Raw genomic sequence first — 54,556 nt, 5'->3', positions numbered from 1 at the left:
CGGGGACGTAAGGCGCGTCCTTGCCCTTCAGCGTCTGGGTGCGGACGACCATGTCCTTCAGGATATGGTTGAGCGCATGGCCGATGTGCATGTCGCCATTGGCATAGGGCGGGCCGTCGTGGAGGATGAACTGGTCGCGGCCTTGGCGCGCTTCGCGAATCTGGCCTTCGAGATTGCCCGCGAGCCATTTGGCAAGAATCAGCGGCTCTTTCTGCGGCAGGCCGGCCTTCATCGGGAAGTCGGTCTTGGGCAGGAAGACGGTGTCGCGGTAATCGCGCTGCTCGGGTGCGGGCGTATCGGTCATGGTGCGCGGCGCTTAGCGCAGATTCGGGCGGGAGCAAACCTTCCTCTCCCCTTGGGGGAGAGGGATATGGAAGCTTGGCAGCTGGCTGCCTAGCTGGAGCTGGGTGAGGGTATGCGGCGCTGCCGACCCTCACCCGCTGCGACTAAGCCAGCAAGCTTGCAAGTCTCGCTGCCCTCTCCCTAAATGGGAGAGGGGATTAGCGTTGCCGCGGCCGCAGCGCCGGGCCGACTTCGCGGATATCCTCGACCCAGATATAACCGTTGAAGCTGGCGGGCACTTTCGCGAGTTGCTGCGGGCTGGTCAGGCCTTCGTTCGACTTGCCCTTGTCATAAGGGCCAAAGACGATGATCCGTGCCCCGACGCTGTCCATGCGCGCGATCAGCCGGTCGGGCCAGCCCCAATAGGCCCATTGATAGTTGATCGGTATCGCGATCACGCCGTTCCGGCAGCTTTCGGGGACGATACCGGTCCAGCCCCAGGCCACATAATCTTTCGAGCAGGCGAGCGCCTCGCGCCCGAGGTCGAAGGACCAATTGTCGGGCATCAGCTCGCGCATCCGTTTCACTGGCCCTTCGGCGCCGTAAAAGGCGTCGCCGAGCTTGGCGCTGTCGCGGCCCGACGCTTTGAGGATCGCGAACAGCTGGTCGGCCTCGGCCGCGTCCTTCGACTTGAAGTTGAACAGGATCGGGTGGACCGGAAGCGCCGCCAGCCCTTCCTCGACGGTGGGCATCTTGCCCACGCCCTTGCCGCGCAGCGGGAAGGTCTTGCCGCTGTCGGCCGTATAGCCGTAACCGATGTCGAGCGCCTTCAATTGGGCGAGTGTCAGGTCGCGCGTCGCGCCCGTGCCGTCGGTGCGGCAATCGACGGTCCAGTCGTGGAACAGCACCATGCGCCCGTCCTTCGTCGGCGCGACGTCCACCTCGACCATCGCGGCGCCGTTGCCGACCGCCCAGCGCATCGAATCGGGGGTATTTTCGAACACCTCGTGCGTCGGCGGATAGGCATGGCGGGCGGTGCAGGTGTCGCGGCCGAAGGCGGCGCGCTTGTCGTAGAGATGATAGACGCCGCGGTGCGCGATGAGTTTCGGTTTGCCTTGCGGGTCGGGCGCGAGCCAGCTCGCGTTCGACAGGGTGAGCCAGGCGACGAGTGCGGCGAAGATCCAGAGCAGGATTTTGGTGCGCCGCTTCATCGGCTTTTTCGGCGGGCCCGCAAGGGCCACGGCCCAGTCGTCATCGTCGGTCATGATCCCCCCTAAACCCATTCCCTCTCCCTTGAGGGAGAGGAGTTATATCTTTGCCAGCAGTCGCTTCGCCTCGTCGCAATCCGCCGCGATCTGCGCCATCAGCGCGTCCATGCTGTCATATCTGGCCTCGGGCCGGATGAAGGCGTGGAAGGCGACGTCGATTTCCTGCCCATAGAGGTCGCCCGCAAAGTCGAAGAAATGCGGTTCGAGCAGTTCCTTCGGCGGGTCGAAGCTCGGGCGGATGCCGAGGTTCGCGGCGCCTTTGAGGATTCGTCCGTCGGGCAGCTTTCCGGTCACCGCGTAAATGCCGTATTTCGGCCGCAGGTAGTTGCCCATGTCGATGTTGGCGGTTGGAAAACCGAGCAGGCGGCCGTTCTTGTCGCCATGTTCGACGCGCCCGCGCACGGTAAAGGGGCGCGTGAGCAAGCGCGCGGCGGTGGCGCAGTCGCCCGCCTGCAGCGCCTCGCGGATGCGGCTCGACGAGATGACCTCCTCGGCATCGTCGACCGGCGCGACCATTTCGGTGAAAAAGCCGAGGCGGCGGGCGTGGTCGGCGAGCGTCACGACATCGCCGCCGCGTCCCTTGCCGAACACGAAATCGCTGCCGGTGACGACGCCCGCCGCGCCATAGCGATCGAGGAGGAGCCCGGTGATGAAATCCTCCGCGCTCGTCGCCGCGAGCGCGGCGTCGAAGGGCAAGACGAGCATCGCGTCGGCGCCTGCCGCGGCGAACAGTTCCTGGCGCTGGTCGAGCGTGGTCAGGCGAAAGGGCGGAACGTCGGGTTTGAAGAAGCGCACCGGATGCGGGTCGAAGGTCGCGACGATCGCGGGGCGCCCCTCGTCCTTCGCATGGCGCACTGCGCGGCCGACGACCGCCTGGTGCCCGGCGTGGAAACCGTCGAAATTGCCGAGCGCGATCACCCCGCCGCGCAGGGGCTCGTCGATGCGATTGTGGCCGTCGAGGCGGATCATGGCACCGCCGCGATGGAGGGGGGCGGGGTCAGGGGGACGAGCCCCGCCTTGAGCACGCGGATCGCGTTGCCGCCCATCGCGGCGCGAATTTCGTCGTCGCTGAAACCCGCGTCGATCAGCGCCTGCGTCACCTGCACCAGCTTTGACGTGTCGAAGCGCACCGTGGTGGCGCCGTCATAATCGCTGCCGAGCGCGACATGCTCGATGCCCACGAGGTCGCGGACATGCTTCATCGCCTTCGCGATGCTCGCGGGCGAGGTGTCGCATACCGCGGCGTCCCAATAGCCGATGCCGATCAGGCCGCCGGTCGCCGCGACGCCCCGGATCTGCGCGTCGCTGAGGTTGCGGTTGACCTTGCACGTCGCCTGCACGCCGCCGTGGCTGGAGACCACGGGGCGGCGCGCCATCTTTAATATGTCGGCGACGCAGGCGCTGGAGCAGTGCGCGATATCGACGATCATGCCCTTCGCCTCCATCTCGGAAACGACCTCCCGCCCGAACGGGGTGAGCCCGCCCTTCTTCAGCCCGTGCATCGAACCGGCTAGATCATTGTCGAAAAAATGCGTGAGCCCCCCCATGCGGAACCCCGCGGCGTAGAGCTTGTCGAGGTTGGCGATGTCGCCTTCGAGATTGTGGAGCCCCTCGACGCTGAGCATCGCGCCGACGGGCGGACGCGAGACGATGGTCCCGCTCTCCGTTTTTGACGTGCCTGCCGAGCGAGCGAACAACAAAGAGTCGATGTCTTTGGGCGCAGCAACCGGCCAAAGTTCGGTCCCCGATCTTTGGACCGCGCGGTGCAGCTTCTCGGCGTGCCAGAGCGAGCGTTCGAGCAGCGAGCTCCACGTCCGCACCGGCTGGAGCTGCGCGATCACAAGGCTGGTGATATTGTCGGTGTCGCCGCTGTTGGCGTCGTAATTCTGGCCCTTGGGCGACTTGGTCGTGCTCGCGAGCACCTGTAGCGCGACGTTGCCATCCTCCAGCCGCGGCAGGTCCATATGGCCGCGCTCGGCGCGGTCGAGGATATCGCGCTTCCACAACAGCGTGTCGCTGTGCAGGTCGACGATCGTCAGCGTCCGGTGCAGCGCCTGCGCGCGCGCGCTGACCGGCGGCAGCGGCTTGCCGTCGATCTGGTTCATTCCGCGTTCGATCATGCCCGGAGCGAGCGCGAAGAAGGCGAGCGCGGCGAGCGCGAGGATGAGCAGGATCGCGATCAGCCAGCGGCGCATGTCCTATTTCCTTGTCAGCGTGACGAAGCTGTACGCCGGGCGCCCGGCCTCGTCGGCGGGATGGTCCTCGCGCGCCGTCGCGCGCCAGTCGGCGGCGGGCGGATAATCGATGCTCGCGTCGCCTTTCGGTTCCAGCGCGACTTCGGTGAGTTCGATGCGGTCGGCGAGCGGCAGGAAGAGGCGATAAATTTCCGCGCCGCCGATCACCATCACATGCGGCGCGTTGGCGAGCTTCAGCGCGTCCTCGATCGTCGCGACCGGCTCGGCGCCCTCGTCCTGCCAGTCGGCGTCGCGGGTGAGGACGATGTGGCGGCGGCCCTCTAATATGGCGGGGAGGCTGTCGAAGGTCTTGCGCCCCATGATCATCGGACGGCCCATGGTGAGCTGTTTGAAACGGCGAAGGTCGGCGGGCAGGTGCCACGGCATCTTTCCGCCCACCCCGATCACGCCATTGGCTGCGCGGGCAAGGATCAGCGTAATCTCGGGGCGATTCATGCGGGAGAAGCTCCGACCCAGGTGGCGTGGCCGAGTTTGCGCCCCTCGCGCACCTCGGTCTTGCTGTAATGATGGACGCGGCAATTTTCGTCGGCGAGCAGCGCGGGGATGGCGGCGATATCGGCGCCGATCAGGTTGCGCATCGTGACCGGTAGCGCGGTGGTCGCGGTGCTGCCGAGCGGCAGGCCGGCGACCGCGCGGATATGGTTTTCGAACTGGCTCGTCACCGCGCCCTCGATCGTCCAATGGCCGCTGTTGTGGACGCGCGGCGCCATTTCGTTGAACACCGGCCCGGCTTCGGTGGCAAAAAATTCGCCCGTCAGCACCCCGACATAGTCGAGCTCGGCGGCGATGCGCGCCATCAGTTCGCGCGCTTCGGCCTGCTGGTCGGCGACGATTTGCGGCGGCGGCAGGCTGGAGGTGGCGAGAATGCCGGCCTTATGGACGTTGACCGAACTGTCCCAAAAGCGGATCTCGCCGTCGATGCCGCGCACGAGGATCACCGAAAATTCATGCGCGAAGGTGACGAAGCCTTCGAGCACCGCGGCGTGGCGGTCGATGCCGTCCCACGCGGCGTCGGCGTCGGCGGGCGTCATGATGCGCGCCTGCCCCTTGCCGTCATAGCCCATGCGCACCGTCTTGAGGATCGCGGGGGTGCCGATTGCTGCCAGCGCGGCATCGAGCGCGGCGCGGTCGGGCACAGCGGCGAAGGGGGCGGGGCAGCCGCCGAGGCCGGCGACGAACGTCTTTTCCTCGAGCCGGTCCTGCGCGATCTTCAGGCCCGCGACGCCGGGGCGGACCGCGACATGACCCGACAGGAAGCGCACCGTGTCGACCGGTACATTTTCGAATTCATAGGTGACGACGTCGCACGTCGCGGCGAAGGCGGCGAGGCGGGGTTCGTCGTCCCACGCGGCCTGGCTATGGTGTGCGGTGACCTCGGCCGCGACGCTTTCGGCGTCGGGGGCGTAGACATGGACCTTGTAGCCAAGCTGCGCGGCGGCAAGGCCGATCATCCGGCCGAGCTGTCCGCCGCCGAGGATGCCGATCGTCGAACCTGGAATCAACAAGCGGTCAGCCTTCGCGAACGGGGGTGGGGGCGACGCTGTTCGACTGCGCCGTGCGCCAGTCGTCGAGTTTTTGTGCCAGATCGGTGCTATTGTTCGCGAGCAGCGCGGCGGCGAAAAGCCCGGCGTTGGTCGCGCCCGCCTTGCCGATCGCGAAGGTCGCTACGGGCACGCCGCCGGGCATCTGGACGATCGAATAGAGGCTGTCGACGCCGCTGAGCGCCGCCGATTGGACGGGCACACCGAGCACCGGAACGCGTGTCATCGCCGCGACCATTCCGGGCAGGTGCGCGGCGCCGCCGGCACCGGCGATAATCGCCTTCAGACCGCGACCGGCCGCGCTTTTGGCGTAGTCGATGAGACGGTCGGGGGTGCGGTGCGCAGAGACGATCCGGACCTCGTGCGTGATACCGAATTCTTCGAGTATCTGGACCGCGTGCGCCATCGTCGGCCAGTCCGACTGGCTGCCCATGATCACACCGACTTGCGGCGAACTGTCGCCCATCACCCGTCCCTCCTGCGGGCAGCGATGAATCGCCGCCGCCTTCCCCCTAGCGACTGCGCAGCGCGCGGGCAACGGCGCCAATTATGCGTCCGCGCGTTTACCGATTGGTATCAAGTCGCGGCTAGGGTCGCCGGGCAATATCCACCGGCATGGGGCCGGGGAACGTGGGTTCGCATTCGGGGACGTTGAATGGACAGCGTAGGGGGGGCACGGATCGCGGTCGACCAGTTCGGCGCCGTTCCCGTAGACTCCATCGAGGACCAGCTGCGCGAAATACGCCGCGAACGCGACGCTTTGCGCCGCGAGAACCGCGTATTGAAGATCGCCGTCGCCGAACTCGAGCGCGTGTCCGAACGCGACACGCTGACCCCGCTGTTCAATCGCCGCTATTTCCTGACCGCGATCCATCACCGCATGGCGCGCTTCGAACGTCACGCCGAACGCGCCGCAGTCGTGTTCATCGACGTCAACCAGCTCAAATATATCAACGACAATTTCGGTCATGCGGCGGGCGATTTCGCGCTGATGGAAATCGCCAAACGGCTCGCGGCGTCGATCCGCGCGACCGATGTGGCGGCGCGCATCGGCGGCGACGAATTCGGCCTGATCCTCGACCAGTCGAGCGAGGCCGGCGCGCGCGCGCAGGTCGACCGATTGTGCGAGATTCTGAGTGCCGCCCCTGCCCAATATGACGGGCACGAGATCGCGCTGTCGGCCTGTTTCGGAATCGCGATGCTCCAGACCGGGATGACCGAATCGGACATATTGGCCGCCGCCGACCGCGACATGTATCGCAGCAAGCAGGGCCTCGGCGGTCTGCCGGGCCACCGCTAACCGCCGGTTAACTATAAAGGCGCATCGTCACCGCCAGGACAGGGGATGGACGATGCAAACCCAAACCGAACAATATCAGGACATTCAGAACCGGATCACCGGCCAGATCGGCGCGCTGGCGGAAGCCTTGCCGCACTGCGCGCTCGCGCAGCTTGTGCAGGGGATCGACGATATCCGCTGCCTTGCGCGCGACAATGGCTTTGCCGCGGTCGAGACATTGGCGAGCCATCTTGAATCGGCGGTCGCGGCCGGCGGCTATCGTGCCGCGATCCTGACCTATCTCGACGCGATGAGCGACGCCGCAGGCGCGCCGCAGGGGCCCTTGCCAACCGCGATACAGGAAGCCTGGCTGGCGTCCGTCGCGGTCCGGCTCGGGCATTGACGGCGGCCCGCTGACCATTCAAATCCGACGTCATGGATGCAATCATGCTTGCGCTGGTGGCGGTGCTGCTCGCCAATGCCGACGGGCGCAGCGGGATTGTCCTGTCGCGGCTGGTCAGCGCGCGCGGCGACCGGCGCGTCACTGTCGCAATCGCCTTTGGTGCCTTTCTGTCGAACGCGCTGGTCGCGGCGCTCGCGGGCGCAATCGCCAACCGGATGATCGGGCAGGGCGTGGCCGCCTTGCTCGTCGCGCTCGCGATGCTGTCGGCGGCGGCCGCGCTGCTGTGGCGCGGCAAGCCCGATGCGGAGCCGGTCGCCGGCGGCGATGCGCCGCCTGTCCTGCTCGCCGGGCAGTTGCTGGCGCGCCAGTTTGGCGACCGCAGCCATTTCCTTATCGGCTCGCTGGCGGCGACGAGCGGTGCGGGGCAATGGGCCGCGGCGGGCGGGCTCGTCGGGTGGACGCTGGCGATGCTGCCCTTTCTCGCTTTCGGTCCGGCGCTCGCTGAGCGGCGTGCGGCGCGCATCCTGTGCTGGTCGAGCGCGCTGGTCCTCGCGATATGGGGGATCCGCACTGGGCTCGGCGCCTTTGGATTAATCGGCTGAAAGGCATTTGATCAGTGGTTTCATCGTTTTTATCGATGAAGCTTACCCAAAGCTTCAATGGGAAAGCGGTCCGCGGCCTCGCTATATGGGCGGTGCAACAGAAAGGATGCTCCCATGTCCGAGAAAAACAACAACGCCCCTGCCGTCGCCGACGCGCTGAACGCGCTGCTCGCCGACAGTTTTGCGCTCTATCTCAAGACGAAAAATTACCACTGGCACGTCCAGGGCCCGCGTTTCCGCGAACTGCACCTGCTGTTCGATGAGCAGGCGGCACAGATTTTCGCGACGACCGACCTGATCGCCGAGCGCGTGCGCAAGAATGGCGCGCCGACGCTGCATTCGATCGGCGACGTCAGCCGCCGCGCCTCGATCCGCGACGACGATGCTGCGGGCGTCGATGCCGAAACGATGATCCGTAACCTTGCGGGCGACAACAAGATTCTGCTTGGGCAGTTGAAAGAAGTGAAGGCGGCGGCCGAAGCCGATGGCGATATCGCGACGAGCGGACTCGTCGATGGCTGGGCCGACGAAACGCAGCAACGCATCTGGTTCCTCGAGGCGACGCTGGGCTATTGAAGCGAAAGTTCGCCCCGGCGCCTCGCGTCGAAGTAGGGCAACTCCTCCCTGTCGCGTAGCGATGGGGAGGGGCTTTCGCAAAGCGCGCGGTGAATCGAGCGCGCGTGTGCGGAGCTTTTGTAGCTTAACCGCCCAGCTGGACGGTTCCGCCCTTGATCCAGCCCCAGCGGCACGGGCCCTGATATTCGCGGGCATTCTGCACCGACTTGCCGACGCCGCACATGTCGGGATCGGTCCCCGGCGCGGGAAACACGACGCCGAACCAGGCGTCGTCTTCGGCGGCCTCGCACAACGACACGCGGGTGCCGCCGCCCAGCCTTGCCTTCACCGCACGCGTTTCACCGGGCGCCCAATAGACGTCGGTGCCGCCGTCCCGCACGCGGCTGATGCTCGAACAGGCGGGCAGGCTCGGTCCCTCGGTGCCGATCATCACCGCGCGCGTTGCGAGCGGCTCGCCCGCCACAGCGGGGGCGTTGTCGGCGGGCGGCGGGGGCTGGCTGCATGCAGCGAGCGACAGGATCAGAATGGCGGAGAGGGGGGATGCGAGGCTTTGTTTCATGTCATCGAAACTAGCCGCCGCGAGGCGCGCGCGCAACGCCCGTCGCCCCGGGGCGGAGAGCCGCATTTTCGCTTGGGTTTTGCGGCCTTCGACCCTATATAATCGATATGACAGATACCCCCGAGAACAGCGCGCCCGAAAGCGCCGCCAAACAGCCCAACGCCAACGCTTACGGCGCCGATTCGATCAAGGTATTGAAGGGCCTCGACGCGGTGCGCAAACGGCCGGGCATGTATATCGGCGACACCGACGACGGGTCGGGCCTGCATCACATGGTGTTCGAGGTATCGGATAACGCTATCGACGAGGCGCTCGCGGGGCATTGCGACCTCGTCCTGATCACGCTCAACAGCGACGGATCGGTCAGCGTCGAGGACAATGGCCGCGGCATCCCCACCGGCATTCACGCCGAAGAAGGCATTTCGGCGGCAGAAGTCATCATGACCCAGCTCCACGCCGGCGGGAAGTTCGAGAACACCAGCGATGACAATGCGTACAAGGTGTCGGGCGGCCTGCACGGCGTCGGCGTCAGCGTCGTCAACGCACTCAGCGAATGGCTCGAACTCACGATCTGGCGCGACGGCGAAGAACATTGGATGCGCTTCGAACATGGCGATTCGGTCGCGCCGCTGAAGGTCAACGGTCCGGCCCCCGCGGGCAAGAAGGGCACGCGCGTGACCTTCATGGCCTCGACCGAGACGTTCAAGAATGTCACCGAATTCGATTTCGAAAAGCTCGAGCACCGCTACCGCGAACTTGCCTTTCTCAATTCGGGGGTGCGGATCAAGCTCGTCGACGCGCGCCACGCCGAGCATGAAACGCACGACCTTTTCTACGAGGGCGGGATCGCGGCGTTCGTCAAATATCTCGACCGCAACAAAAATGCGCTGCTGCCCGATCCGATCGCGATCAGCAGCGAGCGCGACGGCATCGGTATCGACGTCGCATTGGAGTGGAATGACAGCTATTATGAAAATGTCCTCTGCTTCACGAACAACATTCCGCAGCGCGACGGCGGCACGCACCTCGCGGCGTTCCGCGCCGCGCTGACGCGCACGCTCAACGGCTATGGCGAAAAATCGGGCCTGCTGAAGAAGGAAAAGGTTACGCTCACCGGTGAGGATATGCGCGAAGGATTGACCGCGATCGTCTCGGTCAAGCTGCCCGATCCCAAATTCTCGTCGCAGACCAAGGACAAGCTCGTCTCGTCGGAGGTCCGCCAACCGCTCGAAAGCCTGATGGCCGACCGGATGACCGAATGGCTCGAGGAAAATCCCGCTTATGCCAAGGCGGTGATCCAGAAGGTCATCGACGCCGCGGCGGCGCGTGAGGCCGCGAAAAAGGCGCGCGAACTGACGCGGCGCAAGGGCGCGATGGATATCGCCTCGCTCCCCGGCAAGCTTGCTGACTGCCAGGAACGCGATCCCGCCAAATGCGAACTCTTCCTCGTCGAGGGTGATTCGGCAGGCGGATCGGCCAAGCAGGGCCGCGACCGCCATGTTCAGGCGATCCTGCCGCTGAAGGGCAAGATCCTGAACGTCGAGCGCGCGCGCTTCGATCGCATTATTTCCTCCAAGGAAGTCGGCACGCTGATCCAGGCGCTCGGCACGGGGATCCGCGACGAGTTCAATCTCGAAAAGCTGCGCTATCACAAGATCGTGATCATGACCGACGCCGACGTCGACGGCGCGCATATCCGCACGCTGCTGCTCACCTTCTTCTATCGCCAGATGCCCGAAATCATAGAGGGCGGGCACCTCTACATCGCCCAGCCGCCGCTGTATAAGGTTGCGAAGGGGCGGAGCGAGGTCTATCTGAAGGACGATAGCGCGCTCGAAAATTACCTCGTCGACGCGGGCATCGACGCGCTGTTGCTCGAAACGCAGGGCGGCGCGCGCTCGGGCGCCGACCTGCGCTCGCTGATCGATCACGGCCGCCGGCTGCGCGCGTTGATGCGTTATGTGCCGCGTACCCTCAATCACGGGCTGGTCGAGGCGCTCGCGCTCACCGGCGCGCTCGATCCCGATCTCGATACCGCGGGGCGTCACAGCGCCGCCGCGACCGCCGCGACCTGGCTCAACGCCGCCGAACGCGCGCTGACCGGCGGCGCCGAAGCGGTCTGGACCGTCGAAGCGGTCGAAGGCGGCGGCTACACGCTCGAGCGGCGCTGGCGCGGGGTCAGCGATCATCACGCGATCGACGCGGGCTTCCTCGCCAGCCAGGAAGCGCGCCGGATGCACAAGCTCGCTGCCGAACAGGCCGACACCTATGCCCGCCCCGGCCGACTGGTGAAGTCGAGCGGCTCCACCGCCACCGCCGAAGTCGAAGCGGAGACGGCCGGCGGCGAAGAGGGCGACCTTCCTGCGGCGGCGAACGCCAAGGCCAACCCGGTGACGCGCCCGTCCGAACTGCTCGAGGCGATCTTTGCGCACAGCCGCAAGGGCCTTGCGATCAGCCGCTACAAGGGGCTAGGCGAGATGAATGCCGAACAGCTCTGGGAAACGACGCTCGATCCCGCCAACCGCTCGCTGCTCCGCGTCGAGGCCGAACAGGCCGATGTCGCGCATGAAATCTTCGAACGCCTGATGGGCGACGAGGTCGAACCGCGGCGCGACTTCATCCAGACGAATGCGCTGTCGGTGGCAAATCTCGACGTCTAAAAGCGCATCCGACCGCAATTTCGGTTCCGTTTAACGCGCGGCGGCTTGCCTTGGCAGGCCGCCGCTGCTTTTGGCCCTCCACCGAAAAGGGAGGATGTCATGCGGGTCTTTTCAGCCCTGTTGATACCGATGATGCTGTCGGTTTCGGCCGCCGCGCAGGACTTGGATGTGACGGACGAAACGGCCATCGAGGTCCCCGACTTCGCCGAAATCGACGGCGGAATGGCGAGCTATTACGGCAACGAACTCGCCGGCAATCGCACTGCAAGCGGCGAACGCTTCGACCCCGGCCAGCTCACCGCCGCGCACCGCACCTTGCCCTTTGGCAGCATGGTGCGCGTCACCAACATGTCGAACGGCGACAGCGTAATCGTCCGCATCAACGACCGTGGGCCCTTTTCGCGCGGCCGGGTGATCGACGTCAGCCAAGCCGCCGCGCGCGAAATCGGCATGCACCGCAGCGGCACCGCGCGCGTCAAGCTGGCGTTGCTCGCCGACGAGTGAGATATCGGCGGGTTGTCCGTTTTCGGCCGGAAATGGACGTTCGGACCCATCCTAACCCGTTCGCATCGGGCGGAGTCGAGATGCCCTTTGGGTCAGGCATCGCGTCGACGGGTCTCTCGACTTCGCTCGACACGTACGGACAGAGAGGTTCGTCGTCTGGCGAGTGGTTGCGGAGGTGATCTCCCCTCCCGGTTGCAGGAGGGGTCGGGGGTGGGCCGACGTCAGCTCATCACCCCAAAGCCGCCCCTAATCGAAAACCGACCAGCCCGCCGCATAGGCGAAATGTTCGAGCGCGACCGCACCCGCCAGCGACGTTCCCGCGTCGCCCAGCGCGGGCGACCAGACCGCGATCGATCCCTGCCCCGGCGCGATACAGAGGATGCCGCCGCCGACGCCGCTCTTGCCCGGCAGGCCGACGCGGAAGGCGAATTCGCCGCTGTTGTCATAATGGCCGCAGAGCATCATGATCGCGTTGATCCGCCGCGCGCGGTGCGGTTCGACGAGCTGCTCGCCGGTCACCGGATCGCGGCCTTCCATTGCGAGAAACAGCCCGGCGCGCGCAAGTTGGCGGCACGACATCGCGATCGCGCACTGGCGGAAATAGACGCTGACGACCGACTCGACCGGATTCGTCAGATTGCCGAAGGCGTCCATGAAATGCGCGAGGCTGCGATTGCGCGCGCCGGTTTCGGATTCGGAAAAAGCGACGTCGAAATCGATCCCGACGCTATCGTCGCCTGCACGGGCGCGCATGAAATCGACGATCTCGTCGATCGTCGCATCGCCGCTGCGCCCGTCGATCAGCCGGTCGGTCGTCGCGATTGCGCCTGCGTTGATCAACGGATTGCGCGGGATGCCCTGTTCGCTTTCGAGCTGGACGATCGAGTTGAACGCCGACCCCGACGGTTCGCGCCCGACGCTGTCCCATAGCGAGCTGCCGACGCGGCGAAGCGCCAGCGCCAATGTGAAGACCTTCGACACCGACTGGATCGAGAAGGGCTCGTCGGCGTCGCCCGACGCATGGACGGTGCCGTCGGGCAGTGCGAGCGCGAAGCCGAGCTTGTTCGGATCGACGTTGGCGAGCGCCGGAATATAGGCGGCGACGCGCCCTTGGCCCAGATGAGCCGCGGCGAGCTTCATCGCGTCTTCGATATGGCGTCCGATGTTGTCGGTCATCGGCTCCGCCTAGCATAATCGCGGCGCAACGCATGTATTTTCATTTTATTAGAAATATTCTATACAAGCGAAATTATATCATCGAATCGGGAAACGAGACATGGCCGATCATCCGCGTTCCAAGGGGCTTTCGAGTGCTGTCTGCTACAAGGATGCGAAAGCGGCGTTCCGCTGGTTGGAGGAGGCCTTCGGGTTCGAACCGACCTTCGTGCTGCTCGATGCCGATGGAAATCTGGCGCACAGCGAGATGGAATACGGAAATTCGTCGATCATGATCGGCAATGAATGGTCCGACGATCATCGAAGCCCCGCGAACCTTGGCGGCAAGAATACGCAGACGGTGCATGTCCAGTTGGGCCAGGGCGAGGATATCGACGCGCATTGCGAGAAGGCGCGCGCGGCGGGGGCGGACATCATCGCCGAACCCGAAACGCAATTCTATGGCGACCGCACCTACCGCGCGAAGGATTCCGAAGGGCATATCTGGACCTTTGGCGTGACGGTTGCGGAAAAGACGTCGGACGAATGGGACGCCGAGGGCGGCTTCATAACCAAGATGCGGCTCGACGATTGAGCGCCGCGGTCGACCGCACGCTCGCCGCGCTCGCCGACCCCGTCCGCCGCCGCGCGGTCGAACTGCTCGGGCAGCAGCCGCGCAGCGCGGGCGAGCTGGCGGGCGCCCTCGGGCTCGCGCCGCCGGCGATGAGCCGCCACCTGCGCGCGCTGAAGGACGGCGGACTGGTCGAGGACGGGCATCCCGATTTCGACGCGCGCGTGCGCATCTATAGTCTGAAGGACGGCGCGACCGACGGGCTGAAACAATGGCTGGCCGCGACCGAGGCGCTGTGGATGCACCAGCTCGCCGCGTTCAAGCACCATGTCGAGGGCGGCGTCGAGGGCGTGGACCAAGGATGAGCGCGGCGGTGATCGTCGCGCTGCGCGTCGCGGCGACGCCGCCAGCGGCCTTTACCGCCTTCACGTCCGACATCGGCAGATGGTGGAAAAGCCACCCGCTGTTCCAGCTTAGCCGCAAAGGCGACGGCGCGCTGCGCTTCGACCCCGCGGGCCCTGGCGGGCGGCTCGTCACGCGCTTCGACAACGGGGAGGAGTGGGAAATCGGGCCGGTACGGCACTGGTTACCCGGCGAGCGGCTGGCATTCGGCTGGCGGCTGCCGAGCTTCCAGGCCGAGCAGGCGACCGAGGTCGATGTGCGCTTCGAAGCGATCGGAGCCGAAACGCGCGTCACGGTCGAACATCGCGGCTGGGACGCCATCCCGCAGAGACATGTCGCGCGGCATGGCTTCGAACTGATGTTATTCCAGCAGCGGCTCGGGGAGCATTGGCGCGGGTTGCTGAAGGGGATGGAAGCGGGCTTCGAATGAAGGCCGGTTGTGGGGGTGGCGAGTCGGGCCCAACCGGAGAAAGCTTCGTTCGCGATTAAACCTGCACGGGCCGCCAATGCCCGCAATACTCGCCCGAACATAAAAAGGGCGGCCCGAAGCCGCCCTTTCCATTTGTCTGCCCGGCCGATCAGTCCTGATGCGGCTGGATATTCACCGCCGCGAACTTGCCGCGGTCGTCGACTTCGATGTCGAACGCGACGCGGTCGCCTTCGTCGAGCCCCGTCATGCCGGCGCGCTGCACCGCGCTGATGTGGACGAAGGCGTCGGCCTGTCCGTCGTCACGTGCGATAAAGCCGAAGCCCTTGGTCGTGTTGAAGAATTTGACGGTGCCCGACGTGCGCTCGCCGGTCAGCTGGCGACGGCCGCGCGCGCCGCCGGCGCCACCGGGGCCGCGATCGTCGCGACGCGGTGCGAATTCCTCGACCGGCATCGGCTCGCCTTCGATCTTGAGATCGATGGCCGACACCTTGCCGTTGCGCTCGACAAGCGTGAAGCCGAGCGGCTGGCCCGATGCCAAGCCCTGAAGTCCGGCCTGTTCGACCGCGCTGATGTGCACGAACACGTCTTCGCCGCCGTCGTCGCGAGCGACGAAACCGAAGCCCTTCGACGGGTTAAAGAATTTCACCGTGCCCTGGCCTTCGCCGACGACCTGCGCGGGCATGCCGCCGCCACGACCGCCGCCGAAGCCGCCGCGATCGCCACCGCCGAAGCCGCCACCGCGGTCCCCACCGCCGAAGCCGCCGCGATCGCGGTCGCCGAAGCCGCCGCGTCCGCCGCCGTAACTGTCACCACCATAGGGCGCCGGTTCAAAGCTGTCGAAATTGCCGAAATCGTCGCGCTTACCGCGCCCCCGCTGGCCGCGGCGATCCTTGTTGAAACTCATTGTCTAATAGTCGCTTTCGGTTCGTCCATCACCCATTCGACCGGCGCCTTGCGCCGGACGGGGACGCAGTTCACCATGGGCACAGACTCGCCCCGTGCCGCTAACGGCGCAATATATAGCCTATATGGGCGCGCTCTGCGAACAGAAAATTCAACGCTGCGAAGCCGGGTAACATGCGCTTTGCCACGGGGCGGCGGCGAGTGGGCGACGCCCGCGAAAACCAGTCATTGAGCGGCACGGCGGCTTGGCCTAAGGCGAAGCCATGACTGTCTATTTCCATGAAGAAGATTTGCCCGAGGGCGTGCTTGGCCCGGGCGCCGTCGCCGTCGATACCGAGACCATGGGTCTCAATCCGCTGCGCGACCGCCTGTGCCTCGTCCAGATCAGCGACGGGTCGGGCGACGAGCATCTCGTCCGCTTCAAGGCGGGCAGCGCCTATGACGCGCCGGTGCTGAAGGCGATATTGGCCGATCCCGCGCGGCTGAAGCTTTTCCACTTCGCGCGGTTCGACATCGCGGCGCTGCAACAGGCGCTCGGCATTGTCACCGCGCCGGTCTATTGCACCAAGATCGCCTCGAAGCTGATCCGCACCTATACCGACCGCCATGGGCTGAAGGAATTGGTGCGCGAACTGCTCGGGCAGGAGGTGTCGAAGCAGCAGCAGTCGAGCGACTGGGGCGCCGCCGAACTGTCCGACGCGCAGCGCGATTATGCGGCGAGCGACGTCCGCTTCCTCCACGCGATGAAAGAGATTCTTGACGCGCGGCTCGCGCGCGAGGGCCGCACTGGCCTCGCGCAGGCCTGTTTCGATTTCCTGCCGACACGCGCCGCGCTCGATCTGGCCGGCTGGCCCGAAACCGATATTTTCGCGCATAGTTGAGCCACCCGGAAGGTAGAGGATGTCCGAACGCGCCGACCTTGACCGCACGATGCGCCGCATGTGGGCGGCGAGCGGATCGAGCCACGACCGGGTGGTGCGCGTCCTGCGCTTCGGCCTGCCGCTCGTCATCGGCGTCGTCGCGGCGGTGCTGGTCTTTTCGCCCTTTACCCAGCGTGCCGAGATCAGCTTCCTGCTCGCCAAGGACAAGGTCGACATGGCGAGCGAACGGATGAAGGTGACGCGCGCCGAATATCGCGGCCAGGATGCGAAGGGCCAGCCCTTTGCCTTGCTTGCGGGCAGCGCAGTACAGAAAAGCTCGGCCGAACCGATCGTGCGGATGACCGACCTGTCGGGCGCGATCCGCCTCGACGACGGGCCGGCGACCATCGTCGCGCGCGACAGCGCCTATAATATGGATACCGAAAAGGTCGCGGTGCCGGGGCTGGTGCAGGTCAAAAGCGCGGGCGGGTACCGGATCGACGCGAGCAATGTCGCGGTCGATCTGAAAACGCGGACGCTGGTCGGCACCGGCGGCGTCGACGGCGCGCTCAACATCGGCCCCTTCTCGGCCGACGGGCTGTCCGCCGATCTCGACAAGCGGATCGTGCGCCTCGAAGGCAATGCGCGGCTGAGGATCAATCAGGGAGTGCTCAAATGAATCGGCTCTGGACGATGAAGGGCATCGCGCTTGCGGCGACGGGATTTGTCCTGACCAGCCTCGCGATCCTGTCGGCGGGCGGCGGCGATAGCGCCCGGGCGCAGGCGCTTGCGAATCACAACAGTAATGCGCCGGTCGATATGGCCGCGAACAGCATCGAGGTGCAGGATCGCGCCGACCGGGTCATCGTGTCGGGCAATGTCCGCATCACACAGGCCGGGCTGACGCTGACCGCACCGCGCATGACGATCGCCTATACGCGCGCGGGGGGAACCGACATCAACCGGCTCGACGCGACGGGCGGGGTCGTCGTGACGAAGGGCGACGAACGCGCGTCGGGCAATGTCGCCATATACGACCTCGACCGGCGGCTGATCACGATGGTCGGCAATGTCGAGCTGCGCCAGCGCGGCAACCAGCTGCGCGGCGGGCGTATGGTGATCGACCTTAACAGCGGCCGCGCGACGGTCGACGGGCGCGGCGCGGCGCGCGGCCCCGACGGCAATCCGGTGCAGGGCGGCACCGGCGGGCGCGTGACCGGGACCTTCACGGTACCGGAAAGAAAGCAGTAACCAGCACGCTTCACCGGACTGCAACCATGCGTCTTCACGATGGCGCGCGGGACCAGATCCACTTGCGGTGCCGGGGGGCGACGCCGCGCATAGAAAGCGAGCCCCGATGCGTCTTTCCCCCATCGTCCCGCCCCGGCGTCCCTTGTTCGGTCGTCGTCGGGAGCCGCCCGCGGCAATCGTGCCGACCCCGACATCCGAGGAACGGCGGCTGATCGATCGCATCATCGCGCGCGCGGGATATCGCGAATCGCGCTAACCGTTGGCGGAACGGCATCGGCGCCCTACATGGGGCGTCCATGCCACCCGACACCTCCACCTCTGCCGACGCCAGCCGTGAACCGCCCGTCCTTGCGACGCTGAGGCGCTTCCTTCCCTATCTGTGGCCCGCGGGGCAGCGCGAGGCGAAGCTGCGCATCGTCCTCGCCGGGCTGATCGTGCTCGCGTCGAAGGGCGTGCAGCTGTCGATGGGGTTCCTCTATGGCGCCGCCATCGACCGCATGGCGCCGGGGATGGAGGCGGGCGTGGCGCTCGCGATCGGGCTGGTGCTCGCTTATGCCGGCGCGCGCTTTGCCGGGGTGTTGTTCGACAATCTCCGCAATGTGGTGTTCGAACGCGTTGGGCAGGATGCGACGCGCGAACTCGCGATTACGACCTTCGGCCACCTCCACGCGCTGAGCCTACGCTTCCACCTCGCGCGGCGCACGGGCGAGGTGACGAAGGTGATCGAGCGCGGCACGAAGAGCATCGACACGATGCTCTATTTCCTGCTGTTCAACATCGCGCCGACGGTGATCGAACTCGCGGCGGTGCTGATCATTTTCTGGACCAGGTTCAGTTTCGGCCTGGCGAGCGCGACCGCGCTGATGGTGGTCGTCTATATCATCTTCACGCGCAAGGTGACCGACTGGCGCAACGCGCTGCGCACCCGGATGAACGACCTCGACACGTTGACGATCGGGCGCAGCGTCGACAGCCTCTTGAACTACGAAACGGTCAAATATTTCGGCGCCGAGGAACGCGAAGAAGCGCGCTACCGCGACGTCGCCGATCAATATGCGCGCGCCGCGGTGAAGAGCGAGAACAGCCTCGCCTGGCTCAACATCGGACAGAGCCTGATCACCAACGCCGCGCTCGCCGGGGCGATGGCCTATACGGTGTGGGGATGGTCGGTCGGCGAATATAAGGTCGGCGACGTGGTGTTGGTGAACACATTGCTCGCACAGCTTTTCCGCCCGCTCGACATGCTCGGCATGGTCTATCGCGTGATCCGCCAGGGGCTGATCGACATGGAGGCGATGTTCCGCCTGATCGACACCCCGCCCGAGATTTCGGATACGCCAGGTGCCGCACCGCTCGCGGTGAACGGCGCCGCGGTGGTGTTCGAGAATGTCGTGTTCGGCTACGAGCCCGACCGCACGATCCTGAACGGCGTGAGCTTCGCGGTCGGCGCGGGCGAGACGCTGGCGATCGTGGGGCCGTCGGGCGCGGGCAAGTCGACGATCGCGCGGCTGCTCTTCCGCTTCTACGACCCGCAGGGCGGGCGCATCCTGATCGACGATCAGGATATTTCCAAGGTCACGCAAAAGAGCCTGCGCGCCGAGATCGGCATCGTCCCGCAGGATACCGTGCTGTTCAACGATTCGATCGGGTACAACATCGCCTATGGCCGCGAGGGTGCGAGCGCCGAAGAGATTGCAGCAGCGGCCGAAGGCGCGGCGATCGACAGCTTCATCGCATTGCTGCCGCAAGGCTATGACACCGAGGTCGGCGAACGCGGGCTCAAGCTGTCGGGGGGCGAGAAGCAGCGCGTCGCGATCGCGCGCACCCTGCTCAAGAATCCGCCGCTGCTGATCCTCGACGAAGCGACGAGCGCGCTCGACAGCCGTACCGAAGCGGCGATCCAGGACACGCTCGACCGTATCGCGGCGCGTCGCACGACGCTGGTGATTGCGCACCGCCTGTCGACAGTGACGGGTGCCGACCGCATCATCGTGCTGGAAAAGGGCCGCGTTGCCGAAACGGGGACGCACGACCAGTTGCTCGCCATGCGCGGGCTTTATGCAGATATGTGGGTGCGGCAGCAGGCAGAGCGCGACGAGGGGACGGTCGAGGCCTGACCGTGCGCCAGCCCCGGCGTTTACATTTTTGTAAGTGATTTCCACCAATTGGACCTCCGGGGACCCGCCGGCATCATAAGCGGACGTTCGAGGCGAAAGGTGGGATTTTGATCAGGCTGGCGATGTGTATCGCGATCGACCACGATCCGTGGCTCGTCGCGCTGGCGGTCGCGATCTGCGGCGTCGGGGCCTTTGCGATCGTGCAAATGTTCGAACGCGCGCGCGAGGCGGCGCGCGCGCAGGGGATCGCCTGGGCGTTCCTCGTCGCGGTCGCTGCGAGCGCCACGATCTGGTGCACGCATTTCGTCGCGATGCTGGCGTTCGAGGCGAAGGCGCCCGTGACGCTCGACCCGGTGCTGACCGTCGCGTCGCTGATGGTCGCGATGGTCGGCTCCTTCATCGGCTTCGCGGTCGCGGCATGGGGCCGGGACGAGGTTTACGGCGCGATTGGCGGGGCATTGTTCGGCGGCGCGATTGCCGCGATGCACTTCACCGGAATGACCGCGTATCGCGTCGACGGAATCGTCGTGTGGGATGGAAACTATGTCGCCGCGGCAGTAATCAGCGGCATGGCGCTGGCCGCCGCCGCGCTCACGGTGCTGCGTACCAGCCGGGCGGTGCGGCACCGTGTGCCGCTGGCGACGCTGCTGATCGTGCTTGCAATCGCCTCGCTCCATTTTCTTGCGATGACCGCGATGCGGATCACGCCGATGGCGTTCGACGAGACACCGCTGCGTCCGTCGGAATTCAATGCGCTCGCGCTGGCGACGGTGCTCGTCGGCGGGATCGTGATAGCGGCGGGTGTCTTCGCTGCGATGCTCGACCGCCAGACGCGGTCGGAGGCGCTGCGCGAAATGACGCGTATGGCGATGAATGATGCGCTGACGGGCCTGCCCAACCGCACGGCCTTTCGCGCCGAACTGTCGCGGCAGATCGGCGCGGCGCTGGTGAGCGGCGAGCGCGTCGGCCTGTGCGCGATCGATCTCGACCGGTTCAAGGAAATCAACGACGTCCACGGCCACAAGGCGGGCGACGAGGTGCTCGCGCGGCTGGCGCAGCGGATGCGCGACGCGCTGGGGCATGGCGACTTCGTCGCGCGGCTGGGCGGCGACGAGTTTGTCGCGCTGACGCGCTTCACCGAACGCGCCCAACTGACCGCGTTCGCGGCGCGGCTCGATGCCGAACTCAAGGCGCCGCTGGTCTTTCCCGATTTCGAGGCGCGGCTCGGTGCGAGCATCGGCGTCGCGGTTTTTCCCGACGACGCCGCGAACGCCGAGATGCTGGCGAATAATGCCGACCTGGCGATGTACCGCGCCAAGTCCGACGCCGCGGCAGCCCCGTGCCATTACGACTGGCAGCTCGACGAGGCGATCCGCGACGGGCGCGAACTCGCTGCCGACCTGCGCGGCGCGATCGACCGCGACGAACTCGACGTCCATTATCAGGTCCAGACCTCGGTCACGACCGGCGAGGTCACCGGTTACGAAGCGCTGCTGCGCTGGAACCATCCGGTGCGCGGGCCGATCCCGCCCGTCGTCTTCATCCCGCTCGCCGAATCGAACGGCTTCATTCTCGCGCTCGGCGAATGGGTGCTGCGGCGCGCGTGCGCCGATGCGGTGGCGTGGCCGCACGGATCGAAGGTGGCGGTCAACGTATCGCCGCTCCAACTCGCGCATGTCGATCTGCCCCGGTTGTTCCATCAGGTCCTGCTCGACAGCGGATTGCCGCCGCGCCGGCTCGAGATCGAATTGACCGAAACCGCGATCATCGCCGATCGCGAGCGTGCGCTCCACGTGCTGCGCCAGATCAAGGCGCTGGGGATCGGGGTCGCGCTCGACGATTTCGGCACCGGCTATTCGTCGCTCGAGACGCTGCGCGCCTTTCCGTTCGACAAGATCAAGCTCGACCGCTTCTTTGCCGCCGAGCTCGAGGGCAATCTGCAATCGACCGCGATCCTGCGCGCGGTTCTCGCGCTCGGCAAAAGCCTGTCGATCCCGATCCTCGCCGAGGGGATCGAGACGCCGGAACAGCTCGACGTGCTGCGCCGCGAAGGCTGCGACGAGGCGCAGGGCTTCCTGATCGGGCGGCCGCGGCGCGGCGCGGCGCAGGATGGAGAGGTGTGCGCCGCCTGACAGCGCAAATTTGACGAATTTATTCCGTTCGGGTTGACCCTCCGCGCGTACGCCCTTTACGCGGGAGTTCATGCCGCACGATACGACGCTGATCGGAACCATCGCCGCCGGGCTCGGCGTCGCCTTCCTGATGGGGGCACTTGCGCACCGGCTGAAGATTTCGCCGATTGCGGGCTATCTCCTCGCGGGAATTCTCGTCGGTCCGTTCACGCCGGGCTTCGTCGCCGATACGGGGCTGGCGATGCAGCTCGCCGAGATCGGCGTCATCCTGCTCATGTTCGGGGTCGGGCTGCATTTCTCGCTGAAGGATCTGCTCGCGGTGCGCAGGATCGCGGTGCCGGGCGCCATTGCGCAGATCGCCGTGGCGACAGCGCTCGGCACGATGCTGGGCCTGTACCTCGGCTGGTCGGTCGAGGGGAGCGCGGTGTTCGGGCTGGCGCTGTCGGTCGCGTCGACCGTCGTGCTGCTCCGCGCGCTGCAGGCGCGCGACATGCTCGAGACCGAAAAGGGGCGGATCGCGGTCGGCTGGCTGATCGTCGAGGATCTGGTGATGGTGCTCGCGTTGGTGCTGTTGCCCGCAATGTTCGGCGGCCGCGGCGACGAAGCCGGTATCGGGGCGAACGGAGCCGGACTGCTGCAATCGGCCGGCATCGTGCTGCTCAAGGTCGTGGGCTTCGCCGCCTTCATGTTTCTGATCGCGCGGCGCGTGCTGCCGTGGGTGCTACACTGGGTCGCGCATTCGGGATCGCGCGAATTGTTCCGGCTCGCGGTGCTTGCGATCGCGCTGGGCGTGGCGTTCGGCGCGGCAGTGATTTTCGACGTGTCCTTTGCGCTCGGCGCCTTTTTTGCCGGCATGATCCTCGGCGAGACGCAATTGTCGCGACGCGCCGCCGAAGAGACGCTGCCGCTACGCGACGCATTCGCGGTATTGTTCTTCGTTTCGGTCGGGATGCTGTTCAATCCCGACGTGCTGACGCAGCAGCCGGGTCCGGTGCTGGCGACGGTCGCGATCATCGTCGTCGGCAAGTCGCTCGCGGCCTATGCGCTCGTTCGCGCCTTCGGCCACAAGTCGCAGACCGCGCTGACGGTATCGGTCAGCCTCGCGCAGATCGGCGAATTTTCCTTCATTCTCGCGGGGCTCGGCGTTGGCCTGAACGTGCTGCCCGAAACCGGGCGCGACCTGATCCTCGCGGGATCGATGCTGTCGATCCTCTTCAACCCGATCCTCTTTACGCTGGCGGTGAAACGCATTCGCGCCGACGAACCTGCCCCAAAGCAGCCGGAGGACGTCGCCGGGGAGGCGCCGGGGCCGTGTAATGCGGGGGTCGTGCTCATCGGCTATGGCCGCGTCGGCAGCCATATCGGCTCGCTGATCTGCGGGCGGGGCGAGGGGCTGACGGTGATCGAGGACCAGAAGGATATGGCGGCCGCGGCCAGGGACGCGGGCGCAACGGTGATCATCGGCGACGCGACCACGGAAAGCATCCTGCGGCAGGCGGGGATCGGCGAAGCCTCGACGCTGCTGATCGCTATCCCCGAGGGGATCGAGGCGGGCGCGATCGTGCGGCGCGCGCGCGCAATCAATCCGAAGCTGGTGATCGTGGCGCGCGCGCATTCGGACGAGGAGGTATCCGACCTGGTGCGGCGCGGCGCCGACCATGTCGTGATGGCGGAACGCGAGACGGCGGCACGGATGGCCGAACGGGCGATGCTCACGCTCGGTTAGGCTGTTTTTCGTCCCGTTTGTGTCGAGCGAAGTCGAGACACCCATGGAAATAGCGCCTGGCCGGGGGCACCTCGGCTTCCTGAGCGCCCGCCCGGCGGGCAGTCGAAGGGCTCGACGGGGCCGGAATAGTTGAGACCGGGCTTCCCCCGTCCACCCAAACTTCCTATCGCCACCTGCCATGTCCGCCGACGCACTCCTCCCGCTGCTCAAATCCACCTTCGGTTTCGATCATTTCCGCGGCCGTCAGGCCGACGTCGTCGGTCGCGTGATGGCGGGCGAGCGTACGCTCGCGGTGATGCCGACGGGGGCGGGCAAGTCGCTGACCTATCAGCTGCCCGCGGTCGCACTGGACGGCTGCGTTGTCGTCGTGTCGCCGCTGATCGCGCTGATGCACGACCAGCTGCGCGGCGCGCGCGCGGCGGGCATTCGCGCGGCAAGCCTGACCAGCGTCGACGCCGATTTTGCCGACACGCGGCAGGCGTATCGCGACGGCGCGCTCGACCTTCTCTACATCGCGCCCGAACGGGCGACGGGCGAGGGTTTCCGGTCGTTGATGGCGGCGCGGACGCCGGCGCTGTTCGCGATCGACGAAGCGCATTGCGTTTCGGAATGGGGGCATGATTTCCGCCCCGATTACCGGCTGCTCCGCCCGTTGCTCGACGCCTTTCCCGCAGTGCCTCGACTCGCGCTGACGGCGACCGCGGACAAGCACACGCGCGAGGATATTCTCGTTCAGCTCGGCATTCCAGCGGAGGGGCTGGTGCTCGCCGGGTTCGACCGACCCAATATCCGCTATCGCGTGACGCCGCGCGTGAGCCCGGCGAGGCAGCTCACCGACTTTATCGCCGCCAATCCGGGGCCTGGCATCGTCTATTGCCCGACGCGCGACGGGACCGAGCGGATGGCGGCGAAGCTGGCCGCCGCGACGGGGCGGCCAGTGGCCGCCTATCACGCGGGGCTCGACCCCGAACGGCGCGCGCAGGTGCAGCATGATTTCGTCGCGTCGGAGGACGGCATCGTCACCGCGACGGTCGCCTTCGGCATGGGGATCGACAAGCCCGACGTTCGCTTCGTCGCGCACGCGGGTCTCCCGAAATCGATCGAAAGCTATTATCAGGAAACCGGGCGCGCGGGGCGCGACGGCGACCCCGCCGAGGCGCTGATGCTGTGGGGCGCCGAGGATTTCGCACGCGCGCGGATGCGGCTCGGCGAGCTGCCCGAAGCGCGGCTTGCGGGCGAGCGGGCGCGGCTCAATTCGCTCGCGGCGCTGGTCGAGACGGTCGAATGCCGCCGCGCGCTGCTGCTCCGCCATTTCGGCGAAAATCCGCCCGAGCGCTGCGGAAATTGCGACAATTGCCTCGATCCGCCGCGCCAGGTCGACGCCACCGTCCTGGCCCAGAAACTGCTTTCGGCGGTCTATCGCACGGGCCAAAGCTATGGCGCGGGCCATGTCGAGGCGGTGCTGACCGGGCGGAGCGACGAGCGGATCGCGAGCCGCGGGCACGACAAATTATCGGTGTTCGGGATCGTCGCGGGCGAGGAAGCGCGGCTGATCAAACCGCTCGTCCGCACGCTCGTCGCGCGCGAGGCGCTCGAGACGACCGAACATGGCGGGCTGATGTTCGGCCCCGCGGGGCGCGCGGTGATGAAGGGCGAGACGCCGGTGCTGATGGCCGAGCCGCCGGTGAAGCGGACGCAAAGGGCTTCGCGGGCCGATCGGGCCGCTGCGAACCCGGTCGGCGACCCGTTGTTCGACGCGCTGCGCGCGATGCGGCGCGAACTCGCGGCCGAAGCGAATGTGCCGCCCTATGTAATCTTTCACGACGCGGTGTTGCGCGCGATGGCGAGCGAGCGGCCGGCGACGCGCAGCGCCCTCGCCGACATTCCCGGCGTCGGCGGCAAGAAACTCGATGCGTGGGGCGATGCGTTTTTGACCGTCATCCGGCAATATTGATTGTCCGGGTTCGATCGCTGACCGCCTGCGCGGGCGGCGATCGGTCGGGGGCTAACGCCCGCTCGCCATTCCAAAAGCCGCCACAGGGCCGTGGCCTCAAACCCGCGCGCGCTCGGTGATCGTCGCTTCGGCCTCCGGCACTGCGCGATAGGCATAGATCAGCAGGCCGAGCGCGATCGGGGCGACGCCGATCAGCGACAATATGCCGGTGCGCAGGTCGCCGACCGGCTTGCCGTCCACCATCGTGCCCGCCAGGTCCGAAATCTGCCCGACCATATAGGGACCGAACGACAGACCGACGAGCGTGGTGCCGAGGAAGAAGGCGGCGGTCGCCGTTCCGCGCATTCGCGGCAGCACCAGGTCCTGCGTCGTTGCCGCCGCCGCGCCGAGGGCGGCCGCGCCGAACAGTCCGGCGAGGAAGTTCATGGTATAAAAAAGCGTCGGATCGGGGGTCGTATAGCCGATCCAGATCGGCACGACCGGCGCGACGACCCCGAAAATGATCATCAGGATGCGGCCCGCCGGATTTTTGGCGCGCAGCGCGTCGGCGATGCGGCCCCCGATGATCACGCCGATGAAGCCGCTCGCCGCGCCATTTGCGCCGAGAATGAAGGCCAGCTCCTGCTTGGGTAGCCCCAGCACGATCTCGGCATAGGGCGCCGACCAGAAGGCGAGCGCATAGGCGGCGAGCGCGACGAGGCCGTAACCCAAGGTCGTGCAGATGAAGGCGGGGGTGCCCCAGATCAGCCGAAAGGTCCCAGGGTCGTGCGCGCGCAGCGTGCTCGCCCACGAGAATACGGCATAATAGCCGAGCGCGACCGCCATCCATTGCGCCTCGTTGGCGGTCAGCTCGATCATCCACCAGGCAAAGCCGGCGAGCGCCGCCGCGACGCCGATATTGATCGCGAGCGCCGCGGGGCCGCGTTTCCACGCGCCCCACAGCGTCAGCGGCGGCACGATCATCGACAGATCCCTGCCGAATTCCCGGAACGGCGTCGGCGATCCGTGCGTGGGGGCGCCGTCCATGGCGCCGCGCACGGGCTCGCGCAGGCTCGCGACCCACAGCGCAAGCAGCAGCCCCGGAATGCCGACGGCAAGGAACGCCGCCTGCCAGCCGACCAGCCCCAGCGGCCCGCCAGCGGGATAACTGCGGTTCCACCCCTCGACGATCAGCGCGCCGATGAACAGCGACACGCCGCCGCCAAGGTAGAGCCCCGACGAATAGATCGCGAGCGCGGTCGCTTTTTGCCGCTTCGGGAAATAGTCGGAGATCAGCGAGTAAGCGGTCGGGCTTGCGGTCGCTTCACCGACCCCGACTCCCATGCGCGCGAGCGTCAGGGTAAACTGGTTATAGGCGAGGCCCGAAAACGCGGTCATCGCCGACCACAGGGTCAGGCCGATCGACAGCAGCTTTACCCGGCTCCAGTTATCGGCCAGCCGGCCGAGTGGAATGCCGAACAGCGCATAGAAGACCGCAAAGGCGGCGCCGCCCAGAAAGCCCATGTCGCCGTCGGAGAGCTTGAGATCGGCCTTGATATCGACCGCGAGGATACTGATGATCTGCCGGTCGATGAAATTCAGGATATAGACGACGACGAGCACCGACAGGACGTACCAGCTGTATCCCGTGGCTTTCGGTTCGGCTGCCGGCGCACCGGGCATGACATTCTCGCTGGCGGTATCGGCCATCTGGCAACCCTCTCCTTGACCCTCTATCTCTTGTTCCCTCATGGCTAGCAGAGCCATGCGCCGGCGCAAGTTGAAAGTCGGTTCAACTTTATTCGGAGGCAAATCGAATGCGCGAAGACCGGGAAACCGCCAAACCCGCGATCCTCTTTCTCTGCCTCGGCAACATCTGCCGTTCGCCGCTTGCCGAGGGCGCCGCGCGGGCCGCCTTCGCCGCAGCGGGGATCGATGCGACGCTCGATTCGGCCGGCACGGGCGACTGGCACGTCGGACGCCCGCCCGATCGCCGCGCCCAGGCCGAGGCACGCCGCCGTGGCACCGACATATCGGCGCTGCGCGCGCGGCAATTGTCGGCTGCCGACTTCTATCGCTTCGACCTGATCCTCGCTGCCGATGAAAGCAATCTGCGCGACGCGCTGGCGATCCGCCCTGCGGATGCGACCGCCGACCTCCGGCTGATGCTCGACCTCATCCCCGGCCGCGGCGGCGAAGGCGTCGTCGACCCCTATTATGGCAAGGATGACGGCTTCGCCGCGACGTGGGCCGATGTCTCGGCGGTCGCCGCGGCGCTCGTCGCCGAATTTTCGTCCAACGGATAACGCGCCACGGGATGATAGCGCGAACCGCCATGTCCCAGCTCGCTTTCGTACAATATCACCTGGTCGAATCGGAAGGCCGGGCTGGCAAGGTCGCTGTTCAGCGCGAGGAACGGCGCGACCGGCCCGGCCCCCCGGTTCAGCCGCGCCAGCGTGATATGCGGGGTGAAGCTGCGCGTTTCCGGTCCGACGCCGACCCGCGCCAGCAGCTGGCCGACCTTGCGGTGCAGCGCCGCGAGCGGCGCGTGCGGCTCGACCCTCGCCCACACCATATGCGGCCGGCCCCGATGCTCGAACAGGTCGACCCCCGCGATCCGGGCCGTGACACAGGGGGCATGGAGCGCGCCGAGCGCGGCGGCGATATCTTCGGCCTGGTGCCGGTCGACCTCGCCGACGAAGCGCAATGTCAGGTGCAATTGGTCGTCGTCCTGCCAGCGTGCGCGCGCAATGCCTTGCATCGCGGCGGTCAGCAGGGCGCGAACCGGTCGCGGCGGACGCAGCGCGACGAACAGGCGGTGGGTGGTCATGGCAAGCCAGCATAAGGCGCGATGCGGGAAAGCGCGAGCCCGGGCGGCGGGGCGGGGCTCCGGACGCGCCAATGCGAGGGTTCCGATCCTAATATGTTGCCGGAATGTTGCTGGTGTCCGGTTTCGCTTGAAACGCGCGGGCAAACCCCCGATATTGTCGATACGGCCGGTATGGGCTGGCCGGTGATGGAGATGAAAAATGGCGAATTGGAACGACCCCAATATGGCGGCTTCCGGTTTCGGGGCCGGCGCGAACGCAATGGACCAGGCCGTCGATGCCGGTCTGCGGTCGTACATGCTGTCGGTTTACAATTATATGGGCTCGGGCGTGCTGCTGACCGGCATCGTCGCGATGCTGGCGTTTAACTCGGGCTTCACGGCCTCGATGATCGGCAGCCCGCTGATGTGGGTGGTGATGCTCGCGCCTCTGGCCTTCGTGCTGGTGCTGAGCTTCGGCATCAACAAGCTGTCGACCGGCGCCGCACAGGCGCTGTTCTGGGTCTATGCCGCGGTGATGGGTCTGTCGATGTCGACGATCTTCCTCGCGTTTACCGCGACCTCGATCGCGACGACCTTCTTCGCGACGGCGGCGGCTTTCCTCGGCCTCAGCCTCTACGGCTATACGACCAAGAAGGATCTGTCGGGTTTCGGCACCTTCCTGATCATGGGCGTCGTCGGCATCCTCGTCGCGCTGCTTATCAACATGTTCGTGCAATCGACCGCGCTCGGCCTCGCGATCAGCGTGATCGGCGTCCTGCTCTTCGCGGGCCTCACCGCCTATGACACGCAGAAGATCAAGAGCATGTATTTCTATGTCCGCGGGACCGACTTTGTCGGCAAGTCGGTGATCATGGGCGCGCTGACGCTCTATCTCGACTTCGTCAACATGTTCACCTTCCTGCTCAACCTCTTGGGCAGCCGCGAATAAGCGGACGGAAGAGGAACGGAAAAAGAAAACCCGGCGGAGCGATTCGCCGGGTTTTCTCTTGGGGTTTGGTCTGATCCGGACCTTGCGCGCCGGCAAGCGTCGGGTAGCCGCAGCCACGGCGGCTAACGATCTGAAGCGGACACTCCTCCTCCCTTGTGGCGAAGCTATGGGGGAGGCGGCAGCGCGAAGCGCTGACGGGCCGATCGCGCGAGGTCGCGGCCCCTCCACCACCGCTGCGCGGCGGTCCCGCTGGCGCTACGCGCCGTCTGCGGCTCCCCCATCGCTGCGCGACAGGGAGGATTGGCAGGAAGCGACCGGAAGCTGCCGCTAGAGATGGGAACCCCGGCGAAAGCCGGGGTCCCCGAATTGCTAGGGTCCTGACCCTCGACCAACCTTGCCTTTTTCCGTACTGGGCCCGGCGCTCGACGGGGTTCACGATAGGGCAGTAACCCCCTCCAAATCCGGGGCATGCAAAAAAGGTCTTTCCTACAATATCCGGCTATGCCAGCCTTCATTCCGGCTGTTTCATGTGATCGCAGCCCGCCGCGTCCCGCATCCCCGCGGCGGCCAATCGAGCGGCGCACAAGGCTGACCTTTACTGACCTTTGGACAGCGTCACAGACGGTGGCTGCGAGCCCATCCCAAAACGGACACCTTTCAATCGTGCTCCCACCTTCAAGCTTGTCAGCGGGTGCGCGGCGGGAGTAGATCGCCGTCATGAGCGATTTTCGTCCCCTGTCCGCCGACTTCAGCGTTGCCCCGCAAATCAGCCTCGAGGATGTGGCCGAGGCGAGGGCGATGGGTTTTGCGATGCTGATCAACAATCGCCCCGACGGCGAAGAGCCATCGGCGCCGCAGGGCGAGGATATTGCGCACGCCGCGGCAGCGGAAGGACTCGCTTATGCCGCGATCCCGATCGGCCATGCGGGGTTCAGCCATGCGCAGATCGATGCGCTCGACAAATTGCTCCACGATGCGACGGGACCGATCCTGGCCTATTGCCGGTCGGGGACACGCTCGACGCATCTCTGGGCGCTGGCGCGCGCCCGCGCCGGCGACGATGTTGGCGGCATCGTCGATGCGGCGGCGAAGGCGGGTTATGATTTGACAGGCCTCCGGCCGATGCTGGACGCGCTTTCGGGGGAAAAATGACCGCGGTAGCGATCCAGACGGGCGTGTCGCTCGTGACCGTGCTGCTCGTCGCCTGGCTGGTCGGCAAGATCGGGCTCGGCGCCGATCCGCGGATAGAGGACGAGGCGCATGCGATCCGCCTCGCCGAAGAGGCCGAGGCCGGCTTTCGCGGCATCGAGGTTGCGCGTGACCGTGCGGGTTTCGCCGCGATCGTGCAAAATGCCCAGGGGCGGATGCTGCTCGTGCGCGCGCACGGCAATTTCTTTGCGGCGCGACCGATCGACGCCAGCGTCATCGGGCGGCTCGACAAGGACTTCCTGACTTTGACGACGCCGGAGAAAACATTCGGCGCGGTGACGCTACAACTGGGGAAGGATGCGGGGATGTGGGCATCGCGGATGCGGAATATTGTCCGTGCCTGAGCTGCCCGATCCCGTCGTCTATGCGGTACCGGCTTTTATCTTGCTGCTGCTCGTCGAGATGATCGTCTCGCGGCGCGCCGACAGGAGCCGTTACGAGGCGCGCGATACGTTGACCTCGCTGCTCCTCGGTACGGGAAGCCAGGTCGCCGGCGCGCTCGTCGGCGCGGCGGTGATCGGCATGGCAGTGTGGGTCTATCAGTTCCGCCTCTTCGACATCGGGATCGCATTCAAGAGCTGGTGGTGGGCGTGGATTCTCTGCTTTTTCCTCGACGATCTAGCTTATTATGCCTTTCACCGCAGTGCGCATCGCGTGCGCTGGTTCTGGGCGAGCCATGTCATCCACCACAGCTCGCAACATTATAATCTGTCGACCGCGCTCAGGCAGACATGGACGGGCTTTTTCAGCCTCGGTTTCATCTTCCGCCTGCCCTTGTTCCTGATCGGCTTTCCGCCCACGATGGTCTTTTTCTGCGCCGGGCTGAACCTGATCTACCAATTCTGGATCCATACTGAGGCGATCAGGCGGCTGCCCAAATGGTTCGAGGCGGTGATGAACACGCCGTCGCACCACCGCGTCCATCATGGCGTGAACCCGCGCTATCTTGACGCCAACTATGCCGGGGTGTTTATCATCTGGGACAAGATGTTCGGCAGCTTCGTCGCCGAGCGCGACGACGAGCCGGTGCGTTACGGCATCGTCAAACAGCTCGGCAGCTTCAATATCCTCTGGGCCGCGGTGCACGAATGGGTCGGGATCGCGAAGGATGTGTGGCACGCGCCGTGGAAACACAAGCTATCCTATATGTGGCGCGAACCCGGCTGGAGCCACGACGGCAGCCGCGCGACGAGCGCGATGATCAAGGAGCGCTGGGCGGCGGGACGGCCGGTCGAGGAGCCAGCGGAATAATTTTCGCGGTCATGGCTTCGCTGCCCTCGCAAGGACAAGCTTTTGGCGACTTGCTTCGCCGTCTAATGACATTCATGTAAGCACCCGGGGCGACCGCCATGAGGCGGCGCGAGGGAGAGTCGCATGGATCAGTTCGACATCATCGTCATCGGCGGGGGCAGCGCGGGGAGCGCGGCGGCGGGGCGGCTTGCCGAGGATGGCAAGCGCAGTGTCTGCCTGGTCGAGGCGGGCGGCCGCAACGACAATATGCTGATCAAGACGCCGGGCTTCATGCCTTTCATCCGGAACAGCGCGAATTATAAATATGAGACGGTACCGCAAAAGGGGCTGAACGGGCGCACCGGATACCAGCCGCGCGGACGCGGGCTGGGCGGGTCGAGCGCGATCAACGCGATGGTCTATATCCGCGGCCATGCCTTCGATTACGACCAGTGGGCGGCGCTGGGCGCAACCGGGTGGAGCTATGCCGACGTGCTCCCCTATTTTAAACGCGCTGAGCATAACGAACGCGGCAGCGACAATTTTCACGGGATCGGCGGTCCGCTCAACGTCATGGACCAGCGTTGGCCCAATGTGACGAGCCGGCGCTTCGTCGAAAGCGCCGCGACGCTGCAACTGCCGCGCACGGCCGATTTCAACGGTGCGCAGCAAGAGGGCTTCGGCCTCTATCAGGTCACGCAGAAAGCGGGCGAACGCTGGTCGGCGGCGCGCGCCTATGTCGAGCCGCTGCGCGAGCATGGCAATTTCGCGGTGCGCACGGGGGCGCTGGTCGAGAAGATCGTCGTTACGGACGGTCGCGCGGCGGGCGTGGTGATCCGCCGCGGACGGGCTCGCGAAACGCTGCGCGCGCGCGGCGGCGTGATCCTGTCGGCGGGCGCGTTCGGTAGTCCGCAAATCCTGATGCTGTCGGGGATCGGGCCGGGTGCGCACCTGCGCGACAAGGGGATCGACATCGTCGCCGACCGCGCGGCGGTCGGCGACGATTTGCAGGACCATATTGATTATGTGTCGAGCTGGGAAACGCGCTCGGCCGACCCCTTCGGGGACAGTGCGGGCGGGACGTGGCGGATGCTGAAGGCGATCTTCGAGCATCGCCGGCAGCGCACGGGGATCCTGACCACCTGTTTCGCCGAGGCGGGCGGTTTCTGGAAATCGCGCCCCGACCTGCCGGCGCCCGACATCCAATATCATTTCGTGCCCGCGATGCTCGAGGATCATGGGCGCACCAAGGTGAAGGGGCACGGCTTTTCGTGCCACGCCTGCGTGCTGCGTCCCGAGAGTCGCGGCACGGTGCGGCTGGCATCGTCCGACGCGGCCGCGGCGCCCGCGATCGATCCGGGTTTCCTGACCGACGATCGCGATATCGCGACGCTCCGCGCGGGGGTGCGGATGATGCACCGGATCGCCGCCGCGCCCCCGCTGTCCGACTATGCGGGGGTCGACCGCCATCCGGTGAATATCGATGACGATGCGGCGCTCGACGCGCTGATCCGCAGCCGCGCCGACACCGTCTATCATCCGGTCGGGACGTGTCGGATGGGTAGCGACGCCGATGCGGTGGTCGATCCGGCGCTGAAGCTGAAGGGCCTCGATGGGCTATGGGTCGCCGATGCGAGCGTCATGCCGCGGCTGGTCAGCGGCAACACCAACGCGCCGAGCATAATGATCGGCGAACGCGCGGCCGATTTCGTAAGGGCGGCGTTGAACTGAACGGACCCGGCTTTCGCCGGTGATCATGCAGCGCCGGCGGCAACGGCGAGCAGGGCGCCGCTTTTCGTCAGGCCGTAACGGCTCGCCGGCGGCCGCTGGTCGAGGATTTCGCGCGTGACCAGCCCGTGTCGCCCGAGCGCGGTCAGCCCCTGCGACAGCGCGCGCGGAGTCGCGGGCGCGAGCAGGCGCGAGAGCGCGTTGAAGCGGTCGTGCCCCGCATGGATTCCGGCAACGAGCGGCAGGCCCCACCGCGTGGCGGCGCCCGGAGGCAGGCCGATCGCATCCTGCGCCCCGGCGATCGTCGCCGCGCGTCCCGCCGCCGCCTGACCCTTTTCGGTAAGGATATATTCGGGACGGAGCGGGTGGCCGTGACCGGGATTGCGCCGCACCCAGCCGACCGTCTGCGCGGCGTCGAGCGTACGCGTCAGGCTGTCGCGGGAGAGGCCGAGCCGGTGGATCATCTCGACGAACCGGGCGCCCTTATGGGCCGCCAAATCGGCGAGCAGCGGGATCAGCCAGCGATGGCTGCCGAGCTGGATGAGCAGGGGGTCGGGCGTAGTTGACCGCATTCGCAACTAACTATACAAACCGGACTATGGAAGCAAGCGACTTGGCCCGGTGATTCCCGCTGTGCCTGGCGCTTCGCAAAAACGGAAGGAATGACATGGCACTTCAGATCGGATCCGAACTCACCTGTTCGATGGGAGTGAAGGACATGACCGCGGCGATCGCATGGTATGAGCGCGTGATGTTGTGCGAGTTGCTCTACCGCGCCGACGAGATCGGCTGGTGCGAACTCAAGACCCCGATGGCGGGAGTGAATATCGGGCTGAGCCAGCTCGAGAGCGTGACGCAGGGCGGCGGCGCGACCAATGTGTTCGAAGTTGCCGATATCGACGCGGCGAAAGCGCATCTTGATGCCGAGGGCGTCCGGCAGGACGGCGACATCCAGCATATCCCGGGGCTGGTGAAGCTGATCACCTTCTACGATCCCGACGGCAACGCCTTCATGTTCTCGCAGTCCGAGATGGCGGCATGACATCGCTCTGGTGGGCCGTCGCGGTGCTCGTCGCACGGGCTTGGCCCGCCGAGCTTCCGTCGCTTGCCGCAAGGCATGGCCGCCGGGCCGAGGCCTTTGGCAAACCCGCGACGGCGACGCTCGACATCGGCCCGGCATCGGGCGCCGGCGCGACGCAGCTCGCCTATTGGTTGTCGATCGCCGGCGTGCCGGGCGCAACCTATTCGGCGGAAGGGATTTGCCGCTTCGACAGCAAGGGGGAGGCGTGCGCGGAAACTGGACCAACAGCCATGGTCGGACACGCCCGGCTGCGGGGCGTCTCGGAGCGCAAGAACGAGTTGCAAATTGGGGCAGCGCCGACCTCGAAATCGGCCGGTCGACCTATCGGCTGGAGACGCCCGACCGGTTGATCGTCAACGATTCGGTCCTGCGGGCCGACGGCGGTTGGCGCGTCTTTGCGTGCTGCACTATCGTCGCAACAAAAGCTGAAATCCGAGGATTTTGGAGTGCGCGCATGCTGCGCACAAAAAAAAGAGGGCCGGGACTTTCGTCCCGGCCCAGCCTTTCAGGCTCTCCCCTCCTGAAACTGTTGACGCAATGAATGCCACATTAATGTCATGTTGAAAAGGCCTAAATTTGCGGCAGCGCTGCCTGATTTTTGTGCATCGCAGCATGCAGCAAATGGGACCGGTCGACGCTTCGACCGGTCCCTGTTCCCCAATCTAGAAGGTCTTGCGCGCGGTGATGCCGAAGGTCCGCGGCTGGCCGACGGTATAGCCGAGCCGCGCCCGCCCGCCGCGTTCGCGGTCGAACGACAGCAGCGCATTTTCGTCGAAGAGATTGTTGACATAGGCGATCAGCGACAGGCCATTGTCGAAATCGACCCCGGCGCTGAGATTGACCAACTGGTAATCGGGTAGTTGCAGGTCGACCGTCGTCGCGGCATCGGCCGGGGCACCGCCGAACGGGAGGCCGTGGACGAAGGTCCGCGGGTTGTTTTCCTGATCCGCCGGTTGGGTATAGCGCGTGCCGACATGCTGGAACGATGCTGACACATACATGCTGGCGGCGTCGCCGATCGGCCATTCATAGCTGCCCGCTGCCGAAAGCTGGAACTTCGGTACCGACGGCAGGCGATTGCCTTCGCGAATGCCCGTCGTGGCGGCGAGAACCCCCGGCAGCGTCGAATCGAATTCGGCTTCGATCAGGCTGCCCGAAAGGCTGAGGTCGAGTCCGTCGGCCGGTTGCAGGCCCAGTTCGAATTCGACCCCCATCGAATGCGCCTTGGGCACGTTGAAGACGACGCGCGACGAACAGGTGCCGGCGTCGAGCGTCACCTGCAGATTCTTGATGTCGTTATAGAAGCCCGCGGCGTTGAAGGTGAAGCCGCGTCCCTGCGACTTCACGCCCAGTTCGTAATTCCACAGCGTTTCGTCGTCATAATCCTGGAACCCGCCGAACAGCGCTTCGTCCTCGTCCGAGCAGAGCGGCAGGTTGAGCGGATCGTTGACCCCGCCGAGGCGAAAGCCTTTCGACGCCTGCGCATTGATCGTCACATCGTCGCTGACGTCGTAAGACAGGAGGAGGCGCGGGGTGAAGCCGCTCGATTTGGTGCTGTCGGTGCGATTGTCGCCGTTGGCAAACAGGCCGCCCGAGACGAAGCTGCGCGTTTCCTTGAAGTCGTAATAGCGCCCGCCCGCGGTTGCGGTGAGCGCGTCGCTGATATCGTAGCTGACCTCGCCGAAGATCGCGAACTGCTTGATGTCGTAGGGCAGGAACGCATTGTACGGCGAATCGGGGCCGAAGCCGTTGGCGATGTCGGCGGCGGTGAGCGGCACGCCTCCGGGACCGCAATCGTCGGGGTCGGCATTACAGGCGTTGACGAAATATTGGTTGGTAAAGGCGTCGTAGCCGGGCGTCGGCAAGGTCTGGGTATAGACGCGATCGACTTTCGAATAAAAGCCGCCGACGACCCACTGGAACGGGCTGTCATTGTCCGACGCCAGCCGGACTTCCTGCGTCCATGTTTCGAGGTCGGTGGTGTCGACAAGGTTCGACGGCAACAGCACGCCCGCATCGGGGAAGCCGAGGTCGACCGACACCGAACCCGACAGTGCGCTTGCGTCGCGGCTGACGAGGATGTCGCGGTTGATATAGCTCGTCACCGAGGTGAGCTTCGCACCGCCGAGGCCGACGTTGATGTTGAGGTCGGCGATCAGCGTTTCGTCGTCGAAGCCTTCGCGCAGCAGCAGATATTGTTCGCGCTCGTCGAAGGTCACCTGCGGCCGCGTAGTCGTGAATTCATTGGCATAGAGATTGTAGACATCCTGCCGGTTGAAACCGTCGGCCTTGACCTTCTGATAGACGATGCGTGGGGTGATCGAGAAAGTGTCGGTCGGCTCGAAGGTCAGTGCAAGACGTCCGCCATAGCGTTCGCCGCTGTTGATATCTTCTTTCCCCGCCGGGCCGATCGCGTTGATGAAGCCGCCATAGCGAGTGTAATAGCCGACCGCGCGGAGCGCTGCATTGTCGCCCATCGGAATGTTGATCGCGCCCTTGAGGTGGCCGCCGAGGTCGTCGCCGTCGACGAGGTTCAGATTCGCCTCGACGCTGCCCTCTATCACCCCCATCTTCGGCTGGTTGGTGATGTAGCGGATCGTGCCGCCGACCGATCCCGAACCGAAGAGCGTGCCTTGCGGGCCGCGCAGCGTTTCGACGCGATTGAGATCGTAAAGGTCGATGTCGGGGGTGAAGAGCGAGAGCGAGATCACGCTTTCGTCGAGATAGACGCCGACCTGTTCCTTGACCCCCGGCTGGTCGCGCACGACCTGTCCTGCCGACACGCCGCGCACCGACACCTGGCTCTGTCCGGGGCCGAGATTCTGGACGGAAAGGCCTGCGACGTTGCGCGACAGGTCCTCGAGCGTCACGGCGCCCGATTTCTGGATATCCTCGGCGGTCTGGGCGTTGATCGAGAAGGGAATGTCCTGAAGATTGGCATCGCGCTTCGTCGCGGTGACGATGATGATATTGCCTTCGTCCTCGGTCGTGGCGTCCTGAGCAGCTGCCGGTACCGCGATCGTCAGCGCGAGCAGCGACAAGCTCGCGAGCATGGATGCACGTGAATGCATGATAATCCTCCTCCTGATGTGGCCAATCTTTTCGTTGGTCCGGGGCGAGGAGTGCGCCTCTTGTCATCAATTCGCAATGGGGGGTGAATCTTGCGCAATAAAATTGCTGCGACATGTTGCGCCCCGGCCACAGTGGATATCGCGGGCAAAAAAGGCCGGAGCAATGCCCCGGCCCGTGGCCGTTCGGGCCACAGTTCAAAAAAAGGCCGGAGCAATGCCCCGGCCAGTGGTTCGCAGGAGGAACCTAGTGAGGATCCCGCCGCCGCCGTTTGAAAGGAGAGAGAGCGTGCGGCGGCGGGTATCCTGTCTCGTCAATAATTATAGGCGCGCTCACCATGCTCGCCGAGGTCGAGCCCTTCGCGCTCCACCTCTGCCGAGACGCGCCCGCCGGTGACCAGCTTTGCGACATAGAAGGCGATGGCCGAACCGATGCCGGACCAGAGGATCGCGACGAGGACCGACTTGACCTGGATCCACAGCTGGCTGCCAAGGACATAATCGTCGCCCGCCGGACCGCCGAGCGCGGCGAGCATCGTCACCGCGGTGCCGACCGAGCCGATGATCCCGCCGAGGCCGTGGATGCCGAAGACGTCGAGCGAGTCGTCGAAACCGAGCTTCGGCTTCATCTTCATCACGAACCAGCAGCAGACAATGCCCGCGGCTGCGCCCAGCAGGATCGCGCCGAACGGACCCGAATTGCCCGCGGCCGGGGTGACCGCGACGAGGCCGGCGATCGCACCCGAACAGGCGCCGAGCAGCGAGCCCTTGTGACCGAGTGCGCGTTCGGTGAGCATCCAGAAGAGGACACCGGCGGCGGTGGCGGTGAAGGTGTTGATGAGGGCAAGGCCCGCCGAACCATTGGCTTCGAGCGCCGAACCGGCGTTGAAGCCGAACCAGCCCACCCAGAGGAGCCCGGTGCCGACGAGGGTCATCGTCAGCGAGTGCGGCGCCATGATGTCCTTCTGATACCCCGAACGCTTGCCGATGATCAGGCAGCCGACGAGCGCGGCGATACCCGCGTTGATGTGGACGACGGTGCCGCCCGCAAAATCGAGCGCGCCCCAGCCGAAGATCAGCCCGGTCGCTTCATCGGTGCCGCCCAGATACCAGACCATATGCGCGATCGGGTAATAGACGATGGTCAGCCAGATGATGGCGAACACCATCATCGCCGAGAATTTCATGCGCTCGACCAGCCCGCCGAGCACGAGTGCGACGGTGATGGCCGAAAAGGTCATCTGGAAGGCGATGAACACGAATTCGGGGATCACGACGCCGTCGGTGAAGGTCGCGACGGTCGAATCAGCGGTCACGCCGGCGAGGAAGGACTTGCCCGCGGAGATGAACTGGTTGGCGTCGCCGCCGAAGGCGAGGCTGTAGCCGAACATCACCCACATGATCATCGCGAGCGCGGCGACCGCCAGGATCTGCGTCAGGACCGACGCCATATTCTTGGTGCGAACGAGGCCGCCATAGAAAAGCGCGAGGCCGGGGACGATCATCGCCATGACGAGCACGGTCGCGGTCATCATCCAGGCGGTGTCGCCCTTGTCGGGCGTCGGCGCGGCAGCTTCGGCGACGGCGGGCGCCGCCTCTTGCGCCCAAGCGGGCAGCGCGGCGAACAGCGAAAGGCCCACGGCCCCGGCGCCCGCCGCAATCTTGTTTGCGAACGTCATAGTTTCCCCCTTCGTCATTTAGAGAGCCGCCTCGCCGGTCTCGCCGGTGCGGATGCGCACCGCCTGACCCACGTCGAGCACGAAAATCTTGCCATCACCGATCGAGCCGGTGCCGGCGCTTTGCTGCAGCGTTTCGACCACCCGCGGTGCAAGCGCGTCGTCGCAGACGAGCTCGATCTTCACCTTGGGCACCATGTTGGTGGCATATTCGGCGCCGCGATAGATTTCGGTCTGCCCCTTTTGCCGCCCGAAGCCTTTGACCTCGGTCACGGTCATGCCGGCGATGCCCAATCCGGTGAGCGCTTCGCGCACCTCGTCGAGCTTGAATGGTTTGATGATGGCCAGGATCAGCTTCATGACGCCCCCTTTTGCTAATGGCACCATGTTGCACTGCAACGGGCGTGCCAGATTGCGCGGAGCGCCTGAAAGTTAACATTTTGTGACGGTTTTGGCCCTCGCCACGCGCCTGATCGGTCGCCCAACGGGCAATGAAGGCAGCGCCATGCCTAAATTTTAGGCAAAGATTGCTATCTTGTTGCCCTGAACCTGGCCCAGACCGGCAGATGGTCGGACGCGCGCGCTGCAAGCGCGCTGCGGTGCACGCCCGCTTCGACCGCTTCGAGATCGGGGGTGGCGAAGATGCGGTCGAGCCGGGCGACGGGGCGACGGCTGTGAAAGCTGTGGCCGGTATCGACCGGACGGTGCTGCGCGCCGAAATCGGCAAGGCAACCGCCGCTCGCGCGCCATTCGTTGCAGTCGCCCATCAGGATGGTCGGCAGCACCTCGCCCTCGGCGACATGGTTCAGGATCGCGCGCGCCTGCTGGCGGCGGCGGAGCCCCGAAATATCGAGGTGCATGCCCACGACGCGGAGCCGCGTGTCGCCGATGCGCACGGTCGCCGCGACGGCGCCCCTCGGTTCGAGCGTCGGTAGATGGAGCGCGTGGCTTTCCTCGACCTCGGCGCCCTTGCGGACGAGCAGGGCATTGCCGTGCCAGCCAATCGCATAGGGGCGGCCGCTGAGCAGGTCGACGGGGACGTAATCGCTATGCTCTTCAAACATATGCGGGGGGATCGCGCTCGCGCGCGTGCCGAAACGCCGGTCGGCTTCCTGCAAAGCGACGATGTCGGCGTCGAGCTCGCCGAGCACCGAGAGCACCCGGCCGGGATCGCGGCGACGGTCGAGACCGACGCCCTTGCGCATATTGTAACTGGCGACCTTGATCATGACGTGCTTTTCAAGCGCTCAGGCCGCGTTTCCGTTCCCGCCGCCCTCGAATTCGGCGACCAGCGCCCGCGCTTCGGCAAGGTCTTCGTCGAGCACCATGATACGGACGGGAATGAGCAGGCCGACGCTTTCGGCGATGTTCATGCCCGCGTCGAAGCAGACGGCATGGACCCCCGCGCTCTCGAGCCGGCCGCGCAGCAATTCGGCCTCGGCGCCATTGGGAAGCCGGACAAGTTCAACGAGCGGCATCAGGCGTCGCCCGTTACGAAACGATCGGTCGGGCGCGTGGGGAGGCCGTCGATGCTTTTCGTGCGCTCCTTGAATTTTTCGACCCACAGGTCGCGGTCGGCCTGGCGGTGATATTTCTGCAGCGTGTCGCGTTCGTGCTGCAATTCCATCATCGGCACGCCCCAGCCGCAGCTTGTCTGGACGCTTTCGACATCGATCACGAAAATCTGCCGGGTGCCGGGGATCAGCCGGAAGTTGGCGGCGAGCGCGTCCCACTCGGCATCCTGCGGCAACACGGGACGCCCGCGGCCATAGATGCGCAGGATCAACGCGCTACGGTCGAAGGCGCAGAACATGATGGTGATACGCCCGTCAGCCGCGAGGTGCGCGTGCGTCTCGTTCCCCGATCCGCCGAGGTCGAGATAGGCGACCTGGGCGTCCGAAAGCACCTTGAAACTGTCGGCATAGCCTTTGGGGGACAGGTTGATGCGCGCATCGGCGGCGGCGGTCGCGGTGAAATAGACCGGCTGCCTTTCGATGAAGGCGATATGCTTGTCGGTCAGCGTGTCGGTGAATTCGGCCATGGATGTTCTCCGCTTCGCGCCCGCCCTATCACCAATTCTTGCCCTCTTCTATCGCGGCTTCCTCCTCGGGGCGCGTCGCCCGGCCGAGCGCGTCGTTGCGGTGCGGGAAGCGGCCGAAGCGATCGACGATGTCGAAATGCTTTTTGGCATAATCCTGGAAAATCGGATCGCCGAACTGGCCGAACAGGCGCAGCGATTCGCGCTGGTCGCCGATGTCCTCGCTGTGTTGGAAGGGCAGGCAGGCGAACTGGCGGCGCTCGTCGGGCCACGCCTTGTGCCACCCACGCGCCACGATGCCATGCGCGATCGCCCGAGCGAGGCTGTCGGTGGCGAAGGCGTCGGCGTGGCCGCGATAGATGTTGCGCGGCACTTGGTCGAACAGGATGGTCGCTGCGAGCGCGGTGTCGGGATCGGTCAGAAAGGTCTCGGAAGGTTGCGAGCGGAGGACCTCGTGCCAGCCTTCAGCTAAATCGCGGACCTCGGCATCGAAGTCCGGCCCGCCGCCGTACCAGTCGTCCATGCCATGGTCGTCGAACCAGAAGGCGAGCAGCTGCCGGGGCCAGTTGGCGGGAGGTGGGGGATCGCTTCTTCGGCCAAGATGGCGGCGTCCTGACCGCATCATCCCGGCCTTCGCCGGGATGATGAATATAGGATTCGGAACTGTGCGTTCATTCCGCCTTCGCGCGACGATAAGGGACGAACTCGCCGAGCGAGACGAAGCCGTTGTACATCCGGCTCGACCGATCGCGCAATTCGACCGTGTCGATACTGCACAACTCGCTGCCGATCGTCTTGGTGACGAGGATATCGTCATCGTCGAGCGATTGGGCGCCGCCTTGGGGCCGGTTGACCCAATAGGTGCTGCCGATCTTGTAAACGATCGCTGTCTTGTCGATGATCTGCGAGCTGTTGATGCTCGAAAGCGAAATGCATTTTTGAGGTTCGCCCGCGACGCGGCCTTCGAGCAGCTTGGCTAGCTGAGCTTCGGGTTCGAGCTTTTCGCGCGCGATGGCGGCGGGAGCGGCCGCGACGGCGGCCGCTGCGATGAGCGCCGGTATCAGATGACGCATGGTTAACTCCTGTCTTCATAATACCCTACCCATGCCTCTTATAGGCGCGGGCGGGTGAACAGCGGCTGACTCGCCTTGCGTTCAGCACGCCCCGTCGGGGAGTGGTATGCCGAGCGGCCCCTTGCACTTCTTTTTCTTTTTCGCTGGCTCGGTGGGATTGTTGTCGCTCGGCGCGCCCATGCCGCCGAAATCTGCGCCGATCATTAGCATCGTGTGCGACCGGAAGCGGACCTTGGCGGTCCAGTCGATGTTCCACGCCGCATTGCCCGCCGGTTTGGGCGGATAGGAAAAATTCGCCTCGGGCCCAAAGGCGTTCAAATTTCCGAACATCATTTCGCCCGACGCTTTCTTGACCTCCGCCGGAATCTGGCAGCTCGTCTGCGCGGGCGGCATGACGATCTTTTGCGTTACGAGCCTGCCGACAGTCGCGGGCGGCAGCCAGTCCCAGAGGCCGCCGCCGAACTGCTGCGACGCGCTGCTTGTCCACCATATCATGTCGCTGTTCCCGCCGCCGCGGTCCATCCCGCCGAAGGCCCAGGCAACATAGCCGGTCGCTGGCTGAAGCGCGTTCCAGCGAATCATTACCGACCCGTCGCCCTGCATCGCGGTCGATGCATTCAGCGCGGGCATATAATCCTGCGCCAGCGTGAAATTGATCTCGGGCCCGACATTACCGGCGATGCGGTGCGCGCCGATGAGCGAGCTGTCCTTCGGCACCGCCTTCGACGATTTGCCGTTCGGCCATCCGGCGTAGGAGGCGCTGTTCGACGCCATTACCTCGCGGATGCGTGGGACGGTCGAGGTGAAGAGGTTCGGCGGAACCTGCCCCGCCGCGACTTTTGCAAAATCGATCACAACGGGCTGCCCCGGTCCGGCCTTGGCGCCGCAGCCCCAATAGAGCAGCAGGCGGCCCTTCGGGCGTTCGAAATTGTCGGGCATTTCGTTGCCATCGTCGCGCGGGGCGGGCTTCCCCGGCTCGGGACCCCAGAGCGGCAGCGACGCACCGAGCTTCGCCTGCGGCTGGAAAAAATGGTCGGCGCGCACGGGCGGCTTGGTTGGCGGCTGGTTCGCCCCGAGGCGGAGTTCGATCGTGCGCGCCACCTGGTTGTCGGGGCCGCCGCCGAACATCATTCCCATCATCCCGCCGACACCGGGCTTGCGCCCGCCCGCGGTCATCGCAGCAAAGCCCGACGCGGTGGCGACGTCCATTTCATAGCGTTCCTTGGGCCCGGTGGTTTTTTGAGCCGAGCCCGGAACGGCGGCGAGCATCGCGGCGATGGCGGCGACGGAAACGAAACGCAGACTCGAACGCATGCAAACCTCCCTGTTGTGGGGGTGCCCCACGGATGATGCGACCGAATCTTCTTTCTATTTGGCTATCCTATATGCGCGAAGCAGGGGGACGCCAAGTGAGGGCGATCACAGGGCGATCGTCTTGAAGTTCGGCAAGTCCGCTTCGCGAACCGCGCGCGATGCCTTTGCGCGCATAAGCAGCGCAATCGGGATTGGCGTCTATCGCCGCTTGGGTCAGTCGCCGGAACCCGTCGTGGGACAGGATCAGGTGATGCGCCTCATCGATCGATGCCTGGAAGACCGAGCGTACGATCTTGACGAGTTCAAACCAATTCCCCGGTCTGTTCGCCAAATCGTTCCATGCCTTCCGGCTCTGAAACATGTCGTCGATAACGTCGAACGTCGGTAGTAGAAAGCGGCGGCGGCGGGCCAGTCACTCCTCGGATCAGGCCGTCCCGCCGACGGTCAGCCCACTGACCAGCAGCGTCGGCTGGCCGACGCCCGCAGGGACGCTCTGCCCGCCCTTCCCGCAGATGCCGATGCCTTCGTCGATCGCCATGTCGTTGCCGATGCCGGCGACCTTTGTGAGCACGCTGGGTCCGTCGCCGATCAGTGTCGCGCCCTTGATCGAGTCGCCCAATTTGCCATTCTCGATCTTGTATGCCTCGGTACAGGAAAAGACGAACTTCCCCGACACGATGTCGACCTGTCCGCCGCCGAAGCTTTTGGCGAAAATGCCGTTCTTGACGCGCGACAGAAGCTCGGCGGGATCGTCGTTGCCTCCCTTCATGAAGGTGTTGGTCATCCGCGGCATCGGCGCGTGCGCAAAACTTTCTCGCCGCCCGTTGCCGGTGGGTTCGACCCCCATCAGTCGCGCGTTGAGCCGGTCCTGCATATAGCCTTTGAGAATGCCGTCCTCGATCAGCACGGTCTCGCCCGTCGGCGTGCCTTCGTCGTCGATGCTGAGCGAGCCGCGACGGCCGCCGCCAACCGGGCTTTCCATCGCGCCGTCGTCGACCACCGTCACTCCCGGTGCGGCGACGCGCTCGCCGATCCGGCCTGAGAAAGCGCTGGTGCCTTTGCGGTTGAAATCGCCCTCTAGCCCGTGCCCTACCGCTTCGTGCAGCAGCACGCCAGGCCAGCCGGGGCCCAGCAGCACGGTGAACTCGCCCGCGGGCGCGTCGACCGCGCGCAGATTGACGAGCGCCTGGCTCAGCGCCTCGTCGATCGCGCGGTTCCAATGTGCAGGTTCGAAGAGATGATCGTACATGTAGCGCCCGCCGAGGCCGAAATAGCCGGTTTCGCGGCGGCCATTCTCCTCGACGACGATCGAGACGTTGAGGCGGACGAGCGGGCGGATGTCGGTCGCGAGGAAGCCGTCGGCGCGCACGATCTCGACCACCGACCAGCTCCCCGCGAGCGCGACCGAGACCTGCACGACGCGCGGATCGCGCGCGCGCGCGGCGGCGTCGATTTCCTGACAGAGCGCGACCTTCTTCGCGAAGGGGATGAGGTCGAGCGGATTCGCCTCTTCGTAAAGGTGGCGGTTGGTGCGAGGCGGCGGGCCGGCGGGCGCCTGTTTGGCGGGGTCGAGCAGCGCAAGCGTCTCGGCGGCGCGGCGGATCGCGCCCGCACTGACGTCGCTTGCATGGGCAAAGCCCGTCATCTCGCCCGACACGGCGCGCAGGCCGAAACCGGCGTCGGTCGAATAGTCGGCGGTTTTGAGGCGCCCGTCATCAAAGCCGAAGCTCTCGGTCGCGCGATATTGCAGGTAAAGCTCACCGTCGTCGGCCTTCGCGAGCGCTTCGCGTGCGAGCTTCTGCGCCAGATCGGGGTCGAGCGCGTCGGCCCGGTAGAGAAAGCGGCGGGGATCGGTCGGGCTTGTCATGGAGCCGATATAGGGGCGCCCGTGCCGCGGCGCCAGCGCTCAGAGATAATTGACGGTCAGCGTGAAGGTGCCGCTATAGTCGCCCGGGGGCTGGTTCGCCGGAACGGTCATCGTGCCGCCGATATAATAGGTCTGCACCCCGCTGGGCAGCAGGGTCGATCCAAGCAGCGCGATGCCGCCGCCGCTGGTGCTGGCGGCGCGGACAAGGCTGGCGGTCATCGGGGGCGCTCCGCCGCCGGCGCGCGTCAGCGTGACCGATGTGCTGCCAGAAATGAGGATCAGCAGGACGCCGCCCGTGCCTTGGAACACCGCGCGGCGGCCGTTGTTGCCGACGAGCGTCGTCCCGCCCGTCGCGCTGCGGGCGTTGGTGAGGGGGTTGATCGTCACCGTGCCGCCGCCTGGTCCGCTGAGGAGCGTACCAAAATCGAGATCCTCGGTCTTGATAAGCGTGTTGGGGCGCACGACGGCCGCATTGACGATGCCGTTCCTGTCGGCGGCATGCGCCACGCCGCACCATGTGGCGCTGGCCGCTGCCGCAGCAATAGTCAGGACGTGCAGCACGTCTCGGCAGTTTCTGGTCCCTTGTATCCCCACTGATTCCGCTCCTGTCTGGCACATTTATGCCAGAGGGACATGAGTTGTTGATGCAGAAGCTTGGTAAAGGGGCTGTTTACTTCCGGTCCGAACCTTAGCCCGGATCGGCGATCCCGGCGTTCAAACTTTATCGGCGATCCCGCCGATGAGGACGAAGCGCCGGTCGCAATATCCGCAATCGACGAAGCCTTCGTCGGTGTCGATTTCCAGCCACACGCGCGGATGGCCGAGGGCGGCGTTCGCAAGTCCGTCGCCGGTGCCGTCGCAGGCAATGCGGGTCTTGGGCGTGCGGATGGTTTCGGGTGCGGGCTGGGTCATCGACCGCGCCCATAGCAAGGCCGGAAACGCTCGGCAATCGGATCTGCGCGAAGACGGCAGGGCCGTGACGGCACCGGTGCAAGCGCCATATTAGCGCAAGTGGTCCCCCGGTGCCGTCTTCCCCCCACAGGAAGGCCTAAAGATAATTGAGCGTGATCGTGAAAGTGCCGCTGTAATCGCCCGGTGCCTGGTTGGCTCCGACTTCCAGCGTTGCGCCGACCGGGAAATTATAGTTGCCGAGCGACGAGGTAATGCGGAAGCGGGTCGGCGAGGTCGACAGGATCGCAGTCGGCGTGCTGCCGATTTCGAAAGTGCGCGCGCGCATTCGCGTACCGGGACCGGTCAGCCAGATACTGTTCGATCCCAGCGAAATATTGACTTGGCGGTTGAAACTACCGAGCCCGGCGAAGCGCGCGGGCTCGCCGCCGCCCCCGGCGAGCGTGACGCCGCCGGTGCGACTGCGCGATCCGTCGGGGCCGATCGTGACCGTTCCCGCGGTATTCGACGGGATGATGTCGCCGAAATCGAGATCGTTGACCTTGAAGAAGGAAAGCGGGCGAAGCACGATGGCTTCGGCCTCGCTCTGCGCATTGCCCTGCGCCAGCGCCAGCGCCGGCGAAGCGGCGACGGGAGCGATCAGGAGCGCAAAGGCGGTTAGGCCGCGCTGCACGGGCAGCGGGCAAGAGATGTGGCTGGTCCTCACGCATTTCGGTCTAGCGGCGAGTTTCCAATTTAGCGTTAATGTCGCGTTGACGAAAAATTAGCGGGCTTTCGCGGGCGGCGACGCGCGGCTATGGAGGCGGCCATGAGTGAAGCCGCCATCCGCATCGACGCCGTTTCCAAAATCTATTCGGGGGGCAAGCAGGCGCTCGACAATGTCAGTTTCGACGTCCCGCGCGGCCAGATTTTCGGGCTGCTCGGGCCAAACGGCGCCGGCAAGTCGACGCTGATCAACATCCTCGCCGGCCTCGTCAACAAGACGAGCGGATCGGCGAACATCTGGGGCTTCGACATCGACGCCGACCCGCGCAACGCCAAATATTCGATCGGCATCGTACCGCAGGAAATCGTCTTCGATCCCTTTTTCACGCCGTTCGAGACGCTGGAGAACCAGGCAGGGCTCTATGGCGTGCCGAAGGCCAAGCGCATTTCGGACGATCTGCTCGCGGCGGTCCACCTCACCGACAAGCGCGATGCCTATGCGCGTACCCTGTCCGGGGGCATGAAGCGGCGGTTGCTCGTCGCCAAGGCGATGGTCCATTCGCCGCCGATCATCGTGCTCGACGAGCCGACGGCAGGTGTCGATATCGAACTGCGCCAGCAGCTATGGGAATATGTGCAGTCCTTGAACGACCGCGGCGTCACGGTGGTGCTGACGACGCATTATCTGGAGGAGGCAGAGGAGCTCTGCGACCGGATTGCAATCATCAATCATGGCAAGCTGATCGCGAACAAGCCGACGCGCGAGTTGGTCGATATGGCACGCGAGAAGGTCGTTGTGGTGACGCTCGACGCCGATGTCACGGTGCTGCCGACGCATCCCGCCTTTGACAAGGTCGAGCGCGAGGGCGAGCGCGGATTGGCGATCAGCTACAACAAGGATCGCGCGAACGCGGGCGAGGTGCTTGCCGCGGTCAATGCCATGGGACACGGCATCGTCGATGTCTCGACGCGCGAGGCCGATCTGGAGGATGTGTTCCTGAACTTGACGCGGGCGGCGAATGGCTGAGTCTGTCGCCCACGATGTCATCATCGTCGGCTCGGGCGCCGCAGGGCTCACCGCTGCGATCGCGCTCGCCGATCATTGCAAAGTGCTCGTGCTGGCAAAAGGCGACCTAACCGGCGGATCGACCGCTTGGGCGCAGGGCGGGATCGCGGCAGTGCTCGACGCGGGCGACACCTTCGAAAACCATATCGAGGACACGATGATCGCTGGCGGCGGTTTGAACCGGCGCGAGACTGTCGAGTTCGTCGTCGAAAACGCCCCGGCGTCAATCGAGCGGTTGATCGAGATGGGCGTGCCGTTCAACAAGGAAGCCGAGGCGCTGCACCTGACGCGCGAAGGCGGGCATTCGCACCGCCGCATCGTCCATGTCGACGACGCGACCGGCTGGGCGGTGCAGGCGGCCTTGCTCAAGACTGCCGAAGCGCATCCGAGCATCACCTTGCTGCCCGGACAGGCGTGCATCGACTTGATCACCGGCCGCCACGAAGAGCGCTATTCGGGCTCGGGCCGGGTCTGGGGCGTCTATGCGCTTGACGAGAAGAGCGGCAAGGTCCGCGCGCATGTTGGCCGCGCGACGATCCTCGCGAGCGGCGGGGCGGGGCGCGTGTACCAGTTTTCCACGGCGCCAAGGGGTGCGACGGGCGATGGGATCGCGATGGCGTGGCGCGCTGGTTGCCGGGTCTCGAATATGGAGATGATGCAGTTCCATCCGACCTGTCTCTACAATCTCGACGTCAAGAATTTCCTGATCACCGAGGCGGTGCGCGGCGAGGGCGGCATATTGAAGCATCCCGTCACCGGGCATCGCTATATGCCCGACTATGACGCGCGCGCCGAACTCGCTCCGCGCGACGTCGTCGCGCGCGCGAACGACGACCAGATCAAGCGCTACGGCCTCGACTATGTCCACCTCGACATCAGCCATCAGGACCCCGATTTCGTCGCCGGGCATTTCCCGAACATATACGAGAAGCTGCTGACGCTCGGCATCGACATGACCAAGCGGCCAATCCCGGTGGTGCCCGCGCAGCATTATACGTGTGGCGGGATTTTGATCGACCTCGACGGGCGCACCGATCTGCCCGGGCTTTACGCGGCGGGCGAATGTACCGAGAGCGGGCTGCACGGCGCGAATCGCCTCGCGTCCAATTCGCTGCTCGAATGTTTCGTGTTCGGCGAGGCGGCGGCGAAGCATATCATCGCGCGCTGGAACGAACTCGACGCGCCGCCGCCGATCCGCCCGTGGGATGAAAGCCGCGTCACCGATTCGGACGAAGAGGTCGTGATCAAGCAGAACTGGACCGAGATCCGCCGCTTCATGTGGAATTATGTCGGCATCGTGCGTACCACGAAGCGTCTCGAACGCGCACAGCACCGGATCAAGATGCTGACCGACGAGGTCGGCGACTATTACGGCCATTTCCGCGTGACGACCGACCTGATCGAGCTGCGCAACCTGCTCCAGTGCGCCGAACTGATCGTGAAGAGCGCGCTGCACCGCAAGGAGAGCCGCGGGCTGCACTATACGCTCGATTATCCCGACATGTCGGGGCAAGCGGTTGATACGGTGCTCGTGCCCTAACCGCCCACGCCGAGCAATCGCCCGACGAAGATCAGCGCGATCGCGCCGATCACCGAGGCAAGGCAGCCGGCGCGGCTGAAATCGCGCTGCCCGCGCGACGTCACGAGCCCCGCGAGCAGCGAGCCGCCGATGCCGAGCAGGATCGTCGCGATCCAGCCCATCGCGACCGCGCCGGGATAGAAGAAGCGCGCAAGCGCACCGATGATGAGGCCCGAGAATATGGCGCCGATGATGTTGATCATGCGTTGAATCCTTCGTTGAGGAAGCGTTCGGCGAGCGCCGCATGCATCGCGGCGCCGCGCGCCATCACCTTTTCGTCGAGCACCATGTGGTTGCTGTGCAATCCGCAGCACTGGCGCCAGTCGCTCCCCGCCTCGCTCGCGCCGAGCCAGAACATCGCGCCGGGGACCTTTTCGAGGACATAGGAAAAATCCTCGGCGCCCATCACCGGATTCTCCATCGTCAGCCAGGCTTCCTCGCCGAAGGTCTGCTCGACTACCGACTGGCCGAAGGTCACGGCGCGCGCGTCGCAGACGGTGACGGGGAAGCCTTCCTCGATATGCACTTCGGCCGTGCAGCCATGCGCTTCGGCAATCGCGGGGGTAAGGCGCTTCAACTCGCGCGCGACCATCGCGCGGCGTTCGGGCGACAGCGTGCGGATCGTGCCCTGCATCTCGGCGGTTTCGGGAATAATATTGTTGGTCGTGCCTGCGGCGATCCTAGCGATGGTGACGACAGCGGGGTCGAAGACCGAGATGCGGCGCGTGACCATCGTCTGGATCGCGGTGACGATCGCGCAGGCGACGGGGATCGGATCGATTGCGTCCTGTGGCATGGATGCGTGCCCGCCGGCGCCCTTGATGGTGATCGAGAGGACATCCGATGAGGCTAGCAGCGGTCCCGCGCGCCCCGCGAAGATCCCGTGCGGCGCGTTGGGCATGATGTGGAGCGCGAAGGCGGCGTCGGGCAGCGGGTCGATGATCCCGTCATTCAGCATGAAGCGCGCGCCATGATGGCCTTCCTCGCCCGGCTGGAACATGAACATCACCGTTCCGGGCAGCCGATCGCGCGCAGCGCAGAGCAGCCTCGCCGCGCCGACGAGCATCGCGACATGCGTGTCGTGCCCGCACGCGTGCATCGCGCCGCTGATCTCGGAGGAAAAGTCGAGCCCGGTTTCTTCGAGCAAAGGCAGCGCGTCCATGTCGCCGCGCAGCAGTACGGTACGCCCGTTGGCGGGGCCGCGCAGGATCGCGACGAGGCCAGTGGTTGAGGGTCCCTCGCGAAACTCGAGCGGCAGGCCGGCGAGCGCGTCCTTGATCTTCGCGAGCGTCCTGGGGTTCTGCAGCCCGAGCTCGGGCTCGCGGTGGATCGCGCGGCGGAGATCGACGAGGTCGCCGAGGAGGATTTCGGCCTCGGCGGGCCAGCTATATGATGGTGTGTCCATCCGGCGACTGTGCCGCGAAGCCTGCACCGTGTCGAGGGACCTCGGAGAGTCCCGGACGCGTGCCCATCGTATCGGGTGTGCGAACGTTCCACACCAGCCCGAGTCGTCCGCAGAGGCGTATGAAGGTGTAGCCCCAGTCGCTCTGTCTCCGATGGAGACCGATGCGCGCCGATCCCGGATAGGCGTGATGATTATTGTGCCATGCCTCACCCATCGTCGGAATTGCGGCCCAAGGGACATCGAAGGCCTGCACGCCATGTGCGTCGACGGTCCAGTGCTGCGGGCCGCGATTGTGCGCGAGATGGCCGACGAGCCAGTGCCCGTGGTTCGCCACTGCGACGCGCGCCGCGACGCCCCACACGACCCAGCTCCAGCCGCCGATCGCGAAGAAGAGCAGGGCGACCGGCAACTGCTGCCAGCGCCATGTTGACTCCAGCCATCGATAGAAGGGGTCGCGGTCGAGTTCGGCGAAGTCGAAGCGTGGCGGCCGGTCGAGGTCGAGGCGGCAATAGATCTGCCACCAGGCGTCGCGCAGTATGTGCGTCTTGTGGGCGAGAAAGGGATGGCAGTCGGCCTGCCGCTGTGCCCAGTCGCGCGTGTCGTGCGCGCGGATGATGCCATAGGGACCGGCCATACCGACAAAGGCGCCGAACCAAACCAGCGTGCGCGTGAGCCAGCGCGGCGCGGCAAAGCTGCCGTGGATCATCATGCGGTGGTAGCCGACGCTGTGGCCGAGGAGCAGCGCCGCGCCGGTCGTCACGAAAAAGAGCAGGACCGCCGAGGGGGTGAAGACGAAAGGGCCCGCGCCCAGCGAAATGGCTGCCATGCCCCCGTTCCAGATGATACTCGGCGCATCGGCGCGCACACGCCCGGTCCGCGGATCGGGGCCTTCTTCGTCGATCAGGAAATTGACCGCATGGGGGTCTTGTTCGCTGCGCATCGCCCGGCTCCTTTGGAAAGAACATAAGTAATTACTTAAATAAATAATTGCTTGTCAAGGCCGCCATCGATCCCCATTTCGGGACTCATGGAACGGGTTTTTCAGGCATTGGCGTCGACGCCGCGGCGCAAGATTCTCGCCTATCTGGCGCACGCCGAGTTGAGCGCGGGCGACATCGCCGCGCGGTTCGAGATAAGCAAACCGGCGGTGTCACAACATCTGTCGGTGCTCGAAAATGCCGGACTGATCACCAGCGAAAAGCGCGGCCAGTTCGTCTTCTATCGCCTTTTGCCCGACGCGCTGACCAACGTGCTCAATGGTTATGTGCAGGAAGTCTGTCCGGTGTCGCGCCCGCTCAAGGCCGAATCGCGCGCGCTGGCCGACAAGCAGCGCGAAGAGGGTTAGCGTTTCCCGCCGAACAACTGCCGCCCCGCCAGATCGAGCATGATTTCTTCGCTGCCGCCGCCGATCGCGTTCACGCGGACCTCGCGGTAGATGCGCTCGACCTTGCTGCCGGTGATATAGGATGCGCCGCCGAGCACCTGCGCCGCCTCGCGTGCGACGCTCTCCAGCATGCGCGTTGCCTGCACCTTGAGCATCGCGAAGTCGGCGGGGCGGTCCTTGCCCTCCTTCACCTGCCAAGCGGCGAGGTCGACCCACGCCTGCGTCGCCTCGATCTGGCGCTCCATGTCGGCGAGCTTGATGCGGATCGACTGGTGGCCGACGAGCGGCTTGCCGAAGGTCTCGCGTTGCTGCGCCCATTCGGCGGCCTCCGCGAGCGCAACGCGGGCGTAGGCGCAGCAGCCCATCGCCATGCCGAGCCGCTCGCTGTTGAAATTGCGCATGATGCCGATGAAGCCGCCGTTTTCGGGGCCGATCAGATTTTCGGTAGGAACGCGCACACCCTCGAAATGGATCGCCGCGGTGTCGCTGCACCGCCAGCCCATCTTGTCGAGTCGTGTGCGCTCGACCCCCGGCGCATTCATGTCGATGAGGAGGAGCGAAATGCCGCCCGCGCCTGGCCCGCCGGTGCGCACCGCGCAGGTCAGCCAGTCGGCGCGCATGCCGCTGGTGATGAACATCTTGCCCCCGTTGACGATGTAGCTGTCGCCGTCCTTCGCGGCCGTCGTCTTGAGGTTTGCGACGTCGCTGCCGCCGCTCGCCTCGGTGATGCCGAGCGCGATGATCTTCTCGCCCGCGAGCACCGGCGGCGCGATGCGCTGTTTGAGCTCGTCCGAGCCGAGCGCGAGGACCGGCGGCAGGCCGATGCCGTGCGTCATCAGCGACGCGCCGAGCCCGCCAGCACCGACCGCGGCGAGTTCCTCGGTCAGGACGAGACCGTGGAAATTATCGAAGCCTTCCGCATGGCCGCCATAGCGTTCGGGATAGCGCAGCCCGAGGATTCCCGCTTCCGCCGCCTTCCTGTGAAGTTCGCGCGGCAGTTCGCCTTCGGTCTCCCAGCGGTCGATGTTGGGCGCGATCTCACGCGCGACGAAGCGGCGGACGCTCTGCGCCAGCGCCTCGTGAGTCTCGTCATAATAGGGCGAACGCGCGCGCCAGTCGTCGAAAGCTGTCATGGCGCGATGCTGCGCGGGGTTAACGCGCACGTCAAGTCGTGCGCATGTGGCGGAGACTTGCGCCGCGGCGCCAAGCACTTAAGGTCGCGTGCCATGAACAAGCCCGTCCTGCTCGCCGGCCTCGCCGCGCTCGCCCTTGTCTCCACCCCGGTCCTGGCGCAGAAAGCGCCCGAAGCCGTTGCCGAAGCCGCGCTTAGAAAAGCGCCGGTGTTCGATGGACATAATGACGTGCCGTGGGCGCTGCGCGGGCGCGAAGGCAATATGATCAACGATTTCGATTTCCGCGACACCAGCGACACCGCAAAGCCCGATGCGACCCCGCCCGAAATTGCGATGCACACCGACCTGATGCGGCTGCGCAAGGGCCATGTCGGCGCGCAATTCTGGTCGGTCTATGTGCCGAGCAACCCCGATGAGGCAGAGGCGGTGCAGCAGACGATCGAACAGATCGACGTGATGAAGCGGCTGGTGGCGCGCTATCCGGACGACCTTACGCTCGCCTCGACCGCGGCCGAATTCGAAAAGGCGATGAAGGCGGGCAAGATCGCCGGGATGCTCGGGATGGAGGGCGGCCATTCGATCGGCTCGTCGCTCGCCGTGCTGCGCCAGATGTACGATCTTGGCGCACGCTACATGACGCTGACCCATTCGAAGAATCTGAGCTGGGCCGACGCCGCGACCGACGCGCCCGCGCACGACGGGCTCACCGATTTCGGGCGTCAGGTCGTTCGCGAGATGAACCGCGTCGGGATGATCGTCGATCTGAGCCACGTCAGCGAAGCGACGATGAAGGACGCGCTCGAAACCTCGCACGCGCCGGTGATGTTCAGTCATTCGGGGGTGCGCGCGATCAATCCGCACCCGCGCAACGTCCCCGACAGCGTTCTGCCCGCAGTCAAGGCGAACGGCGGGATCGTGATGATT

Annotated in this window: 58 protein-coding genes (2 of these 58 running past the window's edge); 28 read left to right on the top strand and 30 right to left on the bottom strand. The window is 65.6% G+C overall.

Going from position 1 to position 54,556, the window contains the following annotated elements; all coding sequences use genetic code 11:
• The 7 genes from ileS to purE all read right to left on the bottom strand — a co-directional run.
• On the bottom strand, positions 1–304 hold the beginning of the coding sequence (ileS, locus tag HDC35_RS09295) for an isoleucine--tRNA ligase (protein WP_184645963.1). The gene continues 2,663 nt to the left of window position 1, outside the view; the window shows 304 of its 2,967 coding nt (coding positions 1–304); the start codon lies at positions 302–304; its stop codon lies beyond the left edge, outside the window.
• 196 nt (positions 305–500) lie between these two features.
• Positions 501–1,547 (bottom strand): glycerophosphodiester phosphodiesterase family protein, encoded by a 1,047-nt coding sequence (locus HDC35_RS09290; protein WP_184645961.1) that lies wholly within the window; start codon positions 1,545–1,547, stop codon positions 501–503.
• Positions 1,548–1,589: 42 nt separating this feature from the next.
• A complete protein-coding gene (locus tag HDC35_RS09285; RefSeq protein WP_184645959.1) occupies positions 1,590–2,519 on the bottom strand; it encodes a bifunctional riboflavin kinase/FAD synthetase in 930 nt (309 codons plus the stop codon).
• Positions 2,516–3,745: a dipeptidase gene (locus tag HDC35_RS09280; protein WP_184645957.1), complete on the bottom strand. Its 1,230-nt coding sequence runs from the start codon at positions 3,743–3,745 to the stop codon at positions 2,516–2,518. Before HDC35_RS09280 ends, HDC35_RS09285 begins: the two co-directional genes overlap by 4 nt.
• Before the next feature lie 3 nt (positions 3,746–3,748).
• A complete protein-coding gene (locus HDC35_RS09275) occupies positions 3,749–4,240 on the bottom strand; it encodes a dihydrofolate reductase (RefSeq protein ID WP_184645955.1) in 492 nt (163 codons plus the stop codon).
• Entirely contained in the window at positions 4,237–5,310 is a 1,074-nt protein-coding gene (locus HDC35_RS09270) for a 5-(carboxyamino)imidazole ribonucleotide synthase (protein ID WP_184645953.1), read from the bottom strand. Before HDC35_RS09270 ends, HDC35_RS09275 begins: the two co-directional genes overlap by 4 nt.
• 4 nt (positions 5,311–5,314) lie before the next feature.
• The gene (purE, locus tag HDC35_RS09265; RefSeq protein ID WP_184645951.1) at positions 5,315–5,812 is read right to left on the bottom strand and encodes a 5-(carboxyamino)imidazole ribonucleotide mutase; all 498 of its coding nucleotides are present in this window, start codon (positions 5,810–5,812) and stop codon (positions 5,315–5,317) included.
• A 189-nt stretch (positions 5,813–6,001) separates the two neighbouring features.
• On the opposite strand from purE, the gene HDC35_RS09260 reads away from it, so the two are divergent.
• From HDC35_RS09260 to HDC35_RS09245, 4 genes are all read left to right on the top strand, one after another.
• A complete protein-coding gene (locus HDC35_RS09260; protein ID WP_184645949.1) occupies positions 6,002–6,646 on the top strand; it encodes a GGDEF domain-containing protein in 645 nt (214 codons plus the stop codon).
• A 52-nt stretch (positions 6,647–6,698) separates the two neighbouring features.
• Positions 6,699–7,028: a hypothetical protein gene (locus HDC35_RS09255; protein WP_184645947.1), complete on the top strand. Its 330-nt coding sequence runs from the start codon at positions 6,699–6,701 to the stop codon at positions 7,026–7,028.
• Between the two features lie 44 nt (positions 7,029–7,072).
• Entirely contained in the window at positions 7,073–7,630 is a 558-nt protein-coding gene (locus HDC35_RS09250) for a hypothetical protein (protein ID WP_260397635.1), read from the top strand.
• 114 nt (positions 7,631–7,744) lie between these two features.
• Positions 7,745–8,206, top strand: a complete 462-nt coding sequence (locus HDC35_RS09245) for a Dps family protein (protein WP_184645942.1) — start codon at positions 7,745–7,747, stop codon at positions 8,204–8,206.
• 124 nt (positions 8,207–8,330) lie between these two features.
• Here the strand turns inward: HDC35_RS09245 and HDC35_RS09240 are convergent, their stop codons facing one another.
• The gene (locus tag HDC35_RS09240) at positions 8,331–8,801 is read right to left on the bottom strand and encodes a hypothetical protein (RefSeq protein ID WP_184645941.1); all 471 of its coding nucleotides are present in this window, start codon (positions 8,799–8,801) and stop codon (positions 8,331–8,333) included.
• A 71-nt stretch (positions 8,802–8,872) separates the two neighbouring features.
• Between HDC35_RS09240 and gyrB the strand changes: the two genes are divergently transcribed.
• Positions 8,873–11,425, top strand: a complete 2,553-nt coding sequence (gyrB, locus tag HDC35_RS09235) for a DNA topoisomerase (ATP-hydrolyzing) subunit B (protein WP_184645938.1) — start codon at positions 8,873–8,875, stop codon at positions 11,423–11,425.
• Positions 11,426–11,524: 99 nt separating this feature from the next.
• Positions 11,525–11,929, top strand: coding sequence for a septal ring lytic transglycosylase RlpA family protein (locus tag HDC35_RS09230; protein ID WP_184645936.1), 405 nt, complete (start codon positions 11,525–11,527; stop codon positions 11,927–11,929).
• A 246-nt stretch (positions 11,930–12,175) separates the two neighbouring features.
• Here the strand turns inward: HDC35_RS09230 and HDC35_RS09225 are convergent, their stop codons facing one another.
• Positions 12,176–13,069 (bottom strand): glutaminase, encoded by an 894-nt coding sequence (locus tag HDC35_RS09225; RefSeq protein ID WP_260397668.1) that lies wholly within the window; start codon positions 13,067–13,069, stop codon positions 12,176–12,178.
• 136 nt (positions 13,070–13,205) lie between these two features.
• Between HDC35_RS09225 and HDC35_RS09220 the strand changes: the two genes are divergently transcribed.
• Genes HDC35_RS09220 through HDC35_RS09210 form a run of 3 tightly spaced genes read left to right on the top strand, consistent with a single transcriptional unit; the run spans position 13,206 to position 14,487 of the window.
• On the top strand, positions 13,206–13,679 hold the full coding sequence (locus HDC35_RS09220; RefSeq protein WP_184645932.1) for a VOC family protein: 474 nt from the start codon (positions 13,206–13,208) through the stop codon (positions 13,677–13,679).
• Positions 13,676–14,020, top strand: coding sequence for a helix-turn-helix transcriptional regulator (locus HDC35_RS09215; protein ID WP_184645930.1), 345 nt, complete (start codon positions 13,676–13,678; stop codon positions 14,018–14,020). Before HDC35_RS09220 ends, HDC35_RS09215 begins: the two co-directional genes overlap by 4 nt.
• Entirely contained in the window at positions 14,017–14,487 is a 471-nt protein-coding gene (locus tag HDC35_RS09210) for an SRPBCC domain-containing protein (RefSeq protein ID WP_184645929.1), read from the top strand. Before HDC35_RS09215 ends, HDC35_RS09210 begins: the two co-directional genes overlap by 4 nt.
• Positions 14,488–14,635: 148 nt before the next feature.
• On the opposite strand, the gene HDC35_RS19850 is transcribed toward HDC35_RS09210, so the two are convergent.
• On the bottom strand, positions 14,636–15,391 hold the full coding sequence (locus HDC35_RS19850) for a cold-shock protein (protein WP_184645927.1): 756 nt from the start codon (positions 15,389–15,391) through the stop codon (positions 14,636–14,638).
• 262 nt (positions 15,392–15,653) lie between these two features.
• Here HDC35_RS19850 and HDC35_RS09200 point away from each other — a divergent pair, with 262 nt between their 5' ends.
• The 7 genes from HDC35_RS09200 to recQ all read left to right on the top strand — a co-directional run bounded on the left by HDC35_RS09200 (position 15,654) and on the right by recQ (position 25,430).
• Positions 15,654–16,271 (top strand): ribonuclease D, encoded by a 618-nt coding sequence (locus HDC35_RS09200; RefSeq protein WP_184645925.1) that lies wholly within the window; start codon positions 15,654–15,656, stop codon positions 16,269–16,271.
• Positions 16,272–16,290: 19 nt separating this feature from the next.
• On the top strand, positions 16,291–16,929 hold the full coding sequence (locus HDC35_RS09195) for an LPS export ABC transporter periplasmic protein LptC (protein WP_184645923.1): 639 nt from the start codon (positions 16,291–16,293) through the stop codon (positions 16,927–16,929).
• On the top strand, positions 16,926–17,501 hold the full coding sequence (locus HDC35_RS09190; RefSeq protein WP_184645921.1) for an LptA/OstA family protein: 576 nt from the start codon (positions 16,926–16,928) through the stop codon (positions 17,499–17,501). The genes HDC35_RS09195 and HDC35_RS09190 overlap by 4 nt, the downstream gene beginning before the upstream one ends.
• Positions 17,502–17,797: 296 nt before the next feature.
• The gene (locus tag HDC35_RS09185) at positions 17,798–19,618 is read left to right on the top strand and encodes an ABC transporter ATP-binding protein/permease (protein WP_184645919.1); all 1,821 of its coding nucleotides are present in this window, start codon (positions 17,798–17,800) and stop codon (positions 19,616–19,618) included.
• Between the two features lie 107 nt (positions 19,619–19,725).
• Positions 19,726–21,750, top strand: a complete 2,025-nt coding sequence (locus HDC35_RS09180; RefSeq protein WP_260397634.1) for a putative bifunctional diguanylate cyclase/phosphodiesterase — start codon at positions 19,726–19,728, stop codon at positions 21,748–21,750.
• Between the two features lie 70 nt (positions 21,751–21,820).
• Entirely contained in the window at positions 21,821–23,476 is a 1,656-nt protein-coding gene (gene ybaL, locus HDC35_RS09175) for a YbaL family putative K(+) efflux transporter (RefSeq protein WP_184645917.1), read from the top strand.
• A 178-nt stretch (positions 23,477–23,654) separates the two neighbouring features.
• On the top strand, positions 23,655–25,430 hold the full coding sequence (recQ, locus tag HDC35_RS09170) for a DNA helicase RecQ (protein WP_184645915.1): 1,776 nt from the start codon (positions 23,655–23,657) through the stop codon (positions 25,428–25,430).
• 96 nt (positions 25,431–25,526) lie between these two features.
• Here recQ and HDC35_RS09165 read toward each other — a convergent pair whose 3' ends face one another.
• Positions 25,527–27,119, bottom strand: coding sequence for an MFS transporter (locus tag HDC35_RS09165; RefSeq protein WP_184645913.1), 1,593 nt, complete (start codon positions 27,117–27,119; stop codon positions 25,527–25,529).
• Between the two features lie 107 nt (positions 27,120–27,226).
• Here HDC35_RS09165 and HDC35_RS09160 point away from each other — a divergent pair, with 107 nt between their 5' ends.
• Positions 27,227–27,715: a low molecular weight protein-tyrosine-phosphatase gene (locus HDC35_RS09160; protein ID WP_184645911.1), complete on the top strand. Its 489-nt coding sequence runs from the start codon at positions 27,227–27,229 to the stop codon at positions 27,713–27,715.
• Here HDC35_RS09160 and thpR read toward each other — a convergent pair.
• Positions 27,625–28,239: an RNA 2',3'-cyclic phosphodiesterase gene (gene thpR / locus HDC35_RS09155; RefSeq protein WP_184645909.1), complete on the bottom strand. Its 615-nt coding sequence runs from the start codon at positions 28,237–28,239 to the stop codon at positions 27,625–27,627. The genes HDC35_RS09160 and thpR overlap by 91 nt on opposite strands.
• 199 nt (positions 28,240–28,438) lie before the next feature.
• On the opposite strand from thpR, the gene HDC35_RS09150 reads away from it, so the two are divergent.
• From HDC35_RS09150 to HDC35_RS09130, 5 genes are all read left to right on the top strand, one after another.
• Entirely contained in the window at positions 28,439–29,167 is a 729-nt protein-coding gene (locus tag HDC35_RS09150; protein WP_184645907.1) for a Bax inhibitor-1/YccA family protein, read from the top strand.
• Between the two features lie 717 nt (positions 29,168–29,884).
• Positions 29,885–30,319: a TIGR01244 family sulfur transferase gene (locus tag HDC35_RS09145; protein ID WP_184645905.1), complete on the top strand. Its 435-nt coding sequence runs from the start codon at positions 29,885–29,887 to the stop codon at positions 30,317–30,319.
• Positions 30,316–30,720 carry a hypothetical protein gene (locus HDC35_RS09140; protein ID WP_184645903.1) on the top strand — a complete coding sequence of 135 codons (405 nt, stop codon included), beginning with the start codon at positions 30,316–30,318 and terminating at the stop codon, positions 30,718–30,720. Before HDC35_RS09145 ends, HDC35_RS09140 begins: the two co-directional genes overlap by 4 nt.
• Positions 30,713–31,627: a sterol desaturase family protein gene (locus tag HDC35_RS09135; protein WP_184645901.1), complete on the top strand. Its 915-nt coding sequence runs from the start codon at positions 30,713–30,715 to the stop codon at positions 31,625–31,627. Before HDC35_RS09140 ends, HDC35_RS09135 begins: the two co-directional genes overlap by 8 nt.
• Before the next feature lie 123 nt (positions 31,628–31,750).
• Positions 31,751–33,337: a GMC family oxidoreductase gene (locus tag HDC35_RS09130; RefSeq protein WP_184645899.1), complete on the top strand. Its 1,587-nt coding sequence runs from the start codon at positions 31,751–31,753 to the stop codon at positions 33,335–33,337.
• A 23-nt stretch (positions 33,338–33,360) separates the two neighbouring features.
• On the opposite strand, the gene HDC35_RS09125 is transcribed toward HDC35_RS09130, so the two are convergent.
• Positions 33,361–33,906 carry a winged helix-turn-helix transcriptional regulator gene (locus HDC35_RS09125; protein ID WP_184645897.1) on the bottom strand — a complete coding sequence of 182 codons (546 nt, stop codon included), beginning with the start codon at positions 33,904–33,906 and terminating at the stop codon, positions 33,361–33,363.
• A gap of 95 nt (positions 33,907–34,001) precedes the next feature.
• Here HDC35_RS09125 and HDC35_RS09120 point away from each other — a divergent pair, with 95 nt between their 5' ends.
• Both HDC35_RS09120 and HDC35_RS09115 read left to right on the top strand, forming a co-directional pair.
• Entirely contained in the window at positions 34,002–34,376 is a 375-nt protein-coding gene (locus tag HDC35_RS09120; protein ID WP_184645895.1) for a VOC family protein, read from the top strand.
• The gene (locus HDC35_RS09115; RefSeq protein WP_184645893.1) at positions 34,373–34,765 is read left to right on the top strand and encodes a hypothetical protein; all 393 of its coding nucleotides are present in this window, start codon (positions 34,373–34,375) and stop codon (positions 34,763–34,765) included. Before HDC35_RS09120 ends, HDC35_RS09115 begins: the two co-directional genes overlap by 4 nt.
• Positions 34,766–35,077: 312 nt before the next feature.
• On the opposite strand, the gene HDC35_RS09110 is transcribed toward HDC35_RS09115, so the two are convergent.
• The 13 genes from HDC35_RS09110 to HDC35_RS09050 all read right to left on the bottom strand — a co-directional run bounded on the left by HDC35_RS09110 (position 35,078) and on the right by HDC35_RS09050 (position 47,066).
• Positions 35,078–37,486: a TonB-dependent receptor gene (locus HDC35_RS09110; protein ID WP_184645891.1), complete on the bottom strand. Its 2,409-nt coding sequence runs from the start codon at positions 37,484–37,486 to the stop codon at positions 35,078–35,080.
• Positions 37,487–37,797: 311 nt separating this feature from the next.
• A complete protein-coding gene (locus tag HDC35_RS09105; protein ID WP_184645889.1) occupies positions 37,798–39,162 on the bottom strand; it encodes an ammonium transporter in 1,365 nt (454 codons plus the stop codon).
• Positions 39,163–39,180: 18 nt separating this feature from the next.
• A complete protein-coding gene (locus HDC35_RS09100; protein ID WP_003043080.1) occupies positions 39,181–39,519 on the bottom strand; it encodes a P-II family nitrogen regulator in 339 nt (112 codons plus the stop codon).
• Between the two features lie 170 nt (positions 39,520–39,689).
• Positions 39,690–40,388, bottom strand: coding sequence for an endonuclease/exonuclease/phosphatase family protein (locus HDC35_RS09095; RefSeq protein WP_184645886.1), 699 nt, complete (start codon positions 40,386–40,388; stop codon positions 39,690–39,692).
• Positions 40,389–40,406: 18 nt separating this feature from the next.
• Positions 40,407–40,637, bottom strand: a complete 231-nt coding sequence (locus HDC35_RS09090; protein ID WP_136173080.1) for a DUF2007 domain-containing protein — start codon at positions 40,635–40,637, stop codon at positions 40,407–40,409.
• Positions 40,637–41,200 carry a pyridoxamine 5'-phosphate oxidase family protein gene (locus HDC35_RS09085; protein ID WP_184645884.1) on the bottom strand — a complete coding sequence of 188 codons (564 nt, stop codon included), beginning with the start codon at positions 41,198–41,200 and terminating at the stop codon, positions 40,637–40,639. The genes HDC35_RS09090 and HDC35_RS09085 overlap by 1 nt, the downstream gene beginning before the upstream one ends.
• A 28-nt stretch (positions 41,201–41,228) precedes the next feature.
• On the bottom strand, positions 41,229–41,822 hold the full coding sequence (locus HDC35_RS09080) for a DUF924 family protein (protein WP_260397633.1): 594 nt from the start codon (positions 41,820–41,822) through the stop codon (positions 41,229–41,231).
• Positions 41,823–41,868: 46 nt separating this feature from the next.
• Positions 41,869–42,270, bottom strand: coding sequence for a hypothetical protein (locus tag HDC35_RS09075; RefSeq protein ID WP_184645882.1), 402 nt, complete (start codon positions 42,268–42,270; stop codon positions 41,869–41,871).
• An 81-nt stretch (positions 42,271–42,351) separates the two neighbouring features.
• Complete coding sequence (locus tag HDC35_RS09070; RefSeq protein WP_184645880.1) at positions 42,352–43,584, bottom strand: hypothetical protein; 1,233 nt, start codon at positions 43,582–43,584, stop codon at positions 42,352–42,354.
• Positions 43,585–44,008: 424 nt separating this feature from the next.
• Entirely contained in the window at positions 44,009–45,451 is a 1,443-nt protein-coding gene (gene tldD / locus HDC35_RS09065; protein WP_184645878.1) for a metalloprotease TldD, read from the bottom strand.
• A gap of 39 nt (positions 45,452–45,490) precedes the next feature.
• A complete protein-coding gene (locus HDC35_RS09060; RefSeq protein ID WP_184645876.1) occupies positions 45,491–46,012 on the bottom strand; it encodes a DUF4402 domain-containing protein in 522 nt (173 codons plus the stop codon).
• Between the two features lie 153 nt (positions 46,013–46,165).
• Positions 46,166–46,363 (bottom strand): zinc-finger domain-containing protein, encoded by a 198-nt coding sequence (locus HDC35_RS09055; RefSeq protein WP_184645874.1) that lies wholly within the window; start codon positions 46,361–46,363, stop codon positions 46,166–46,168.
• 136 nt (positions 46,364–46,499) lie between these two features.
• Entirely contained in the window at positions 46,500–47,066 is a 567-nt protein-coding gene (locus tag HDC35_RS09050) for a DUF4402 domain-containing protein (protein ID WP_184645872.1), read from the bottom strand.
• Positions 47,067–47,168: 102 nt separating this feature from the next.
• Here HDC35_RS09050 and HDC35_RS09045 point away from each other — a divergent pair, with 102 nt between their 5' ends.
• Positions 47,169–48,092 carry an ABC transporter ATP-binding protein gene (locus tag HDC35_RS09045; protein ID WP_184645870.1) on the top strand — a complete coding sequence of 308 codons (924 nt, stop codon included), beginning with the start codon at positions 47,169–47,171 and terminating at the stop codon, positions 48,090–48,092.
• Positions 48,085–49,671, top strand: coding sequence for an L-aspartate oxidase (nadB, locus tag HDC35_RS09040; protein ID WP_184645867.1), 1,587 nt, complete (start codon positions 48,085–48,087; stop codon positions 49,669–49,671). Before HDC35_RS09045 ends, nadB begins: the two co-directional genes overlap by 8 nt.
• On the opposite strand, the gene HDC35_RS09035 is transcribed toward nadB, so the two are convergent.
• The 3 genes from HDC35_RS09035 to HDC35_RS09025 are packed head-to-tail and all read right to left on the bottom strand — an operon-like array spanning position 49,668 to position 52,055.
• Positions 49,668–49,913, bottom strand: a complete 246-nt coding sequence (locus HDC35_RS09035) for a GlsB/YeaQ/YmgE family stress response membrane protein (RefSeq protein WP_184645865.1) — start codon at positions 49,911–49,913, stop codon at positions 49,668–49,670. The genes nadB and HDC35_RS09035 overlap by 4 nt on opposite strands.
• Positions 49,910–51,115 (bottom strand): M20 family metallopeptidase, encoded by a 1,206-nt coding sequence (locus HDC35_RS09030; RefSeq protein WP_184645863.1) that lies wholly within the window; start codon positions 51,113–51,115, stop codon positions 49,910–49,912. Before HDC35_RS09030 ends, HDC35_RS09035 begins: the two co-directional genes overlap by 4 nt.
• On the bottom strand, positions 51,096–52,055 hold the full coding sequence (locus HDC35_RS09025) for an acyl-CoA desaturase (RefSeq protein WP_184645860.1): 960 nt from the start codon (positions 52,053–52,055) through the stop codon (positions 51,096–51,098). The genes HDC35_RS09030 and HDC35_RS09025 overlap by 20 nt, the downstream gene beginning before the upstream one ends.
• A gap of 87 nt (positions 52,056–52,142) precedes the next feature.
• Here HDC35_RS09025 and HDC35_RS09020 point away from each other — a divergent pair, with 87 nt between their 5' ends.
• On the top strand, positions 52,143–52,460 hold the full coding sequence (locus tag HDC35_RS09020; protein WP_184645858.1) for a metalloregulator ArsR/SmtB family transcription factor: 318 nt from the start codon (positions 52,143–52,145) through the stop codon (positions 52,458–52,460).
• Here HDC35_RS09020 and HDC35_RS09015 read toward each other — a convergent pair.
• Entirely contained in the window at positions 52,457–53,632 is a 1,176-nt protein-coding gene (locus HDC35_RS09015; protein WP_184645856.1) for an acyl-CoA dehydrogenase family protein, read from the bottom strand. The two genes, HDC35_RS09020 and HDC35_RS09015, sit on opposite strands and share 4 nt — an antisense overlap.
• Before the next feature lie 93 nt (positions 53,633–53,725).
• Between HDC35_RS09015 and HDC35_RS09010 the strand changes: the two genes are divergently transcribed.
• Positions 53,726–54,556 carry the 5' portion of a dipeptidase gene (locus HDC35_RS09010; RefSeq protein ID WP_184645854.1) on the top strand. 441 nt of this gene lie beyond the right edge of the window, so only the first 831 of its 1,272 coding nucleotides appear in the window; the start codon lies at positions 53,726–53,728; the stop codon falls past the right edge of the window.

It is taken from the genome of Sphingopyxis sp. JAI128 (assembly GCF_014207235.1).
GTDB lineage: Bacteria > Pseudomonadota > Alphaproteobacteria > Sphingomonadales > Sphingomonadaceae > Sphingopyxis.
The sequence above is the reverse complement of the archived record's forward strand: the minus strand, read 5'-3'. Positions and strand labels throughout refer to the sequence as shown.

What these genes read in the sequence shown, in the direction of transcription:
- HDC35_RS09290 (WP_184645961.1), bottom strand. Translation starts at nt 1,547, where the DNA reads ATGACCGACGATGACGACTGGGCCGTGGCCCTTGCGGGCCCGCCGAAA.
- HDC35_RS09285 (WP_184645959.1), bottom strand. Translation starts at nt 2,519, where the DNA reads ATGATCCGCCTCGACGGCCACAATCGCATCGACGAGCCCCTGCGCGGC.
- HDC35_RS09280 (WP_184645957.1), bottom strand. Translation starts at nt 3,745, where the DNA reads ATGCGCCGCTGGCTGATCGCGATCCTGCTCATCCTCGCGCTCGCCGCG.
- HDC35_RS09275 (WP_184645955.1), bottom strand. Translation starts at nt 4,240, where the DNA reads ATGAATCGCCCCGAGATTACGCTGATCCTTGCCCGCGCAGCCAATGGC.
- purE (WP_184645951.1), bottom strand. Translation starts at nt 5,812, where the DNA reads ATGGGCGACAGTTCGCCGCAAGTCGGTGTGATCATGGGCAGCCAGTCG.
- HDC35_RS09260 (WP_184645949.1), top strand. Translation starts at nt 6,002, where the DNA reads ATGGACAGCGTAGGGGGGGCACGGATCGCGGTCGACCAGTTCGGCGCC.
- HDC35_RS09255 (WP_184645947.1), top strand. Translation starts at nt 6,699, where the DNA reads ATGCAAACCCAAACCGAACAATATCAGGACATTCAGAACCGGATCACC.
- HDC35_RS09250 (WP_260397635.1), top strand. Translation starts at nt 7,073, where the DNA reads ATGCTTGCGCTGGTGGCGGTGCTGCTCGCCAATGCCGACGGGCGCAGC.
- HDC35_RS09245 (WP_184645942.1), top strand. Translation starts at nt 7,745, where the DNA reads ATGTCCGAGAAAAACAACAACGCCCCTGCCGTCGCCGACGCGCTGAAC.
- gyrB (WP_184645938.1), top strand. Translation starts at nt 8,873, where the DNA reads ATGACAGATACCCCCGAGAACAGCGCGCCCGAAAGCGCCGCCAAACAG.
- HDC35_RS09230 (WP_184645936.1), top strand. Translation starts at nt 11,525, where the DNA reads ATGCGGGTCTTTTCAGCCCTGTTGATACCGATGATGCTGTCGGTTTCG.
- HDC35_RS09225 (WP_260397668.1), bottom strand. Translation starts at nt 13,069, where the DNA reads ATGAAGCTCGCCGCGGCTCATCTGGGCCAAGGGCGCGTCGCCGCCTAT.
- HDC35_RS09220 (WP_184645932.1), top strand. Translation starts at nt 13,206, where the DNA reads ATGGCCGATCATCCGCGTTCCAAGGGGCTTTCGAGTGCTGTCTGCTAC.
- HDC35_RS09210 (WP_184645929.1), top strand. Translation starts at nt 14,017, where the DNA reads ATGAGCGCGGCGGTGATCGTCGCGCTGCGCGTCGCGGCGACGCCGCCA.
- HDC35_RS19850 (WP_184645927.1), bottom strand. Translation starts at nt 15,391, where the DNA reads ATGAGTTTCAACAAGGATCGCCGCGGCCAGCGGGGGCGCGGTAAGCGC.
- HDC35_RS09200 (WP_184645925.1), top strand. Translation starts at nt 15,654, where the DNA reads ATGACTGTCTATTTCCATGAAGAAGATTTGCCCGAGGGCGTGCTTGGC.
- HDC35_RS09195 (WP_184645923.1), top strand. Translation starts at nt 16,291, where the DNA reads ATGTCCGAACGCGCCGACCTTGACCGCACGATGCGCCGCATGTGGGCG.
- HDC35_RS09190 (WP_184645921.1), top strand. Translation starts at nt 16,926, where the DNA reads ATGAATCGGCTCTGGACGATGAAGGGCATCGCGCTTGCGGCGACGGGA.
- HDC35_RS09185 (WP_184645919.1), top strand. Translation starts at nt 17,798, where the DNA reads ATGCCACCCGACACCTCCACCTCTGCCGACGCCAGCCGTGAACCGCCC.
- ybaL (WP_184645917.1), top strand. Translation starts at nt 21,821, where the DNA reads ATGCCGCACGATACGACGCTGATCGGAACCATCGCCGCCGGGCTCGGC.
- recQ (WP_184645915.1), top strand. Translation starts at nt 23,655, where the DNA reads ATGTCCGCCGACGCACTCCTCCCGCTGCTCAAATCCACCTTCGGTTTC.
- HDC35_RS09165 (WP_184645913.1), bottom strand. Translation starts at nt 27,119, where the DNA reads ATGGCCGATACCGCCAGCGAGAATGTCATGCCCGGTGCGCCGGCAGCC.
- HDC35_RS09160 (WP_184645911.1), top strand. Translation starts at nt 27,227, where the DNA reads ATGCGCGAAGACCGGGAAACCGCCAAACCCGCGATCCTCTTTCTCTGC.
- thpR (WP_184645909.1), bottom strand. Translation starts at nt 28,239, where the DNA reads ATGACCACCCACCGCCTGTTCGTCGCGCTGCGTCCGCCGCGACCGGTT.
- HDC35_RS09150 (WP_184645907.1), top strand. Translation starts at nt 28,439, where the DNA reads ATGGCGAATTGGAACGACCCCAATATGGCGGCTTCCGGTTTCGGGGCC.
- HDC35_RS09145 (WP_184645905.1), top strand. Translation starts at nt 29,885, where the DNA reads ATGAGCGATTTTCGTCCCCTGTCCGCCGACTTCAGCGTTGCCCCGCAA.
- HDC35_RS09140 (WP_184645903.1), top strand. Translation starts at nt 30,316, where the DNA reads ATGACCGCGGTAGCGATCCAGACGGGCGTGTCGCTCGTGACCGTGCTG.
- HDC35_RS09130 (WP_184645899.1), top strand. Translation starts at nt 31,751, where the DNA reads ATGGATCAGTTCGACATCATCGTCATCGGCGGGGGCAGCGCGGGGAGC.
- HDC35_RS09125 (WP_184645897.1), bottom strand. Translation starts at nt 33,906, where the DNA reads ATGCGGTCAACTACGCCCGACCCCCTGCTCATCCAGCTCGGCAGCCAT.
- HDC35_RS09120 (WP_184645895.1), top strand. Translation starts at nt 34,002, where the DNA reads ATGGCACTTCAGATCGGATCCGAACTCACCTGTTCGATGGGAGTGAAG.
- HDC35_RS09115 (WP_184645893.1), top strand. Translation starts at nt 34,373, where the DNA reads ATGACATCGCTCTGGTGGGCCGTCGCGGTGCTCGTCGCACGGGCTTGG.
- HDC35_RS09110 (WP_184645891.1), bottom strand. Translation starts at nt 37,486, where the DNA reads ATGCATTCACGTGCATCCATGCTCGCGAGCTTGTCGCTGCTCGCGCTG.
- HDC35_RS09105 (WP_184645889.1), bottom strand. Translation starts at nt 39,162, where the DNA reads ATGACGTTCGCAAACAAGATTGCGGCGGGCGCCGGGGCCGTGGGCCTT.
- HDC35_RS09100 (WP_003043080.1), bottom strand. Translation starts at nt 39,519, where the DNA reads ATGAAGCTGATCCTGGCCATCATCAAACCATTCAAGCTCGACGAGGTG.
- HDC35_RS09095 (WP_184645886.1), bottom strand. Translation starts at nt 40,388, where the DNA reads ATGATCAAGGTCGCCAGTTACAATATGCGCAAGGGCGTCGGTCTCGAC.
- HDC35_RS09090 (WP_136173080.1), bottom strand. Translation starts at nt 40,637, where the DNA reads ATGCCGCTCGTTGAACTTGTCCGGCTTCCCAATGGCGCCGAGGCCGAA.
- HDC35_RS09085 (WP_184645884.1), bottom strand. Translation starts at nt 41,200, where the DNA reads ATGGCCGAATTCACCGACACGCTGACCGACAAGCATATCGCCTTCATC.
- HDC35_RS09080 (WP_260397633.1), bottom strand. Translation starts at nt 41,822, where the DNA reads ATGATGCGGTCAGGACGCCGCCATCTTGGCCGAAGAAGCGATCCCCCA.
- HDC35_RS09075 (WP_184645882.1), bottom strand. Translation starts at nt 42,270, where the DNA reads ATGCGTCATCTGATACCGGCGCTCATCGCAGCGGCCGCCGTCGCGGCC.
- HDC35_RS09070 (WP_184645880.1), bottom strand. Translation starts at nt 43,584, where the DNA reads ATGCGTTCGAGTCTGCGTTTCGTTTCCGTCGCCGCCATCGCCGCGATG.
- tldD (WP_184645878.1), bottom strand. Translation starts at nt 45,451, where the DNA reads ATGACAAGCCCGACCGATCCCCGCCGCTTTCTCTACCGGGCCGACGCG.
- HDC35_RS09055 (WP_184645874.1), bottom strand. Translation starts at nt 46,363, where the DNA reads ATGACCCAGCCCGCACCCGAAACCATCCGCACGCCCAAGACCCGCATT.
- HDC35_RS09045 (WP_184645870.1), top strand. Translation starts at nt 47,169, where the DNA reads ATGAGTGAAGCCGCCATCCGCATCGACGCCGTTTCCAAAATCTATTCG.
- nadB (WP_184645867.1), top strand. Translation starts at nt 48,085, where the DNA reads ATGGCTGAGTCTGTCGCCCACGATGTCATCATCGTCGGCTCGGGCGCC.
- HDC35_RS09035 (WP_184645865.1), bottom strand. Translation starts at nt 49,913, where the DNA reads ATGATCAACATCATCGGCGCCATATTCTCGGGCCTCATCATCGGTGCG.
- HDC35_RS09030 (WP_184645863.1), bottom strand. Translation starts at nt 51,115, where the DNA reads ATGGACACACCATCATATAGCTGGCCCGCCGAGGCCGAAATCCTCCTC.
- HDC35_RS09025 (WP_184645860.1), bottom strand. Translation starts at nt 52,055, where the DNA reads ATGCGCAGCGAACAAGACCCCCATGCGGTCAATTTCCTGATCGACGAA.
- HDC35_RS09020 (WP_184645858.1), top strand. Translation starts at nt 52,143, where the DNA reads ATGGAACGGGTTTTTCAGGCATTGGCGTCGACGCCGCGGCGCAAGATT.
- HDC35_RS09015 (WP_184645856.1), bottom strand. Translation starts at nt 53,632, where the DNA reads ATGACAGCTTTCGACGACTGGCGCGCGCGTTCGCCCTATTATGACGAG.